Raw genomic sequence first — 57,671 nt, 5'->3', positions numbered from 1 at the left:
CCAGCGGTGATTTCCTCGGTCCGCTGGCCTCGAATCCCACCTCCTGGAGAGGTACTCGTCTGTGGTCTAGATGTTCACGAGCGCGACCAACCGCGCGAGAGACAAAAAGAGGCGTTCAGCCCCCGCGTGGTCGGTGATTGTTGTACTATGGAATTGAGGCGGGCGACTGCGGACGGCAACGCCCCAGGGGCCGGAAGGGTCGGCCCGAGGAACCCATCCCGGAGGCGGTCATGCCCGACGCAAGTTCCGACGCGTTCCTGGAAGGTCAAGGAATCCCCGTTGCTCTGGCCAGGATCGACTCCACGCTGGAACAGCTTTGGGGGCCGGCGGCCGAGCGCGTGGGGGGGCCCGAACTGGAGAACCCGACCGTCACCCGGGTCGTTCTGGCGAACCTCGTCGTCGAACGGCTCACGCCCGACGCCGAGTCGCTGCGCCCGGTCGTCGAGACCGTCGTCGGCCGATTCCCCTGCCGTGCGATTGTGATCCGCGAATCGGATTCGACCGACCGCAAGGTCTCGGCGGAGGTCTCCGCCGTCTGCAACCTCCCCGAGCCGGGGACGCCTCAGGTCTGCTCGGAACGGATCGTTCTGAAGGCCGGGCCGGACTCATTGGACCTCCTTCCCGGCGCGGTGCTGTCGCTGCTGGAAGCCGACCTGCCGATGATCCTCTGGTGGACGACCGACCCCACCACCCACGAGCCCCTCTACCGCGCCCTCGCCGCGGAGAGCAGCCGGATCATGCTCGACCTCCCCGACCCCGGCGCCTCGCTGGCGGCCCTTCGGCTGGGGCTCGACGCCAACATCGGCCGCTGCCGACGCGACGCCGTCTGGTACGGCCTGACCCACTGGCGGGAACTCGTCGCTCAACTCTTCGACTGCACGACCCACCGGAAGAGTCTGGAACGGATCGACGGCGTCAAGATCGAGGCGCTCTCCCCCGACCCCTCCTCACCGCCAAGGCTGGCTCTCTGGCTCGCCGCCTGGCTCGCCGGGCAACTGGGCTGGGAGCGATGGGGGACGCCGGAACTTAAGACCGCGGACGGCGGCTCGACGTTCCACACGTCGTTCCAGGGGCCGGAGGGACCGATCGGTCTGGAGATTCACACAGGCCCCCTCCCGAACGGACTCCCCTCCACGTCCCGGCTGTCCGCCGTTTCGCTCTCCTCGCGATGTGACGAGGGGCCGGAGACGTTCCGCCTGGAACGTCCGGCGCCGGAGTCTCCGGACGTGCGCATTCACGTCGACGCCCCGGGATATTGTCGGCTGCCGAACACCGTCCGAGCCGACATCCTTGATCCCGCCCAGCGTGTGGCCGCGGCCCTGGAGCTTTCGCGGTTCGATCCGGCCTTCGAGAAGGCCGTCCCGTTTCTCCTCTGGATGCTTGAGCACGCCTCCGCGGCCCGCCCCTGAATCCCCGTCTCCACCCTTTCCGGACCCGAGGACACTCCGCGATGACCGCCAGCACCCCCGAGTTCGAGCTGATCTCCCTGAATATGGTTGGAGACGTGGCGGTCGCCCAGGTGACCGCGCACGAGCTGCGGTTCCCCGCCCAGGCGCAGGCGCTCTCGTACGAGCTGGGACTGGTGATCGGCCAGGAATGGGCCGCCAAGACGCTCATCGACTTCAGTCGAACCGCCTACATCGGCAGTACCGCCTTCGCCGTCCTCGTGGGAGTCATCAAACGGGCGGCTGAACTCGGACACTCCGTCAAGTTCTGCGGGATGACCCCGGACGTCCGAGTCGGCGCCGACATCATCGGCCTCGACCGCCTCGCCGAACTCTACGAGACCGAAGCCGAGGCCCTTGCCGCCTTCGCCCAGCCCGCTGGAACCGACCCGACGTTCCTCCGCTGACCGACGACGCGGTCGCTTGGGTGGGGTTCATGGTTAATTCCGATTAACACTTGCCGAGGCGTTGGTCCGGTTCCAGCCTGGTCCCAGAGCATGGCAAACGGCGCAAATCCTGGCGGTCAGGCTGTCTCTCGTTGTCGCAAAAGCTGATCGAATAACGGATTAGAAAACAATTCTCTCTCTCGGCGGCGAGCCTCTTGGGGCGATCGGCGCACCACGCCTCGGACGGCCTCGCCGTCGCTCGGGCTCGCACCTCGAAGCGCCAGATGCTTGACTCGGGCGCAGGCCGGTTCTAGGCTGATCCTCGCGACGGATCGTCATGAATCGATTCGTTGCCGTCCCGGCTTCGACGAGGTCGACGTCGGGACGCCGGCCGTATCGGAGGCGACAGGTCGTGCCGTCGCCTCGCCCGGTTTGATCGCTTGATTCGGATCTGTGCGCCTGCCATGGCCCCCAAGGGGCCGATGTCGTCGGCGCGCGGATTGCGATGCGTCAAACCCACGCCATTAGAGTGAGAGAATGTTCATAATTAAATTCGTTTCAGCCCGGCGGGCGAGGCCCTTCCTCGCCGTCGCGGCTCTGAGCGTCGTTGCGCTCACGGCGGGATGCGGCGACTCCGCGCCGACGGGGACGACCGTCGAAATGCCCAGCAGCTTCCTCGAAGACGCGCGACGATCCGACGCGGCCTACGACGCCGCCGCCAAGTCCAAGGGGAAGCGGTCGAGTCCGGAGCCCACGTCTCCCGGCGCGCCCGGCTCCTGAGCCGGCCGCCTGTTCTCGCCTGCCACCCGGATCGTCGAGCCTTCAACCGACAAGGAACGCACCATGAACTCGAATCCGAAGCCGCGCGGCTTCACGCTCATCGAGCTGCTCGTCGTCATCGCCATCATCGCCGTGCTGATCGCCCTGCTCCTCCCCGCCGTCCAGGCGGCGCGCGAGGCCGCCCGGCGGTCGCAGTGCATCAACAATCTGAAGCAGATCGGCCTGTCGCTTCACAACTACCATTCCACCCACGACTCCTTCCCGATGGGGGCGTCGCGGACGTTGAGCACTCCGGCCGGCGTGATCTATGGCTGGAACAACTGGAGCGTCCAGGCGCTGCTGCTCGGCGGCCTGGAGCAACAGGCCCTGTACAACGCCGCCAACTTCCAACTGGCCGTCTGGCACGACGGCCGGACGCCGTTGGGCTACTACGGCAATCGGACCGTCTTCGACACCCGCCTGGCGGCCTTCCTCTGCCCGTCCGATCCGTCGGGCGGCCGGGTGAACATCAACAATTACATGGCGAGCATCGGCCCCAACTCTCAGGGGGCCAGCCAGGGAAACGACGCCGGCACCGGCCCCGGCGGTCCCGGGCTCTTCACCTTCCACAAATCGTACGGCATCCGGGACTGCATCGACGGCTCCTCGAACACGATCGCCTTCTCCGAGGCGTGCACGTCCTCCGGGTCGAACGACAACACCGTGTTCCCGCGGAACGGGGTGGTGAACGTCGGGGCCTCGGCCGGTTCTGGCATGGCCAACGTGCAGTCCAATCCGGCGGCCATCAAGACGTTCATCGACGCATGCGACGCGAAGTGGCAGGCGGGGACTCCCAACAACGACTTCAAGACGTCAATCGGGGTCCGTTGGGCGATGGGGACTCCGTCTTGGTCCCTCTTCTCCCCGATCCTTCCGCCGAACGCCCGGGTGAAGACCTGGGGATCGTGCCGGAACGACTGCGCCGCCTGCGGCACCGACGGTTCCCAGATCGTGAACTCCTCCAGCATGCACTCCGGAGGCGCCAACGTCTGCCTCGGCGACGGCAGCGTGAAGTTCATCAAGGACTCCACCAACCAGACCGTCTGGTGGGCCCTCGGAACCCGAGCCGGTGAAGAAGTCATCTCGGCGGACAGCTACTGATTCAGCGCGGTCGAGGGGGCTTCCGGCTCGACCAGGCTCCGATACGCGAACGGCGGCCGGGACGCTTGCCTCCCGGCCGCCGTTTTCGTGCGCTCGGTCTCTTGATGAGTTCTGACGCTTGTGCACGTTCGCTTGCGGTCGATGCGCTAGAGCCGCCTGGTGAGCATGCACCCTACGCACCGCCTCGCGCACATCGGATCGATACGCCGGGAGGCGTCGACGACCCCGAATGGCTTCGTTCGTCGTCCCCTTCTCGCGCTGAGGCGGTCAACGACCCTGGCTCAAGCCGAATCTTTTCCTCTGGTGAGCGAAAGCACTATGTCGGCCTACTCACGATCCGCCTTTGATGGACTGTTTGAAGATCGATTCGGTCTGATGAGGTTAATAGCGATTCGTTAGAGGTTGAGGGCCAGTTCGATCGTTGGTTGATGGGGAAAGTAGCCCTGCTTTCTGCGGATACTCCAGCAGGAAATCCTGCCCTCTTAACCGGCAATGTCGCCTATGCACACAAGCGACGAACATCGCCTGCCCGATTGTTGTTGCTTTCTTGTATACAACACGCTAGCTTCTGGATGTCTGGCTTCTTCTTTTACTGTCGTGCAAAGCCTGGCGTCGACTGACAACCATGATTTCGCTCTTCGCCTCCCGTCCCGGTTGAACCGGGGGCTTGGTGAGGTCGGGGTGATGCGATCGCGGACTTGCCCTCGCTAACGAACCTTACGCGAGGTCGAATGCGATGGCCCCCTGCCTTTTCCTCCTGAATACCGGCGCGTGACCATCCTAAAAGGGTCCTCGATGCCAAGATCAACGGGCACCAGGCGGGGCAATGCCGCCCGTGCTTGGGTTCGGCGAACGTCCCCGTGCAATCTAGCTGGCATGCACTCCCTTGTGTAAGCAAGCATTAAATCATACACTTTGGGCGCGAGGTCGTCGTGCTCAACAATTGTTTCTCCGTTGTGAACCCCGTCATCCGACGGGGCGGGGTAGCGATCACTCGATTTGGGAGGCATGGAATGCAGCGAAGGCGGTTTCTTCAGTCGGCGGCGCTGTTCGGCGTTGCGGCGACCCTTGGATTCTCGGGTTGCTCCTCGGACGTCAATACGCCCGAGACCGACGAGGGTCGGAAGGCGGACGACAAGGCGGTCCAGGACTCGGCCGCGGCCAATGACAAGGCCGGTGGCGAGGCCAATCGGCGCCTCAAGTCTGCACGCTAATCTTGCTCGGGTTCCAGGATCCATAACTCATGGGGCTGCGGCCCTATCTCATTCCGCGGAGAACCATCGGGTCATGAAAATCATTAAGCCTCGTCACGGTTTCACCCTGATCGAATTGCTGGTGGTGATCGCGATCATCGCCGTCCTCATCGCTCTCCTACTGCCGGCCGTCCAGGCGGCGCGTGAAGCCGCCCGGCGATCCCAGTGCATCAACAACCTGAAGCAGATGGGCCTGGCGGCGGCGAACTACGAGTCGTCGAACCAGAGCTATCCGTTGAGCAACGCCACTAACGTTTACGGCAACTCCGCCGGCTCGCTGACCGTCGTCAGCAGTTGGGCGAACTGGAGCGGCCAGGCGATGATGCTCCCATTCATGGAGCAGACGGCTCTCTACAGCGCCGCCAACTTCATGATGAACCCGGGAACGGCTACCGGCTTCGGCCAGGCCTGGTACACGAACACGACGGTCAACAACACGATCGTCAGCTCCTTCCTCTGCCCGTCCGACGGCCAGACGGCTTCGAACACCGGTGCCAAGCGCATTAACAACTACTACGGGTCGTACGGCGTGACGACGGACATCTGGGGCAGGACGGGCAACATCAACAGCACCGGCGTCTTCGCCCACCTCGTGGCCTATGGCATCGGCTCCGTGACCGACGGGACCTCGAACACCATCATGTGGAGCGAAGGCCTTACCGGTGCCACGACGCCTAAGGGCAAGCGGACGGCAGTCGGCGCCACGCCCCTCACCCAAGATTACGACCCCCGCGTCATCATCAACGGTGGCCAGGTTCTCAACACGAACGCCCAGACCACTCTGACCGCCTGCAACACCGCCTTTGCCACCGGAACCGCAATCTCCGACGGCCGGGGGGCCTTCTGGGCCGTCGGCTCGCCCGGGTACACGTATTTCAACACGGTCCTCACCCCCAATCAGCAGTGGTCGAGCTGCCGAACCGACGGCAATAACGGGCCGGACTACGCCAGCTTCATCAACGCCAACAGCAACCACTCCGGCGGGGTCAACGTCGCCTTCTGCGACGGCAGCGTGAGGTTTCTCAAGGACTCCATCGCGCAGACCGTTTACTGGGCGCTCGGCACCAAGGCCGGCGGCGAAACCGTCTCCAGCGACGCCTACTGATCTGAGGCCGTCGAGCCCGTTCCGCGGGCTCGACGGACCTTCGAAACACGAACGGCGGCCGGGTCTCAGGCGACCCGGCCGCCGTTTTCATTTTCACATACTCTCCGTTAGCGTCCCCCGGGTCATTGACCTCGGACCGACGGATGTCGGGCTCGAAAAATTTCCAGTTCGCCTAGGCCTCAGAGTCGTCCGTCCCGTCCCTTTCATGGATCGATGCCGCCTAGTCCGCCGTCCGAGTGGCGATGCGAGGCAGGCGACCGAAGGGCCGATCCGTCGCGAACCAACAATGGTTTAAAAGTTTAAAATCGAGGTTTATGCTTGACAGGCGCTTCGGGGGGCCATATTAAGGTGGTGCTTTGGTGGATAAAAGTGATCGCATCGCTTTTATCGCTGGGCGAATTTGACAACAACTCGATTCTCATCAGGAGATTTGCAATGCGATTCCCCCTCTCCCGTCGCAATCGCAAGCCCAACAAGCAGTATGTCCCTGGGTTCGTAAACTTCCATTCGTCCCTCGCGCTTGAGCGGAGAGAGATGGCTGCTACGATCTTTTCTCTCACGAACGCTCCGGGCTCTGGTGCCTTATCAGGCTACATGACGTCGAGCGCCGATGCCTGGACAGGCCCCGACAACCTGGCAAGTTCTGGTATTTTGTACATGGATCCGGTGACTCTTAGTCTACCTGGAGATGGAACAACGATTTCGCATTCTTCTTTCGCCAACTTCGTTAGAACTTATGAGATGCGTTTTGATGATGATTACAACGAATATTACGTCCCAGATCTCCTCGTCTCGGAAGCCGCGTGCTCCAAAACGACACTGACGGGTAACGGCTATTCCGGAATCGAAGTGGATTCCAGGTTGCACACCGCAGATTCATTCACAGTGCTCAACCCTGGAACCTATTTTTTGAACACGGGGACATTCGGCGTCCCAACGGACGGGCCGTTTGCGCTTGCCAACGCTTATTCGACAGCACCAGTTTGGTATCAAGCCGCTAATCCGGGGGCCTCGGTGACTGTTTCCCTGAGTGCAACGCTCTCGCCGTTGCACTCAGGTTTCGACCGGTATGTGACCCTCGACATCGAGTCATCGTATATAGACGTTCATTATGACAGCTATACTCACACCGGGTTGGTGGTTACAGACCATGACACCGGTACCGTTCTCTATAGCGATCCATCGTTCGGGGACTTGAGTGTCGCGAGCACAGTGGACGTCAGTTACTCCTACTCTGCCAAGGAATACACCTCGCTTCAGTATAGTGGCGGACTTAGGACAGGCCCGATAAAGGTCGTCACCCCGGCCGATGGGACGCTTACTGACTCGCAGGCCACATGCTTCCACTGGGATTTCCAAATCCAATCCTGACGTCAATGTCACCCTCGCTTCGAGTACGGTTGGCACGTAGCCCCCGACTTGGCTCCGGCCGCCGGGCCGGACGAATCCTTCGAAACGCGAACGGCGGCCGGGTCTCAGGCGACCCGACCGCCGTTTCCTTTTGCGCTCGATCCGATCGCTCAGCGGGCCGGGACGCTCGTGCAGGGGGTCTTGCGGTCGATCCGCTTGAGCAGGCCGGTGAGGACGCGGCCGGGACCGACTTCGTAGAAGGTGTCGAAGCCGTCGGCCAGCATCCGGCGCATCGACTCATCCCAGCGGACGCCGTGCAGGACCTGAGTGACGAGGATCCGGCGGATCGCTTCCGGGTCGTCGTGCGGGGCGGCGTCGACGTTGGAGTAGACCGGGATCCGCGGGGCGCGGACTTCGACGCGGGTGAGGACCTCCGCGAGCTGCTCGTCGGCCGGCTTCATCAGGGGGGTGTGGAAGGCACCCGCCACCGCCAGGCGGACGGCCTTCATCGCCCCCAGCTCCTGGGCCACGGCCTCGACCCGTTCCATCGCCGAGGCGTCCCCGGAGACGACGATGTTGCCGGGGCCGAGCATGTTGGCCTTCCAGATCCGGCCGTGGGGCTCGATCTGAGCGCAAAGCTCGTCGACCTTGGCCTCGTCCAACCCCAGGACGCCGACCATGCCGCTCGGCGAGGCGTTGGAAGCCGCCTGCATCGCCTGGCCGCGACGGCGAACCACCTCCAGACCGGCCTCGAAGTCGAGCGCCCCGGCGAACGTGAGCGCCGTGTATTCGCCCAGGCTGAGCCCGGCGGCCCCCTGGCAATTCGCGACGGCCTCCGGGTTGGTCTGCTTCAGGCTCTCGAGCGCGGCGAGGCTGGCGACGAAGATGGCCGGCTGGCTGACGTCGGTCGCCTCCAGGGCCTCGGCGGGCCCCTCCAGGCAGAGCTTGCGGAGGTCGAAGCCCAGCACCTCGGCGGCGCGGTCGAACAGGGAGCGGACGGCCGGAAGTTCGGCGTCAAGCTCACGGCACATGCCGACGGCCTGCGCGCCCTGGCCCGGGAAGAGGAAGGCGATCTTGGACATGGGGGCCTCAGACAGGATCTCACTAGGTGAAGGATTGGCGGTCCGACGGTCCTCCCCCCTCGCGGGGGAAGACAGATCGCGAAGCGATCAGAAGAGGGGGACTTGCGACGGAGGTCTGCTCAGCGGTTGGCTTTCAATCGGGTGCCATGGCCACGCTTGCGTGGCCATGACCCGGCGTAGGACGACCGCGCGACCGTCGCCGATCACGTGGCCACGCAAGCGTGGCCACGGCACCCAGGCGGCTGGCTCTCGGTGCGACGCCGATCCCCCCTCATCCTTCCCCCGCGAGGGGGGAAGGCCATTCGTCGCGCCGCCTGCACCTGGATGAGACTGACGCTCGGTGTTCGGACGAAAGTCAGGCTTTGGGCGCGTCGCCCAGGGTCGCCCCGAGTTGGTCGACGATCTTGGCGTTGATCCGGTCGGCGGCCATCAGGTCGGCGACCCGCAGCGCGTTCTTGATGGCGCGGGCCTTGGACGAGCCGTGGCAGATGATGCAAGCCCCGCGGATCCCCAGCAGCGGCGCCCCGCCGAATTCCTCGTACTCGAATCGAGACTTGAGGGCCTTGAGGCTGCCGGCGAGCTTCATCCCGACCTCGGGGGGGAAGTCCGGCAGGAGCCGGGCCAGGTCTTCCTTGAGGGCGGCGAAGAGGAACTCGACGGCCCCCTCCCCCGCCTTCAGGAGCACGTTGCCGACGAAGCCGTCGCAGATAACGACGCGGACGTGGCCTTCGTAGATGTCGCGGCCCTCGACGTTGCCGACGAACCGGGAGGCCCAGGGCCCGTCCTCGAAGAGCTTCCGCGTCCCGCGCGTGAGGTCGGTCCCCTTCTCTTCCTCGGAGCCGACGTTGAGGATGCCGATCCGGGGCTCAGTGATCCCCAGGATCTCCTCGGCGTAGATGGAGCCCATCAGGCCGTACTGATAGAGGTCTTCCGGCTTGGGGGCCATGTTGGCGCCGACGTCGATGATGACGATCGGGCCCTGGTGCGACGGGAAGATCGCCGCAATCCCCGGCCGACGGACGCCCGGCAGGAACATCTTGGCGCGTTCGCCCGCGAAAAGGGCGGAAGCGACCATCGCGCCGGTGTTGCCCGCCGAGACGATCGCCTGAACCTCGCCGGCGGCCATCAGGCCCCAGCTTTTGGAGATGGAGTTGTCGCGCTTCTTGCGCAGGGCCTCGACCGGCTTCTCGTCCATGCCGATCGACTCGGCGGCGTGGACGATCGGCAGCCGATCGCGGGGGGCGTCGGGGGCCTTCTGCAGTTCGGCCTCAATCCGCTCGCGGTCGCCGACCAGCACCGTGACCAGGTCTTCCCGGTCTTGCACCGCTTCCACCGCGCCGGCGACGATCGGTCCGGGGGCGTAATCCCCCCCCATCGCGTCCAGGGCAATCCGCATCGTCGATCTCCCGAGTTCCCCGCCCGCCCTTCGGCCTCGCGGTCGCCGAAACGACGGCGGGATGCACGACCCGACTCCCTCGCCCGGTCCGCACCCCGAAATCGACGTCCCGAAAGTCCGGCCGGCCGCCGACTTCGCGGCGAGCGTCGGCTCCTCATCTCTTGTTCCATCAGCGTTCGCGAATCAAACCGCCACCCATCGTAAGAAGAGCTTCCCACAGCTGTCAAGCCGCCGTCTCCCCCCTCGCGGAGATCGCCAACGGTCTCGATTTCGATGATTTTTGTCGCCAAAGTTACGATCGGAAGTCCAGGTTGATATGCTAGACCCTGCCGAAGCTTGGCCAGCGAACGATGAGGCTGAGTTAAGGCTCATATCACAAGTCATCTTCTCATGGCAGGAATGTGAAAATTGGCTCATCTTGCATCTTCGACGTTATGGGCGTGAAGAATGCAGGCTAGAGTCAAATGTGGAGCATCGGCGTGGACGATCGGGCGGCCTGGTCGCTCAGGGAGACCTTGCCGGTCGTCCTGAGTCGGCGATGTTCAGGTGCGATCTACCCCCTATGAGACTCTCCTTGATTCGGTGCGAGCTTGTGAGGATGAAATGTTGGGTTTTGTTGTGCTTTACCGCGAATTTTTTAGGTTTCGGGGAGGCTAATCGAAGATGCTGCGTGCCCTCGGATCCTGGAGGATTGAGCAGGATCGGCAGGCCTCGGGGCGCTTCAAACGGCCTCGGTGGAGTTTGTTTCGGCTTGCCTCGCGAAGGAATGCATGCACATCCGTGACCCTCGATGTCCGACCGGCTGGACGCGGGAGAGCGAAGCTGGTTTGGAACCTCGGGGGAAGCATGACCCAAGAAGGGGGGGCCTACGCCATGGCAGGTGACGGCGTTACGGCCGAGGGCCCACGTATTTTGATCGTCGCGGAGCACGCGTCGGCGCAATTCGGTGGAGAGGCGATCCTGCCCCTGCACATCTTTCGGCGGTTGCGCAGGCGCGGATTCGACGTCCGGCTCGTCGTCCACGGACGATCTCGCCGAGAGTTGGAGGCGTTGTTCCCCGACGATCTGGATCGGCTCCACTTCATCTCCGACAGTTTGACGCACTACGTGCTTTACCGGCTGGGAATCTGGCTGCCGGATCGGATCAGCTATTTCAGTACGGGGCATCTCAGCCGCCTGCTGACGGCGCTGGCCGCGCGGCGGCTGGCGCGGCGGCTCGTTCAGGAACATAAGATCGACGTGGTTCATCAGCCGATCCCCGTCTCTCCGCGGGAACCGTCGATGCTCTACGACCTCGGGGCGCCGGTGGTCATCGGGCCGATGAACGGCGCGATGTCGTATCCGCCCGCCTTCCAGTCGCGGCAATCCGCGTTTGTGACGGCCTATCTCTCCTTCGGCCGATTCGTCTCCGGCATCCTGAACCGGGTGATGCCGGGGAAGCTCAAGGCCGACGTCCTCCTCGTCGCCAACGAGCGGACGCGGGACGCCCTGCCGTCGGGGACCCGCGGAAGCGTTCAGACGATGATCGAGAACGGGGTCGACCTGGCCGTCTGGTCGCCTCCGGAGACCCCTCCCCCGTCCGGCGGGCCGCTCCAGGCCGTCTTCGTGGGCCGCTTGATCGATTGCAAGGCGGTCGACCTGCTGCTGGAATCGTTCCGTAATCTCGTGTCGACCACGCCGGCGAGACTCGTCGTGGCCGGCGACGGCCGGTTGCGGTCGCGACTGGAGCGTCAGGCGGCCGAAATGGGCCTGGCCGACGTCGTGAAGTTCGTCGGCTGGCTGACGCAGGAGGACTGCGCGGAACTTCTGCGGCGATCGGACGTGCTGATCCTGCCGAGCCTCCACGAATGCGGCGGCGCCGTGGTCCTGGAAGCGATGGCGACGGCCCTGCCGGTCGTGGTCGCCGACTGGGGAGGGCCGGCGGACTATGTCGACGAGACGTGCGGCGTGCTTGTCCCGCCCACCTCGCGCGAGGAGTTCATCGCCGGGCTCACCTCGGCGCTCGATCGACTCGCGCGTTCTCCCGAGCTTCGGCGGCAGCTCGGACGCGCCGGCCGTGATCGGATCCTCCGCGAATACGACTGGGACGAGAAAATCGATCGGCTGTTGGAGGTCTACGAGCCTCTGGTGCGCGCACGCCGAGTCTGGAGCCGATCGTGACGCAGGAGACGAACGAAGAGGCGTCTGTCAGCGGGGAGGGACGTCTCCGAGTCGGCCTGATCCTCAGTGGAGCCGTCCAACCGCGCTGGCGTCGCAAGCTAATCAAAAGCCTCGTCGACTCGCCTGATTGCACGCTGGCCGCTCGAGTCGTCTCGGTCGTACCGCCCGCCGAGTCGGCCCGCCAGGGCCTCTTCGGCCTCTATTGTGAACTGGACCGCCGTCGCTTCGGCGGCGGAGCCAGGGCCGTTGAACCGGTCGACGCTTCCGACCTTCTCGCCCACGTCCCGGTCGTGGAGCCGGAAGCTCTTCGCGAACTGAAACTCGACGTTCTGCTTTGCCTGGCCCCCGAGTCGACGGCGGCGTTCGCAGTCGACGCCGCCCGGTTCGGCGTCTGGGCGATCCGGCTGGACGGCGCCGAGTCTGAGAGCCCGACCGCCGCCGCGGCGCGGGCGGTGCTCGGAGGCTCTCCGACAGCGTCGGCCTCGCTCGTCCGCCTTGACGGCGGGCCGATCCTCGAGGCGCGGCTCAAGACCGACAGGCTCTCGACGCATCGACATCTGGACCACCTTGCGAACGTGGCCGCCGAGTTCGTCCCCCGGGCTCTGGCGAGGCTCAGGAGCGAGGGCCGTCTCCCCTCCCCCGCGGACTCTCCGAGCCAGCCCCCGACGATCTCCGAACCTCCAGCAGCCGCTGAGACGACCCGGCTTGCGACGGCGTTCGGCGGCCGGTTGGCCGCGGAAGGGTTGCGCCGGGCCTGGCGGCGCGACCAGTGGGTGTTGGCTTACTCGATGAACGGAACCTGGAGCGGCGGTCTGCCCGACCTCTCGTCGCTTCGGCTCCTTTATCCTCCCGCCGACCGCTTCTGGGCCGACCCCTTTCCAGCACGGATCGACGGTCGAAACTACATCTATTTCGAGGACTACCCCTACAGCACGCGCCGAGGCGTCATTTCGGTCCTGGAGATCGACGACCAGGGCCAAGCCGGACCGTCTCGCCTCGCGCTGGAGACCGACTTCCACCTCTCCTACCCCGTGATTCTCCCGTGGGAGGGGGCGATCTACATGATCCCCGAGACCTCCCAGAACGGCCGGGTCGAGCTCTATCGCTGCGAGGGAGCGCCTGACCGCTGGGTCTTCGATCGGGTCCTGATCCCGGACGTGCGCGCGGCCGACTCGACGCTCGTCGAACACGGCGGCCGATGGTGGCTGTTCGCCTGCATCCCGGCGGAGGGGGCTCATAACGACGTCGAGGAGCTGCATCTCTTCCACGCACCGAGCCCGATGGGGCCCTGGCGACCGCACCGTTGCAATCCCGTGAAGTCGGACGTGTCGTCGGCTCGTCCTGCCGGGGGCCTGTACCAGGTGGACGGGGTCTGGCACCGACCTGCGCAGGACTGCACGTTCGGCTACGGGCACGCCATGGTCGTGAACCGGATCGTCCGATGGGACGTGGATGGCTACGAGGAGGTCGAAGCCGGCCGGATCGAGCCGGACTGGGCCCCGGGCCTCGACCGAACCCACACGTTCAACGCCCTCGGCTCCTTCTTCACGGCCGACGCCCGCATCTCTCGCCCTCGGCTCGGGGGGGCAGGATAAACGCTGCGATCGAGCCGGAGTTGGATGATGGACGCGCGGCCGCCGACGGCGGCGATGGATCGGTGAGAAGCCTCGAAACGTGACGGCTCAGGCGCGGATCCGGCGACGGGCTGGGCGTCGGGCGATGGGGCCCAGTTCCACGCGAAACATGGCTTCGGGATGGAGCCGTCGACGGGCGGCGTCGCGAACCTGCTCCGGCGTCACCGCGGCGACGCGCGCGGGCCATGTTCTGGGCTCGTCGAGGGGAAGGCCCAGACGTTCCAGGTCGACGAGTCGCTCCGCCCGCTGTTCGACGGTTTGAAGCTCAAAGAGCGCAGCACCGCCGAGATACCGCTGGACTCGCGCCACTTCCTCGTCGGAGAAATCGCCGACGTGGACGGCGCGGACCTGCTCGGCGACGGCGGCGACGACGCGGTCGGCCTCGTCGGGCATGGTGCCGGCGTAGATCCGAAAGAGGCCCGGCAGCACGTCGGCCGAGTCGGTCGCTCCGCCGCCGATGCTGTAAACGAGGCCCATCTCATCGCGGACGATCCGCCCCAACCGATCGGAGAAGCCCGGACCGCTCCCCAGGATGTGGTCCAGGATGAGCAAAGGGTCGAAATCGGGATCGTGGCGAGTGATCCCCCGATGTCCCAGAACGATGTGCACCTGTTCGCCAGGGTAGTCGATCCGTCGGGACCTTGGCCGGCCGATCGCCGGCAGCTCGGGCCACTCGGGGAGAGCCTCCCCGAACGATTTCCAGCCTCCGAAGTGGGCTTCGACCAGCCGGCGGAGCCGGGTCGGGTCGAACTCGCCGACAACGACGAGGCAGGCGTTCTCGGGCGAGAAGTGGCGTCGGTGGTGGGCGACCACGTCGTCTCGAGTGAGTCGCCGGAGGTCGCGAACTCCGCCGCGGTAGTCGCGTCCCAGCGGGTGGTCGCCGTACACGAGGCGGCGAAATTCCTGATCGGCGCGGAAGGCGGGGTCTTCCAGGTCGGCCTTCAACTCGCCGATCAATCGCTGCCGGGTCCAGTCCAGAGCCTGTTCCGGGAAGGCGGGACGGCGGGCGACGTCGGCGAGGACCTCCAGCCCCAGGGCCAGGTCTTCCGATCGGGTTCGCAGCGCACTCCAGGCCGAACTAAGCTCCAGCGAGCCGCCGACGTCCTCGATCGCCGCCGCGATCTCCTGGGCGGAACGCCCTTCGCTCCCCTCCTCCATCATTCGGCTCGTCAGGGCGGCGACGCCGGGAGCGGCTTCGCGGACCCACCCGCCCTCGACGTAGAAGTCGACGGCCGCCACGCCTACGCCCGGCCGCCGCTCATGGATGACGCGCAGGCCGTTCGCGAGGGTGAACCGTCGAGGGTGGTAGTCGACGAGCTTCGGTCGAACGGCGACGGCCGGCGCGTGGAGGTCGGCGGCGAAGCTCGGCGGAGGGGCAGGCGCGGGGCTCACTCCCCTGCTCTTACGCACCGAGCCGGAGCGACCCGTGAAGGCCGGCGCGTCGTCGGACCGAAGGAGCCAACCGGAGGTGAGGTTGGACTCGACGAGGTATTTCGCGGCGACGCGGCGGACGGCCTGTGCGTCCACGGCGAGCGCGGCGGCATGCTCGGCCTGCCAGTCCCGCCAGTCTCCCCACAGAGCGGCCTCGCCGACGCCGCTGGCCAGAGCGAGCAAGTCCTCCTGGTCCCAGCGCCACCCGGCTTCGAAGCGGTTGCGGACGCGCCGCATTTCCTCATCGGTCGGACCGTGGGCGGTCAAATCGGCGATGATCTGGAATACGGCCGCCTCGACCTCGGTGGGGTCGATGCGGTCGTCGGCGGCCTCAAGCTGTACGAGAAACTGGCCGCCTCGCCTTCCCGGCGCCTGAAGGGCTTCCACCCAACCGGCGAGGCGATGATCCTCCACCAGCGTCCGCCAGAGCCGGGAGCGTCGGCCGGCGGAAAGGACGTCCGCCAGGACCTCGAGCGCCGGGGCGTCCGAATGCTGCGAGGCGACGGAGTGCCAGCCAAGAATGGCGCGCGGCAAGGCGTCGGGTTCGGCGAGGACGAACGATCGGCGGCCCGCCTGCGGCGGTTCATCGTCGATCGGGCGAATCGGCCGGATCCGCGAGGAAGCCGTGCCGCCCAGCCGTTCCTCGACCCGGGCGAGCACCCGGTCAGGGTCGATGTCGCCGGCGAAGACCAGGACGGCCCCGTCAGGTCGGTAGTGCCGACGATAAAACGCCTCCAGGTCGGCCGCCGTGATCGACGCCAGATCGTGCGGCCAGCCCAGGACCGGGTTCCGGTAGGGGTGCCTCAGATACGACAGCGCCTGGTGTTGCTGGTCGAGCCTCGCCAGCGCGGATTCCACGTCCCGAGCGCGTTCCTCGCCGATGACCTGGCGCTCGGCTTCGACCTCGCGAGGGTCGAAGCAGGCGGAGGTCATACGGTCCGCCTCGATCTCCAGGGCCAGCTCCCACTGGTCGGCGGGCAGGGAGAACCAGTAGTGGGTGCGATCTTCCCCCGTATCGGCGTTGGCCTGGCCGCCGGCCACAAATGCAAGCTGGTCGATGCTTCCCTTGGGAAACCGATCGGTTCCCTTGAAGAGCATATGCTCCAGGAAGTGCGCGATCCCCGTCTTGCCGGGAGGCTCGTCGAACGAGCCGACCGGATAAAAGAGGTCGCAGACGACGATCCGGACCCCTTTGCGCGGTAGAACGAGAACCTTCAATCCGTTCCCCAGCACGCGTTCGAAAACCGGCTGGGAACCCACCCTTGCGGCGGTGGAGTGAGATTTGAGCCGTCGAGCCATTTCGGTGCGACCCTTTCCATCCTTCGGTCGGAGGATCGGCTGGGGGCGTCGCCGGCCGAAGCCCTGCGTGCGTTCCCCGGAAGGGGCGGCCCCGTGACGGAGCAATCTCCGTCCCGGCCCGCAGACATGCTCCATTGTAGCATCCCCCCCGCTCCGACGCGCCCCCCGCCCGGGATTCGATGCCCGTTGTGTGTTCATCTTCCTCGCGCTTGTACTACCATCCTGGCGGCGGGGTCGTCATGATGGTGGAGAGAGCGGTACGGTTCGTGCACGACGCGGTTTCTCTGCCCGTCGTCGTAGCGCGGGCCGGCGGCGAGGCCGCCGCATTTGGACGCAATGGAGAAGATGCCGCTCAACGGCGCGCGTGTTCGGTCTGGAGCCCGCTGTCATGACTTCCGACTCGCGCCGGGGCGTCAGCCTGATCGAAGTGCTGGTGGTCGTCTTCCTCGTCGGCTTCCTGCTCGCCCTGCTCCTCTCGGCGTTGATTCACGCGCGCGAGGCCGCCCGACGAACCCAATGCGCGTCGAACCTCAAGAACGTGGGCCTGGGGCTGAACCACTTCATCAGCACTCGGGGGACGCTACCTTCAGGGGTCGGCGAGCAGTCGGTCCTCTGGTCGATCCTCCCCTTCATCGGCGAGGAGCCGAGGTACAGTCCGGGCGTTGACGGAAAGACGATCGCGGTTCCGGTCCCTTCCGTCTACCTTTGCCCCTCGGACTCGGCTCGTCGCGATCCCGACTCACGGTTCGCGACGAATTACGCGGGCAACGCTGGCGTCGTCGCGCGCAATCCTCCGGGAGCCTGGGAAGGCGTCTTCGCCGAGACGCCGATCGCGGCCAGAGACGTGACCGACGGCCTGAGCTTGACGGTCGCCGTCTCGGAATGGATCGTCGGGGACGGCGATCGCTATCGGGCTTCACGGCTCGGTTCGATCCACATTCTCGACGGCGAATTCCCGGATACTCCGGGGGGCTTCGACCACTTCCAGCGTTCATGTGAGGCGATCTCGGGCCGAGATCCCGGCCCTGCCCTCATGGCGTTCAAGGGAGCCTACTGGTATAGCGGGCATCTGGGGGCCTCGCTCTATACTCACGCCCTCCCCCCCGATCAGCCCTCTTGTCGCGCCGTTCCCGACCTCAATGCGATCACGGCCGGCAGTTTGCACGGCGGCGGCGGCAACGTCCTGATGCTGGACGGCACCGTCCGGTTCGTGAAGGATTCGATCGCGCACGACGTCTGGCGGGCGCTCGCCACCCGGGCGGGCGGCGAAGCCGCCATCGGCGACTACTGATCGCCGTCGTTTCACGGGAAACGGAAGATCTTCACGTCTCCCTTCTGCATCGGAAGGATGTACGGGGCGTTCCCTGCTGCGGGCTTGCCGTCGAGGGCGTCCTCCAGCTCGGTGCGGCCCGGCGGGAGCGTGACGCGGATCTCGCCGTCCCGCGAGGCGCTCAGGACGAGGAGCGGCCCATTGGCGTACACGACGCAATCGGAGTCCGTGTAGAGGTGAACGCCGGCCTTTCGAGCCGCCAGCCGGATCAACTCCGAAGTCATCCCCGGGGCGCCGACGAACAGCGAGAAGCCCGGAGCCTGGCCGTTCCGGAGAGCGACCGCCGCCGAACCGTCCGGATATCTGGTGAGGACCTCGTCGGGAGTCGCGTCGACGGCGGCGAACGTCGGCCGGATCTGGACCTTGGGACCGATCGGCTGAGACAGCCCCTGGAGACGGCCGGCCTGAGTTGGCTCGCCATGAGCCTGGGCAGCCAGTGAGGGCTCCAGCTTGAAGCCCGTCAGCTCCTGCATCGACGCGGGAGACGGAGAATCGCCGTCGAACCAGCCCGGGGCGTAGCACCACACGACCCCCCTGTTCTGCGTCGCCTTTCTGAGTCCGGAGCGTTGCTCCTGATTGAGGCTCCACGCATTGAGGATCACGTACAACTTCGCGTCCACCTTGCCGGCGATCACGTCGTCGAGGAGATATTGACCAAATGGCGCTCCCGCCAGGCTGAGCGCGCGGCGAGCCTCGTAGATCCCGGGCCGGCTTACGGCCACCCCAGCCGGAGCGAGGCGCTTCATGCTCTCCTCGTCGATCACGGCGGCGATCTCGGGCCTGTAGGCGGACGGCTTATCGATCATGAGACGGTCGACGGCTTCGAGCCGACGCATCTGGTCCCAGAGCCGGCGGTCGTTGAACCAGCCGGTCGCACCCAGGTCCATCCACCAGGTCGCGAAGTTCCGCACGGCCTCCTGGCCGACGTTGCGGGTCAGCATCTTGACCGTGTCTTCATAGGTGTCGGCGCCCGCCTGCGCGCCGGGGAACGTGCTACCCTTCGCCAGGTAGGTTCGGGTGTCGTCCTCGTTGAGCCAGAGCTTCCCCGCCAGCGCGACGCTCTCCGCCGCGGTCATCGATGGGGCCGATTCCCCCAGGCCACGATCGAAGTACGAGATCGGCGAACAGAGAACGTCCACGTCGGGCGAGTCCAGCAGTCGCCGCAGCGCGTAGTGGCCGGACGTCGCCGGGCCGTTCCCGACTGGGCCGAACTCGAAAACGTAGCCGTAGAAGAAGACGACGAGCTTCCGCCCGGCCGACGCTTGCCGAACGGCCTTCGCGAAGGTCTGCACGGCGTCGGCCATTCCTTCTTGCTGGAAGTCGGCCCAGTCAAGCAGCGGCTTCTCGGTCTTCGGGTCGCGGAAGACACCATGGGGCGACGCGTGACGCTCCCTGGGCGTCGGGACCGCAGCGGTCTCCAGCGCGACGCGGGGATCGCTCCAAGCCTTGCGGAGGTCGGCGTCCGTCTTGTAGCGAACGGCGAGCCAGGCACGCCAGGCGGCGAGATCGGCCGGGGCGTAGCCGTTGAGGGGGCGGCCCCAGGTTTCGTGATAGAACCATTCCCCGGTGTTTTGACCGGTCGGATGATAGCCGGCGATGTGGTCGCCGAACTTCGCTTCCAGGTGTTCGACGAGGAGGCGGAGCCGTTGAGCGGCGTCCTCGCGGAATCGCGGCGAGGCGGGTACCGCGTCGAGCCTCTTGCCGTCCTCCCACTGCATCGCCTCGCCGGGGTGCTGGGCCGACCACCAGGCGGGGGCATACACGCCGATCCTCGGGAGCAGCAGCGCCTTGGGGTTCACGCGGAGCACCTGCTCGCAGGCCGAGTCCACGGCGGAGAAATCGGCCTCCTTGCCGGGTTCGGGCCAGGGGAAGCCGATCGGGAAGCTGACGAAGTCCACCCCCGCGTCGGCGGCCAGCTTGATCTCGGTCTCATAAGGGCCGGGAGGGCCGCCGAGGTAGACGAACGACGAGCCGGGGCGATAGAAGGCGATCGTCAGGTCGCGGTCGACGCTGGACCGCAGCCAGATCGTGGCCTCATATCGACGGCCTTTCAACAGCTTCAGCCGGGTTTGGTGATAGACGTGGAAGTCGGGAGGCTCGCTTCCCCTGGGCGGATCCTGGATCGTGATCCGCATCCCGGCTGAGCCCCCCTTCCCCACGCCCGGCTGGATTTCGGCGGCGCCCGTCGTGTTCTTCGCGCCGGTCGGCCAGTAGGTCCAGTCCTTCGCGAACGAGGACGGCCCAGCCTCGAAGTCGCGCAGCGGGATCACCTCGCGGCCGTCGGTCAGGTCGACGACCCGGAGATCGTCCAGGTCGACCGTCCCGGCCTGCGGGCCGCATCGGATGTGCATCGTGCCGTTGTCGGCCGATTCGGCGGCGACGAACTCGAAGCGGACGACCTTCCCCTCGGGACCGACCCGGAGCGGCGACGAGCCCGGGATGCCGAAGAACATCCGCCCGCGCACGGGCTTGCCGTCCACCACCAGCAGCGGGACGCCGTCGCGGACCTCCACGCGGACCGTCAGTGCGAGCGCCGTGGACGACAGGCACGCCGCCAGGAGCGTCGAGACGAGGAAGGATCGCTGCATGGGGAGGGCTCCGGGGAGGGATGCGGGCGGAAGCCTCATCCTACCCCGGCGGTTGCCCCGACCCAAGGCGCCTGCGGCCGCCATCAGCCCGTGAGGGCCTCCAGCATGCTCTCCGGCGCGGCGGCGTATTCGAGGGGCTCCATGGTGTAACTGGCCCGCCCCTGCGAGAGGCTGCGGACGGCCGTCGAGTAGCCGAACATCTCCTTCAGCGGGGCCCGCGCGTCGATGACCATCAGCTTGCCACGGGTCGAGGTCCGCTCGATGAGCGCCCGTCGGCTGGCGAGGTCGGCCGTGATGTTCCCCAGGTAGTCCTCGGGGGTGACGACCTCCAACCGCATGATGGGTTCCAGTAGGACCGGCCCGGCCTCCTCGATGGCGTTGCGGAGGGCGTCGGACGCGGCGAAGCGGAAGGCCATGTCGTTGGAGTCGACGTCGTGGGCGTCGCCGTCGACGAGCGTCACCTTCAGGTCGACGAGCGGGTAGCCCGTCTTGCCGCCCGACTTGGCTTCCTCGCGGAGTCCGGCTTCAATGGCCGGGATGAACTCGCCGGGGATCACACCCCCCTTCATCTTGTTCTGGAAGTGCATCACCGGCGCGCCTTTGGCCTGGACCTCGGGCTCCACGTCGATCTTGATCTTGGCGTACAGCCCGGTGCCGCCGGTCTGGCGGATGCACGTCCCCTCAATCCGTTTGACGGCCTTCTTGATCGTCTCGCGGTAGCTGACGCGCGGGCGGCCGACGTGGACCTTCAGCTTGAAGTCGCGCGTCATCCGGTTCTTGAGGATCTCCAGGTGCAGCTCGCCCATGCCGGAGATGAGCGTCTGGCCGGTCTCCTCGTTGACCTTGAACGTGAACGTCGGGTCCTCACGGGCCAGCGCGTTGAGCGTGTCGGAGAGCTTCCCCTTGTCGGCCGAGCTGACGGGCTCGATCGACATGCTGATGACCGTCTCGGGGAACTCGATCCGCTCCAGGAGGATCGTGTGCGTGGCGTCGCAGAGGGTGTCGCCGGTGACGCACTTCTTGAGGCCCACGACGCCGACGATGTCGCCGGCGATCGCCTCGGTGATCTGCTCGCGGTCGTCGGCGCGGATGTGGTAGAGCCGCGAGCAGTTCTCCTTCTCCTCACGACCCGGGTTGAAGACGCGGCTCCCCGCCTTCAGGACGCCCGAGTAGACCCGCACGAACGAGAGGTCGCCGTGGGCGTCGTTGGTGATCTTGAAGACGAGGCCGCAGAATGGCTCGTCGGGATCCGGTTTGCGGGAGAGTTCCGTTCCCTTTTTGGGGTGAATGCCGACCACCGGGGGCTTGTCCAGCGGGCTCGGCAGGTAGTACGAGACGGCGTCCAGAAGCTGCTGTACGCCGACGTACTTGAAGCTGGACCCGCACAACACCGGCTGAGCGCCGCCCGTCAGCGTGGCGCGTCGGAGGGCCTGGTGGATCATCTCGACGGTTAGTTCACCGCCGTCAAGATGGGCCATGTACTGTTCGGCGAAGGTCTCGTCGAACTCGGAGAGCGAGTTGAGCATCGTCTCACGCCAGGCTTCGGCGTCGAGCTTCAGGTCTTCGGGGATCTCCTGGACGGTGAACGTGGAGCCCAGGTCGGCCGTTTCGAAGAACAGGGCCTTCATCTGGATCAGGTCGATGAGCCCCTGGAAGGCGCCCATCGAGCCCTCGGGCCCGGCGCCGATCGGGATCTGAAGCGGGATCGGATGGCTGTCGAGCCGATCCTTGATCTCCTCGTAGACGCGCTCGAACTCGGCGCCGATCCGGTCCATCTTGTTGATGAAGCAGATTCGGGGCACGTGATACTTGCCCGCCTGGCGCCAGACGGTCTCACTCTGGGCCTCGACGCCCTCGACGCCCGAGAAGATCACGACGGCCCCGTCGAGCACGCGGAGCGAACGCTCGACCTCAGCCGTGAAGTCCACGTGGCCGGGGGTGTCGATGATGTTGATGGTCGTCGGTTGACCGTCGGCGTCTTTCCAGTGGCAGGTGATCGCGGCGGCGACGATGGTGATCCCGCGCTCGCGTTCTTCCTCCAGGTAGTCGGTCGTCGTATTTCCCTTGTCGACGTCGCCCATCCGGTGGATCTCGCCCGTGTAGTAGAGGATCCGCTCGGTGGTTGTCGTCTTGCCGGCGTCGATGTGGGCGATGATCCCGATGTTCCGGATCCGGCGTAGATTGGTCGTCGCGTCGTCGCTGGCCATGGTCGTCTGTTCCGTCCGCGCTCGGTGAGTGGGCGCGACCCGCTGGGCCGCGGCGTGGATCTCCAGCTTAACGCCTGACGGCCGAGGAATCAGCGCGAGTCGCCCCGAGGACCGCCAGCCGGCCGGGTCTGATAGGTCCGGAGGTACTCCGAGTAAGCCGTGTCCAACGGCCGCGACGCCTTCGGGTCGGCGAAGGGATAGTCGGGCATCCCTTTCCACGGAAGCGGCCCCACGTCGTCGCTGCCGGCCGTGAACGGGTCGGCGTCCTTGCAGTAGCCGACGCTCCGCAGGACGTAACTCCGCCGCCAGCCTTCCGGGAGCGCGGGGAGGCCGTCGGCTGTGAACTCGACGCGAGCCTCGTCGCCGGGGCCGACCACGCAGAGCCGATCGTCGTCGGCTCGCAGCAGATCGGCGACGTCGCCGAACCGCGTCAGCGTTCCGGACATCCGAGCCAGCGGAGCCGGGTCGACGTGGGCGTAATCGTACAGCAATGGCAGGCGGCCGTCGGGCGAGACCTCGCGAGTGTATCCCCGAGCCCCAAGGATAGCTCTGGCGACCGGGAGCCGAGTCGTCCGCAGGGCCTTCTCGGCGTCGGCGTCACGGACGGCGATGAAAGCCTGGTCGTAGTAGCACTCCATATTTGTCCGGATCCGCAGCACGCAGCGCGGGCCTGTGAGCTTCCCGGTCAGGTCGAGCGTCGTCATCCTCGGCAGCCCGGCGGGATAGCCGGCGTGGGGCTCGATGACGTGCCAGGAACCGTCCTCGCCGAGCCGCTCGATCGTCGGCGGCGTCAGCACGACGCCGGCCGTCGCGGCGGCGTAGTTGGTCTGGGAGTATGGATACTCGACCCAGCCCGCCAGGCAGAGCGACAGTCGGTCGTGGGGGCCGTAGCCGGCGAGGCGGTCGCCGAAGTCCAGGACGATCCCGTGTTCCTCCGCGTAGCCCGTCCAGCCGGCGAGTCTGGCGAAGCCGTCGACGGTTTTGCGGTCCCAGGCCTTGAGGGTTTCGGTCTGGTCGACGCCTTTCAGGTCCGTGGCGCGGACGGGCTCGACGGCCGTCCGCCAGGCACGAAGCTCGCCCGTCGGCCGTGGGCCTGTCGGGGCGAACCGTTCGTCGAGGGCCACCGAGACGCCCGGCGGTCGGTCGACGACCTCCAGCGTGAGGTGGTCCAGGTACGCGACCTCGTCCATCGGCTCGGTGATCGAGAGCCGGATGACGCCGTGCTCGGCCTTCAGTTGATCCTCGCCGATGGCCACGGCCTCATCTCGATCCGGCTGGCCGTAGACCCCAGGAGCGACGAGATACCCCAGGCCGCCGCCCCCCAGGAAGTCGCCCAGGCAAACGAACCGCTCACCGTTCCACGTGAAAAGTACCGGGCAGCTCCCGGTCTTGCGGTTCCGCTCGGCCAGCTCCACCTTCTGGTCGGCGGCCACGTTCAGCTCGGCCTGCATCACGCCGTCCGGCCAGCGGACGTGGACGACGTCAGCCGCCGAGTTCCCCTTGAGCCCGATCACCACCGGCCCTGGAGCCGAACCGAGCGCGGCCGACGGCGTGGTGTGGTCGTAGACTGCGTCGATCCCTCGGGCCTGAACCACGACCCGGGCCCCGATCCCGTGCGGGTTCGTCCGCATCAACTCCGGTTGGACCCGCCAGCGGCCGGAGAGGTCCAGGGCTAGCCAACGTGCGCCGCCGTCACCGCGGCGAGACCAGACGGGGGCCGCGCCAGGCGTGGTCGTGAGAACGTCCGGAAGGGCGTCGCCGTCGAGGTCGACGAGGGCCAGCCCCTCGGCGAGCAGATCCTCGCCCATCGGGATCGAGGTCGTCCGCGCCGCGTTTGGGTTTCGGATCCAGGGGGCCGGCGGCCGGGAGTAGGTCGGAGGGGGGCGACCGGCGGGGTTCGCAAGGGCCTGTCCGAACCCCTCCGGCGTCACGCCTTGTCCCCGCGCATCGAGGCCCAGCAGGTCGAACCAGCCGTCGAGATCGAGGTCGGCGGCGATGAGCGAGCGATGGACGGTGGCGAGCGGCAGGCGAGGGTAGACGGCGACAATCGGAGCGGGTGTCTCCTCGAATGCCAGCGAGAGCGTCCGGGCGTCGGCTCGTGGGGTGACGTTGCGCCAGATCCGAGGCGGACCGTCGGCGGTCGGGCCAGCCAGGTCGGGGCGGCCGTCGTTGTCGACGTCGAAGGTCAGCAGCGACGACAGGCGGATGCTCGAATCAACGCCCTGGAGGGGCGACGCTCGGAACCTTCCGAGCCGCTCGTTGAGAACCGCCGAGAGCGGGCCGTCGTCGGACGCGAGGATCAGGTCCAGATCGCGGTCCCCGTCGAAGTCGGCGAAGGCCAGCCCGGTATGGCGGGCGATCCCGCCGAGCAGGTCGTCCTGGCCCGTCCAGGGGACAAGGGCCAACGAGAGGCCGGCGGTTGTCTGGACGTTGTCGGCGGTGGCCAGCGGCGTCCAGGAGGGCTCGGGCTTGCCGGCGATCGCCGGCGGCTTGCCGTCGTTGCGATACGCTGAGTTGGGGACGCCAGGAGGAGGGGTCTTGTCGTCGTCGGCAAAGGCGTCGCCGGCGCGGTCGGCCGTTGTGTAGTTGACGACGTATAGGTCCAGGTCGCCGTCCTGGTCGAGATCCAGCCAGCGGGCCGTCAGCGAAAGAGCCGCGGGGGCAGGGGGCTTCAACATCGAGGTGAGGTCCTCGAAGGTCTTGCCGTCCTTGTTCCGCAGGAGGCGATCGCCCAGGCCGGTCAGGTACAGGTCGATGCGGCGGTCGGCGTCGAAGTCGGCTGCGGCGGCGCCCGTGCTGGCGCGGTCCTCGGGGAGACCGAAGGCGGCCGAGGCGTCCTCGAACCGGCCTTCGCCCTTGTTCAGGAGCAGGGCGTCCCGAGGGCCTTTCGGTCCGACGACCGCCGAAGCGAGGAACAGGTCGGTCCGGCCGTCGCCGTCGGCGTCGAACGGGACGACGGCCGCGCCGAAGCGGCGGCGGACGCGGTCGATTACGGCCCTGTCGCCGGTGAAGTCATCGGGCTTCACCCAACGGGCGCCCTCGGGCAAGGTCACGTTGAGCGGTCTCGGGAGGTCGAATTGCGGCGAGGTCGTCTCGCTCATCATGCCCTTCGGCTCGACGCGGCCGATGGTCGACAGGCCCGGCGGATTGACGATCGAGCCGTATCGGCCCATCTCGCCGTAGGAGGTCTCGACGACGTTCCCAACGCCGGGGACGGGGCCGGGGCGGTCGGGGTCGAGTTGCTTCCAGCGTTCGAGGATCTCGCGCTGCTTGTCAGGTTGGCCGGCCATCCGGTAGGCGAAGGCCAGGGGGTAGAGGGCCGAGGCCAGGTGTGGGTCGATGGCCAGGGCCTTGTTCAGCAGCTCGATTTTCCGCGGGGCTTCGGCCGGGCCGGTGGGACGCGAGGGATCCTCGGCGTTCGTCAGGGTGTTGGCCGCCCAGAGCCAGGACGCGGCGTCGAGCGGGTCGATCTCCGTCGCCTTGAGGAAGAGCGGGTGGGCCTCGGCCGCCTGGCCTTGCTGAGCCAGGATGATCCCTTTGCAGAAGAGGGCCCGGGGGTCGTCGGGCTTCGTCTTGAGGACCTCGTCCAGCAGGCCGAGAGCCTCGTCGAAATTGGACTGCGGTTTCTCGCCGCCCTTCGATTGCTCAGCCTGCGCGCCGCTGTCGTTCAAGAGGGCGATCGCCAGGTTCACCGCGCCAGGCGTCCAGCCGGGGGCGAGACGGCGGACCTCGCGGAAGTCCTCGGCCGCCTTTCGGTACTCGTACTGCTCCATGAGGCCGAGACCGCGGAGGTGCGCGGTGGCGACGGCGTCGAGTTTCTCCGCGGGAATTTCGTCCTTGAGTGGGGCCGCCACGGCCGGCGGCGGCGCGACGGGTGGGGGCGACTCGCGGCCGCAGCCGGAGATTCCAAGGAGGCCGGCCAGGAGGAGAAGTCGCGTGATACGCGATGGCAGGCGCATGGTGCAGTCTCGGGAGAGCAGGGCGGCGGATGACTCAGGGGGTTGCTCGTCGATGCCCCGATTCGAGACCCAACTTGGTCCCCTCTCTCCCTCGGGAGAGGGTGCCGCGTAGCGGCGGGTGAGGGTCATCGGATCTCGGAATGCGTTTCGGAGGCAGGCGATCGCGGACTCATGGCTAGGCTTACCAATCCGACGACCCTCACCCGGCCCTTCGGGCCACCCTCTCCCGGGGGGACAGGGGACTTGGAGTCGGTGATCGCTTTATAGACAACCTAGCCACAGGGTTATGTACGAATGGCAGGCGAGGCAACTCTCGCAACGAACCGGGGCAGCGACTTCCCCTTGGGCGGCGATTTGGGGATTTCCGTCGGCTCCTCGCCGCTTCCGCCGCAACCGAGGGACGCCAGGGACAGGCACACCGAAACGACCAACAACCAGCGACGCATTCGACGATCCTCGAGGCTCAATCTCGGCCCGGAGGACGGTGGATGGGCCGCGAATAGAGGCCAGTATAGGCCTCGGTCCGAAGCTGCGAAAGCATGTGATGGCCGCGCCGGCGTTCGCGCTCGGCGCGGAGAGCGGCGATGTCGACGGGACCGACGACGATCTTTTCGCCCGGTCCCGGGTCGGCCTGAGCCAGGATCCGGCCGTCGAAGTCGACGATCATGCTCCCGCCCGGCCAGGAGAACGGCGGGTAGTTCGCCAGCGACGCCCCCTGATTGGCCGCCACGACGTAGGCCAGGTTCTCCACGGCGCGGGCCCGGTTGAACAGCGTCCACCAGTCCATGGGAGGTGTCGCGCCCCAGGGGTCCATGTAGGCGGAGACGCGGATGAGCACCTCCGCGCCGGCCAGGGCGAGCGCCCGGATGGCCTCGGGAAAAAGCCAGTCGTAGCAGATCGCAGCGCCCAGTCGGCCGATCTCGGTTTCGACGACAGGGAAGAGCGGCTCGTCGTAGCCGGGCAGGTCGTGGGGACTGGCGTGGATTTCCCACGGCAGCCAGGGGTTCACCTTCCGGTAACGGCTCAACAACCCATCGGGGCCGATCAGGCACGTCGTGTTGAAGACGGAGCCCGGCCAGCGTGGGTCGACTTCCAGGAACGTCCCCGTCTGGATGAAGACGTTCCGCTCGCGGGCCTTGGCGATGTAGCGGTCGGTGTGTTCGTTGGGGATCGGCAGGGCGAGCTTGTCGCGAAGCTCGTCGGCCGTCTCGTAGATCGGTGCGGCGTGGGCGAACTCGGGGAAGACTACCAGGCGGACGTCGAAGAACGGAGCGTAGCCGACGACCGCGTGATCGATCATCGCGAGCAGCCGGTCGACTCGACCGGGGATCTCGGATCGCGAGCGCGGGCAGGGAAGGTCGGTCTGACAGGCGGCTGCGTAGTAGCGCTGGGTCACGGGATGGTCAGGGGGCCGGAGGCTGGAAAGGATCGACCCCCGGTGCGGGCGAGGGCGGCGGCGGGATCTTTCGCTCCTTGCGGAGCCGGGCGGCGTCGAGGAAAGCCGCGAGGGCGATATCCGGTTTGCGTCGTGGTTCGTCGAGCCGGAGGAAGACGTCGGCCGCCTTGCTCTCGCGCCGTGAGAGAAACAACTGGGCGCCCAGGACGAGCCAGGCGTCGCGGTCTTCCGGGTGCTGGTGCAGGTGGGCCTCCAGTTTGGCCAGATGCCGAGCGAACTCGGCCGGCTCGGTGTAGAGCGCCTGCACGTCGCTCGCGGTCGTGATCCATCCGGGCTCCGCAGTCTCGGCCTCTCGGAGCAATGAGGCGGCCAGCGGATATTGTTCGCGGACGACCGCGATCTGCATCAGCCGAATCCGGGGCGCGGCGACGTAGGGATTCAGGTGGAGCGCCTGCTCCAACCGCTCCTCGGCCCGTTTGAAGTTGCCGGTGCGGAAGAGACGCTCACCGAACGTGACGAGGGTCTCGGCTCGCTCAGCGTCGGCCTTGGAAACTCGAATCACCCGTTTCGGCGTGGAGACAGGACGGATGAAGCCTGGAGGCGGTGCCGCGATCCTGGGGCCGTACGACATCGGCAGTTCGCCGTACGGGCGAGGGACGATCAACTGGCCGTTCGGGCCATGCAGCGTGGAGACGAGGCCGTTGGGGGTGGCCTCGGTAATCACATAAGGACGATACCAACTCCAGCCGGATGAGACGGCGGCTGGAATCTGGGTGGGATCGCCGCCCGTCGAACCTTCGCTCCCTTTGCCGCTCGACGCCCCGGCTCCTGAGCCGCCGGCCGTCGCCTGACCGAACGTCGCGGGGGGAAGAATGGAAGCGGCTGCCACGCAAGTTAATACGCCGGCCAGCAGAATCCTCGTGGTCATGGCGTCGGGACTCCATGTCGACCGCGCAGCATCAAGACGGGCTTCTAGTCCTAATTATCGCGGGGGGAGTCCTGGAAGGGAACAGCGTTTCGACGCGGGATTCAGCGACGACGATGGGGTTGGCCTGAGCGGCGGTCGAGAACGAAGACGGACGGGTCGGCCCCGACGGACTCATTTCCCCGGCCGAGGTGCTGCTCCGGATCGAGTGTGAGATCGGAGGGTTCCAGGCGTCCGGGGCGAGGACGACTCTGAAGCCTGACGCTCGTCGAAGCGCTGCCGGGGTGGGGGCCGGCGACGTCGTCGACGTTGCAATCGCCCCAGAGATCGGCCCACTGGGCGGCGACGTCCCGGATGCGGTTCGGCGGTGGGGCCTCGCCGGCCGCCGCGAATGCGGCGAGTTCGATCGCGTCGTAGCGCTGGCGCCAGAAGAATTGACCCTGGGCGAACGCCTCGGCGTCGGCTCGGCAGAGGACGCTTTCTCGGGACGAACGCTCGGGCGAGAGGTCGACGTAGGCCGTATGCGTGCTGGTGACGAGCCAGGGCCGGTCGGGCCCCGGAGCCTCGCCGGGCCAATCGACGACTCGAACGGCCGTCCGAGCGGTCGCGATCGTGGAATGGTAGATGGTCAAATCGGCGTCGAAACGAGCGCGAGCCACCGGGGCCGGTTCGAGCGTGAAGACGTCCCCTCGCGCTCCGATCGCGCTCCTTGAGACCGCCACGATCCCCCGGCCGACCGCGGCTCGGACGGCGTCTCCGGTCGTGATCAGGACGCACTCGGAAATCACGCAGGCCGGACGGTCGCCAGCCCCGACGATGGGGGAGTGAGGAGCCGGCGGGCGAGGGCGGGTCGTCCTCGCCCGGAAATCGACGAGTCGCGGCGGCGGCTGATCGAGCGCCTGGGGCGCCGTGATCTCGCAACGACGGAGGGCCAGCGATCCGTCGTCCACCCGGATCAGCGATTCGAGCGACGTCGGTCGGTCGATGCGGAAGCGACCGCCGAGGATCGATAGCGTGCCGCCTTCCATCGAGATGAGCGCGTCGGGCGTCGCCGAGGCGTCCGGGACGAAGACGAGCGGAGGGTGATCAGGAGGCGCGGGCTCGACGACGATCTCCACCGTCGAGCCCGCCGCCAACCGGACGGGCGTGAACGGGTGAGGGCCGGAGCCGGTCACGCGCACCCGCAGTCGTCCCTCCGGTTTGCCGACGCGGGCGCGCAGGAAGGCACCCAGATCCCCGCCACCGGTTCCAGCCGCCTCGGCGTCGAAGGTCAGCTCGACGGTTCCCCGCGGCGCGGGCTCGGCAAGCGGCGCGATCGTCGCCTCGGGTGGAGGGGCGAACCCGTAGAGGACGCGCTCGCGACTCTTCGGCCGGGGAACGGGGAGGCGCTTGATCAGCTCGTCCCATCCGGGGGAATACGGTGCGACGATCGTGGGCGCAAGCTCGGCGATCGATTCGGAGGCCGGCCATTCCACGATCAGAGATTGCGAATCCTCCTCCGCGCTCCACGTGGAACCAAACGCGGCCAGCGTTCCGACCTGGATCTTGCGCTCCGGTCCTGTCGAGAAGTACCCGACCCATCCCGCGTACATGTTCTTCGCGCCGAGCCAGTCGAGCTGACGGTCGAGGGAAGCCGAGGCGGAATCGGCGACGGTCAAGCTCGCGACGCCCGACCCTGCGATGCGGGCGAAAAGCGTATCATAGGCCCGGACGATCAACCGCTGCGCGTCCGGATCGCTCTTCGGTCCGCCGGCCAGATCGATGAGCGGTCCCCGGCCCCCCAGCGCCGACCCCAGCGTGTAGAAACGGTGCTTCGCCTGCGGAGACGCATCGGGCGTCCGCACGATCGACCCGTCAGACGCCAGGAACGATCGCACCACGGCGACCTCGACGGCCCCCCGGCCGAGGTCGAACAGGGGAGAGACGTCGCCCTGAATGACGCTGTCCTCGATCCGCACCCGCGAAGACCGCCCCGCCGCGTCGTCGGCCCTGACGAACGCGAACGGCGTGCGCGAGGGATTGAAGATCGTGACCGTGCAGTTCCGTAGCGTCAGATTGAAGCCCGATCCGTGGAAGAGGGCCTTCTGGTGCGTCGACAGGTCGCGGACGTTGACCATCAGGTCAAGCGAGTCCAGGATCAGGGTCCGACCATCGAGAGCGAAGACGCCAGGTTGGTTTCGGACCAGGTCGATCCGAGGCGACCCAATTCGGACCGCCGCGCGATAGCCGGGACGCGAACGGACCAGCCGCGTCTCCCCGGGGATCCGGAGGTCGTCGAGCATGAACGGCCCGACGTCCGCCAGTTCAACGACCCCCTTGGTGACGTCGAGTCCTTGCCGGAGCGAGGCGATCGCCCCGGGCTCCTCCGTCCCGGAGACGCGGCGGATGATCGTCCGCGGGCCTGGTATCTCGGACGGGACAGGCTCCTGAGCCCATGCCGGCAGGTAAGCCGAGCGAACGCCGGCGGAGTAAACCTTCGGGGCGATGCTCTCAGCCGGCGGGTCGACGGGTTCCTCCCACGCCGGTTTAGCGACGGGGGGCGGGGCGGTCGCGGGCTGCGGGCGCTGGGCGATCGGCGGGCTTGACTCGACGACCGGCTGGGGAGGCGTCCCTCCACGTTCCACGACCGCCTTATTGCGCGAGGGTTCCGTGGAGTGAGGGGGAATCACGTCGGGCAACGGGCGAAAAATCAGATCGAGGCCGATCACCGAGGCGACGACCGCCGCGCCGATCAGCACGCATCGCAGGATCCAGACGTCGTCGGAAACCGTGGAGCCGATCTCGGCCGTCCGCCTCGGCGGCGTCCGGGGCGTTGGGGCCAGTGTCGGAGTCGGGCGTTTGGGGATCGAGTCGACCGATGGCTCGGCTTCGTGCAGGAACCCCGGCGCCAGCGACGACAGCGAAATCTCCGGCAGCGATTGCGAATCCGGCACCGGCGGCTGTGGGGAGGCGATTCGCGGAGCAGGGCGAGGAGCGGGAGGCGCATCGTCGATCGGCACCAGGGAGACGCTCGACTCGTTTCCCAGCCAGGAACTCAGGGCGCTCAGCAACTCGCTGTAACTGGCGAAGCGATCCGCGGGATGTTTCGCCATCATCCGGACGAGGAGCGTCCCCAACGCGGGGGGGAGGTCCGGCCGGACGGCCAGGACGTCGGGCGGGGGATTCCGCGCGTGCTTCGTCAGCTTCTCGGTGATGTCGCCGCCCGGGTAAGGGGGCAGACCCGTCAGCAGGTAGTGCAGGGTGCAGCCAAGCGAGTAGATGTCGCTCTGGAGGCTGGTGGCCCGGCTGTCCCGCGCCTGTTCGGGGGACATGTAGTCGACCGTGCCGACGGTGGTCCCCTCGCGGGTGACGCGTTCGTCGTCTTCCTCGGGGCGGACGGCCAGTCCAAGGTCGGCGATCTTCACCTCGCCCTGCGGCGTGCGGAGGATGTTCGACGGCTTGACGTCGCGGTGAATCACTCCCCGCGAGGCGGCGTATTCCAGTCCTCGCGCCACCTGGGCGATCAGACCGGCGGCCTCCACGGCGGGCAGGGGGCCCTGGTGCTGAACGTATTCGTGAAGATCGCCCCCCTGGACGTATTCCAGTACCAGGTAGTACCGCCCGTCGTCGCTCCCCCGGTCGAAGATCTGGACGATGTTCGGGTGCTGCAACGATTCGACGCTGCGGGCTTCGGCGACGAACCGCTTGAGGATCGTCGGGTTCCGGGCCATCGCCGTCGGGAGAACCTTCAGCGCGACTTCGTGTCCAGTCTCGACGTGGACCGCGTAGAAGACGGAGCTCATGCCTCCCGATCCTAGCGGGTGCAGAACTCCGTAACTCCCGATCTGGAAACGGAAGGGCCCGAGTCTGGACGGCTCGACGTCGGCCATGGCTCCTCGCAGTGTGGGCGATCTCCGGTCGGCCTCGCGCCGATCCTCCTCCGAACCTAATACGTCCGAACTCGGAGCATCTCCCATTCGTTCTCCAGAATCAGGGAGTTTGAATGCGTGCAGCGAATCGGGCGAAGGGCTCGACGGCGGACGAACCGGAAGAGCTCGGCTTCCCTCTTCTAAAATAGTATGCGGGGAAGGGCGGGATGGGACAGGGGGCTTCCGCCGGCCGGTTGACAGCAGGGGGGACGGAGACGAGAATCGGTCCCCAGCAAGGCGCTCGTAGCTCAGGTGGATAGAGCGGCGGTTTCCTAAACCGCAGGCCGCAGGTTCGAATCCTGCCGGGCGCATCCCACTCGCCGCCGTTGACGGCGGGCCGACCGTTTCAGCCGTCGAGGGCTCGCCCGTCACATCATTCACGCGCCCGTAGCTCAGGTGGATAGAGCAACGGTTTTCTAAACCGTCGGTCGCAGGTTCGAGTCCTGCCGGGCGTATTTCGTGCGCGTCGTTTTCTCGAAGGCTCATCCAGACGGTACGACTTCTCGGCTCCACGTCGTACAATTTGGATGGACCCTGGGACGTCGCGGCGCCCAGTCTCCGAGTGCGAAACGCCGGCCGGCCTGGTGCGTCGCGCCCCGGCCCTGGCCCCTGGGATGCCCTCGATGCCTACTCCCGAAGAACGGCTGACCGAGATCCAGACCAACTGGACGACCATCAGCAGCGCCCATGGCGCGGGCCCCAAGAGCCAGCAGGCCATGGGCGAACTCGTGGGCCGATATCACGACGCCCTCACACGGTACATCCACCTGAAGGTCCGCGACCGCCACCTGGCCGACGAGGTCCTCCAGGAATTCTGGACCAAGCTCCTCACCGGCAAGCTCGCCGGAGCCGACAAGTCCAAGGGACGATTCCGCGACTATCTGCGGACCGTTCTGCACCGCCTCATCATCGACCACTTCCGCACTCGCAGGCTCCAGTCCCTTCCGCCCGGCGACCTTCTGGACGCCTCTCAACCTGACGAGGACTTCGACCGCGTCTGGCGAGAGGCCGTGCTGAACCGGGTCTGGTCGCGGCTGGAAACCTACCAGGCCACCACTCCCAAGAACCGTTACGCCACCGTTTTGCAGCTTCGCCGCGACAACCCGAAGGCCTCGATCGACGACATCGCCGAGCGGCTCGCCGAGATCGTGGGCGCTCCGGTCACGCCGGAAGCCTTTCGCAAGAACCTCCAGCGCGCCCGCGCCAAATTCATCGAGCTGCTGGTCCTCGAACTCAAAGAGACCATCCATCCCACCGACAACGCCGACGTGGAAGCCGAGATCAACGACCTCGGCCTGGGGCGCCTCTACCGCCGATACACGTCCGGCGCAGACGCATAAAGGCTAGATCGGGGAAGGGCTTGGGCGAACGAATAAGCTAAGAATCGCCGCCTTCGCGGGATTGCACGGCTTTTCCTTTCGTGATGAAAATTCCCTCGTACCCTTGACCACCCATCTTCCGCATGTACAGTTGTTGCAAGGAGGGACCATGCTTCGTCTTAGCGCGAGGAGGTCTTCTCTCGGCGTTCTGGTCCTGACATCGGATGGTTCGCGCACCGCGCGATAGGCACCAGAGAGGAGCGGCGATGCTGGTTCTCTCCCGTAAGAAGAACGAGACCATCATCATCAACGATCGGATCACCGTGACGGTGATCGAGATCCGCGGCGACAAGGTAAGGCTGGGAATCGACGCTCCCAAGGACGTCGCGGTCCACCGTCGCGAGGTCTACGAGGCGATCCAGCAGAGTCAAGCCCGGTCGGAAGACCAGGGCTCCCGGACGACCACCCCCTGACCGACCGAACCGGCTCAGCCGTTCGCTGATCAGGCCCCTTTGACTCGCAGCTTCACCAGTTTCACGAACTCGCGCATCCAGGGCGCATCGTCGTTCCATGCGCGGGCCGTGACGAGGTTGTCGTCGACGACCACCTCGCGATCGACGAATTCCCCTCGCGCCGCCCGGACGTCCGGAGCGCATTGGGGATAGCACGTAAGGATCCTGCCTTCCAGCGTCCCCGCGGCCGCAAGGATCAACGGGGCGTGGCAGATGGCCGCCAGCGGCTTGCCCACTTCCAAAAAGTGGCGGGCGATCTGCAACACCCGGGGGATGTTCCGGAGATACTCCGGACACCGCCCGCCGGGGAGGATCAGCCCATCGTAGGCTTCCGCCTTGACGTCGTCGATCGCGAGATCGGCGTCGAGGCGGTAGCCTCGTTTTTCCGTGTACGTGTCGAACCCCGGCTCGAAATCGTGCACCACCGTCTGAATCGTGCGCTTCTCGGGGGCGGCGAGATGGACCGTCCAGCCTTCTTCCTCAAGTCGGTACTTGGGGTAGAAGACCTCAAGGGCCTCGGCGGCGTCGCCGGCGATCATCAGAAAACTGGGCATGAAGGGTGAGCTCCGGACCAGTCGATTCCGGCGACAGGTTACTGCGACGGCCATCCGGGTGCAATCCTGTCCTGACCTTCTTTCACAATCGCTGCAAACGCCATTCCCGACGCACTGGCTTTACTGAGCGATTTGAGCGACCTCTGCGCGGTGTGAATCGTCGCGGACGAAGGCGTAGCAGTCCTGGTTGCTGTCCCAGGCCATCTCGGCGAAATGCACGGTCCGCAGCCCTCCCACCGTGGCGATCTGGGAGAAAACCCAGGCGGGGCTGGAGACGGATGAGCCGTAATACTCGTAGTCGAGGTGTTGATACATCTCGAATCCAAAACCATGCCTTTGATAGCCGGCGAGGAGCCTGGCATGGCTTCCGATTTTTTTATACTCGGCGAGTTCTCGGCGATACTTGGCTAGTCCCGCCGCCGTGAAAACGAGCACCCCGCCGGGCCGGAGGAACGTCCGGAAGGCGTCCAGGAACTCGATCCAGAGTCCGGAATCGAGGTGGGTGAACAGCGAGCCGACCCAGATGAGGTCGAAGGCCTCGCGATCCACGGGGATCTTGTGCGGGTCGTCCTCGGAGTAGACAGGCACTGCGCCGAACGTCGAGGCGCAGAAGTCCACGCCCTCTCGCAGGATGTCGCAGGCTGTGATTTCCGCCTCGGGGAATGCGGCGCGAAGATATCTCAAGACTCGGCCATGCCCGCACGGCAGGTCCAGGATTCGCTTTACGTCGGAAGGCTTTGTCGCCGCTCCTCGGAGAGCGAGGTCGATGCAAGCCAGCGCGGATCGACCCACGCCGAAGTAGTGGTCCGGGCTCGTGAACATCTCGTCCCTCGGATGAACCGCTCGAACCACCGCGGCTTCAACGACGTCCTGATCCACGAGATGCTCCTGAAAGAACGAACGACACGCCACAAGGCATCCTGCCCGACGAGTCCGGCGTCCTATTTACACCCGGAGGGCAGGGGGGGCAAGCCTCACTTCCAACGCGCCCCGGCGTCAGCTCCCTCCAGGCGTTGAGTCACGAGCCGCAAGAAACGCCGCCGCGGATGTCGACCCGCCCGCGCGTGGACTTCTGAATCGATGCGATTCGCTCCCCCCGCCGGAGCGAGGCGGGGCGACGTATCCTTAATGCAACAAGGACTTGCACCAGCGCCGACGATGCTCGATAACAGTTCGGCCGAAGAAGTTACCTTGCGATGCAATAAAATTCATTAAGTTCGCCTGTTCCGTCCCGTGGCGGCGACCGGAGTTTCATCACCTATGTCGTCAGCTCCCCCGAGCCGGCAGGGGGCCAGGCTATGGCCCACCTTGCTCGCCGCGGCCGCCCTCGCGGCAGCCGTGGACCTCGCGATCTTCCTGCTCGTCCCGCCCCAATTCGAAGCCCGCTCGATCGTGGAAGTCCGTACGCGACGCCCGATTCTATTCGCCGACGCGAACGAACCCCTCGCGTATCCCGAGGCGCTGGTGCAACGTATCATCGAGACGGCGATCAACTCGATCACGGTCGACTCGGTCCTCAACGAGGCTGTCGCTGATCCCAGCGTCGTCAACCTGCCATCGATCAAGGCTTCGGCCTGGCCCGTGGCTCTCATCCGCGACCGCCTCAAGGTCTACCAGATTCCGCGCACGGAACTGGTCGTCGTCTCGTTCAAATCGCATGATCCTGTTGAGGCCGCCGCCGTCGTGAACGCGGTGACAAGAACATATCTCGACATGACGCGAAATCGTTCGTCGGCCGGCGATGAGCAATACATGAAGAGTCTCAAGTCATACTTAGACTCAGTTCAAAAGGAGATACAACGTCTCAAGGCGGAATCCTCAGAGAGCGACGCTGAAATGGATGCTGTGTTCAATCGCTTGCTCGCCGAGCGATTGTTCCCGATCATGCTCGAGCAGGCCGAGACCGACGACGTCGCGAAGAAGGCGGAATTGGAGGAGAAGATCAAGAGACTGCGGGGCTTGGCGCGCAAGGGCGCCGACGCCTGGAAGCTCCTCGACTGGAAATCCCGATATGAGTCGCTCCGCCGCGATTACGAGCACATCAGCCGGAAGCTCCAGAACCTCGAGTTCGCCAATCGCGATGCGATCCGAGTCGAATTGAGACAGGAGGCCGCCATCCCCAAGGCGCCGACCGACGATCCGCGATGGCTCTCCATGGCGCTGGCGACGACGGTGATATTGCTCCTCGGTCTGGCGATCGGCCTCCGCCTGGACCTCGCTCGACCTGCGGCCGCGAGAGAATCCGTGGAAGAGGTGTGACGAGCCTCATTCAGCGGCGGGCAGGAGGCGTCCCTGATGGATCCCCCCATCGTGTTCCGGACTGCGCTCACGACCTGCCGGCATTCATGATGACCCCGCCGATCACCATGAATGTGAAGCCGAAGAACGGCACGGTCGGCGCTGCGCCCGTCCGGTTGCCCACCACGAAGAACAACCCCATCAGGGAGATCATCGCCCCCACGGCGACGAGGATCATCCTGCCGCCGTTCGTCGAACCATTCCCGACGATGATGTTCACAGGCTCTTCCCTGGGCACCTGGCGGAGCACTTCCTCGACCGCCTGAGGCTTGAACCCACGATTCGCCAGGCGGATCGCGATCGTCTCTCGAGACACCCCATTGTTCCGCATGTTCTTGGCCAGGGTGACCGCGTCCCTGATACGATCCGCGTCGGTTCCATCCTCCAGGGCGCTCATGGTTTGACTCCAGCGACTGACGGTGAGCTTCCGCGCCTTCGATTTCCCTCGGCAGATGGACGGCCAGAGGTGCACGCAGTCTACAACGAAACCGGATTAAAACGTCTATTGTAAACCAGTTTGAATTCGGTGAGCGGCCACGATCGAAACGCCTGAGCGAAGCGGATCACGGCCCGGCAGCGTTCCCATCCCAGTCGTGCGCCGTGCCATGGGATGATGGATCAAGGGGCCGCCGCGTGGTTCAGGTTGCCACTGAGTACGCGCCTGGTAGGTCGTTTCGGGCGACAGAGCCGATAGCCTTTTGTGTCGGACCGGCCAAACGTTGCATTTTCGAGCCTGACCATCGGCAGGCCTCGCTCTGAGCGCTGCCCGCTCGGATAGCGCTCGGCGCCGGCGGAGGAGACAGGGCACTCGATCCCAGAGCGAGCGGCTCGGCTCGTTAGCTCGACTCGGCGGCCGGGCGCATCTCCTCAATCACTCGGCAGGCAAGGCCGCTCGTGGGGAGAGGGGCCCATTTCCTCCTGCCATTGACATCGGCCGCGTCTCTGGGTCGAGAACAGGGGATCACCCAGTTTGAGGCTAAATTAAGCGGTGCTGCGCGGGTTTTCGTAGTGTAAAATGGCGGAGAATCATATCCAGCCCCTCTCGTATCAGGATCGACCGCCATGAGCCGGATCAATCGCATGTCGTCCGCTCCAACCGTCGCCCTGTTCGATCCCGCGAACCTGGCCCGACCGAGCACCGGGGAGCAGCGGTGGAACACCCGCCGGCGTGTACACCCTCCGCATCCGCCTCGGCACCGATGCCGTCGCCCTGGCATGCCGCCTCCGGTCAAGGACTGGGAGGAGCGCTGGATTCTCGGGCTGTATGGGATTCTCTACCCTGTCGAGATGTACCTCGGTCGGACCAGGCCGGAGTGGCAGGCGTATTACAACATCGAGGCTGACATGTGGGTGGGGTTCCGAATGGGTGACCTCGGCCGGACCCCTTCGCGTAAGTTTCGCGTAAGACGAAAGCCGACGTCCGCAATCACGTCGCCCTTCACTTCAATTCAATTCGCCCCTCCCTGGCCAGTCTCGGCAGCGGCGAGCCGACTGGCCAGGGGGGGGCGACGGTTCGCTCGGCGAGGCGACCAGAGGCGGCACATTCCGGCGCTTGGGCGCAGGCGGATGCAGGGCGTCGAATCAGGCTCCGGTTTCTCCTGCCAGCATTTCGAGCGGCCCCGGACGGAGGCATCCCTCTTATTTCTCGGTGTCTGTGTGGACCGAGAAACCGGTGACTCGATCTCCACGGCGATCCGGGGGACCTGGATCGTCACGTTGAGGATTCATTACTCGACGCTGACGCTCCGGCGCTTCCTCGATCGGTTGTGCGAGAGGGCAGAGGGGCGGCTGTTGAGGCATCGATTCGGTCGGCCGGGCGAAGGGAAGCGACCGACAATCGGAGCATTCGGAGGTTTCGGATCAGGCTGACTCCACGAGATCGGAGGGGGCCTCGGATTCTCGTTCAGGAAGTCTGATCGTACCCCACTCTATTGGATGGAGGGCGATCTTTGACAACTTGACGATTGGTGCTGGAAGCAGCGACGGTTCGCTGCGTCCGCTCGTGAGAAGTGTGCGAACGAAGCCGCCGAGAGAAGCCTTTTGGATAACCTTAACTGGTTTTCGACAGGGAGGTTGCGTCGATCGGGTTCGGATGGACGACCGAGCGAGGGAACCCAATCGAACCCGAAGCTTCTGGTGCGGCCCCTGGCTTTCGCGTTTCGCCCGTGAGAAGTGTCGCGCGAGGACGTGATACGTGGCTGTCTGCTGAGTGGGAGAGGCAGAGACAGGCCACGGATGGACACAGATCGGCACCGCTGGGAGAAAAGGAGGGAGAGCGTCCATGAGGATCTCCCTCTTTATCCGATCTGTGTCCATCCTCTTCATCTGTGGCCGTTCTCCGGCTGGAGTCGGGGGCCGTAAACCACCTCCGGATTCTCCTGGGAGGCTTCGAAATCCTTTCGCGGACAAGCCTGATGCCATCTGGCCCTGCGATCGGTGACGGAGGTTTGGCATGAGAACGGGGCGAACGAAGCCATCAGGGGGATCGGCGGTTGTGGGATTAAATCTTTGAGGGGATGGAGTTTGGGGCGGGCAGGGGTCGTCGGATCCCGGCGCGAGGGAACCCAATCGAACCCGAATCGGCTTGGCCGGGATGGGGTCTGGCGGTGCGGCCTTGGCCTTGCGGTTGCGAACCCGTCGGCCGTCCTGGGGCGTCTTAGGCGGATGAACGGCCGGCGGCGTGGGACATCCCTTGACCGGGACCGGCGTCGGCTTCGACAATGGATCCTCGGCCCACCGCCGACCGTTGATCGGCCTCGAACGAGATGAAGGATCGTGCGCTGATGTCTCACCCTGCTTCGACCGGGTCGTCCACCTCGACGACGATCGCCCAGGCTCCCGACGCGCTGGGACGCTTCGGCGCGTTCGGCGGGCGGTTCGTGCCCGAGACCCTGATGGACGCCCTGAACCAGCTTTCGGCGGCCTATGAAGAGGCCAAGGCGGACCCCGAGTTCGTCCGGGAGCTGGAGTATTACTGGAAGGATTACGTCGGGCGTCCCTCGTCGCTGTACAGGGCCGACCGGCTCACGAAGTTCGCCGGCGGGGCGGAGATCTACCTCAAGCGCGAGGATCTCAACCACACCGGCGCGCACAAGATCAACAACGCCATCGGCCAGGTGATGATCGCCCGGCGGATGGGGAAGAAGCGGGTCATCGCCGAGACCGGGGCGGGGCAGCACGGGGTCGCGACGGCCACGGCCTGTGCACTGTTCGGGATCTCGTGCACGGTCTACATGGGCGAGGAAGACATCCGCCGCCAGAAGCTCAACGTCTTCAACATGCGGACGATGGGCGCGACGGTCGTCCCGGTTTCCAGCGGATCGAAGACCCTCCGCGACGCCACCAACGAGGCCTTCCGCGACTGGATGGGGTCGTCCAAGGAGACGCACTACACCATCGGCAGCGTCGTCGGTCCGCACCCGTTCCCGACGATCGTCCGCGACTTCCAGTCGGTCATCGGCCGCGAGGCCCGCGCCCAGATCCAGGAGAAGGCCGGCCGCCTGCCGGACGCCGTCGTCGCCTGCGTGGGGGGCGGCTCGAACGCGGCGGGGATCTTTTATCCGTTCATCGGCGACGAATCGGTCGAGCTGATCGGCGCGGAGGCCGGGGGCCGGGGGCGGAAGTCGGGCGACCACGCGGCGAGCCTGACCCAGGGCAAGCCGGGCGTTCTGCACGGCAGCTTCAGCTACGTCCTCCAGGACGACGACGGCCAGACCCAGGACGTCCACTCGATCTCCGCCGGCCTGGATTACCCGGGCGTCGGCCCCGAGCACGCCTACTGGAAGGACTCGGGTCGCGTCCGCTATGAGAGCGTCACCGACGCCGAGGCGCTGGCCGCCTACGGCGAGGCCGCCAGGCAGGAGGGGATCCTCCCCGCCTTGGAGTCCAGCCACGCGATCGCCCAGGCCTTCAAGGAGGCGAAGCGGCTGGGGCCTGGCAAGATCTTGATCACCTGCCTCTCCGGTCGAGGCGACAAGGACGCCTTCGAGGTCGCCCGCCTCCGCGGCGAGCCGATCACCTGACGAGCCGGCCGAACTCGCGGAGGGGGTCCGCCCGTCTCCCCTCTTCGCGAGCGATCCATCCATCCGAATGAGACGGGCCGCCTCGCGCACCGGCCGGCATCCCCCCATGAACCGTATCGACGCCCTCTTCGCTCGCCTCAAGGCCGAGAACCGCCGCGCCCTTATGCCCTTCCTCACCGCCGGCGACCCCGACCTGGCGACGACGGCCGCGCTCATCCCTGAGCTGGTCCGCCGCGGGGCGAGCATGCTGGAGATCGGCATCCCTTACTCCGACCCCGTCGCCGACGGCCCCGTGATCGCCGCCAGCTATCACCGGGCGCTGACGCAAGGGGTGAAGGTCGCCCACATCTTCCAGACGCTGCGAACGCTGCGGGCCGAGGGGAGCGACGCCGTCCGCGACACGCCGCTGGTCTCGATGGTCTCGTACTCGATCGTCAACCGGATGGGCGTGGACCGCTACCTCAACGACGCGGCCACCGCAGGGCTCGACGGCCTGATCGTCCCCGACCTTCCGGTCGAGGAATCAGCCTCGCTCCAGGACAAGGCGACCCGCCGGAATCTCAAGCTGATCCAGCTCATCACCCCGACCACCCCCCGGGCGCGGGCCGTGGAGATCGCCCGGTTGACGACGGGGTTCATCTACTACGTCTCCGTCGCCGGCATCACCGGCGAACGCAAGGCCCTGCCTGAAGACCTCAAGGCCAACGTCGCCTGGCTGCGGACCCAGACCGACCTGCCGATCTGCATCGGCTTCGGCATCAGCTCGCCGGAGCAGGTCGAGGAGCTGGCCGAGGTCGCCGACGGCCTGATCGTCGGCTCGGCCCTCGTCCGTCGGCTCGCCGACTCGGCCACACGCTCCCGCGCGGATCTGGTCAAGGAGGTCGGCGACTTCATCGGCTCGCTGGCCGACGCGCTGAACGCAGGCGACGCTGTCGGGTAACGGCTTCGTCTCCACCGGGAGTCGGGTTCGGCGTTGGAATGCTCCGTGTCATGGCCCCAGGCGGTTGTACGGAGGGTTGGCGATGTCGACGCGAAGGCTCAGCTTGGTGTTGATGGCGATGCTTGTCTCGGCCACGACGCGCGGCTTCGAGGAGCCGAGCGGGGTGCCGCACGGCTTCGTCCGGGTGAGCCCTCGCGACTCGCGCTACTTCGAGACCGACGACGGCCGGGCCTTCATCCCGATCGGGATGAACCTGATCTATCCCCCGTACGTCAAGGGGGGCGACGCCGCAGCGCGGTTGGCTGCTCTCGACGACTGGCTGGGGAAGCTCGCGGCGAACGGCTGCACCTTCTTCCGCGTCTGGCTCTCCAACGACTTCTACGAGCTGGAGACGAAGCACGCCGGCGAGTACGACCCCGAGCAGGCCCGGCGCATCGACGCCATGCTCGCCCTGGCGCGGAAGCACGGGCTGAAGGTCAAGATGACCATCGAGCACTTCCGGAACATCGACCCCAAGAGCACCCGCCAGACCTGGGCCATCAAGACGGTCCATCACGAGTCGAAGGGGGGCCTGGCGACCTCGATGGCCGACTGGATGAGCAAGCCCGAGGCCCGCGCCCAGTTCATCAAGAAGCTCGAATACCTTTCCGCACGGTACCGCGACGATCCCACGATCTTCGGCTGGGAGCTGTGGAACGAGATGGACGCCGTCTCCGGCGACGGCGACGAGCTGGAATGGACCCGGGCGATGCTCCCCGAGCTGCGCAGGCTCTTCCCGAAGCAGCTCGCGATGCAGAGCTTTGGCAGCTTCGACAACGAAGGCAAGCGCCCATCCTACCGTCGGATGATCGCTCTGCCCGGCAACGACGTCGCGCAGGTCCACCGCTATCTCGACCTGGGCGCCAGGATGGAACTCTGCCACGGCCCGGTCGACGTCCTGGCCGCCGACGCGGTTCGCGAACTGATCGACGCGAAGCCCGGCAAGCCGGTGCTCCTGGCCGAAAGCGGCGCGGTCGAGCCCGGTCACAGCGGTCCGTTCAAGCTCTACGCCGAGGACAAGGACGGGGTCATCCTCCACGACGTCCTCTTCGCCCCGTTCTTCGCCGGGGCGGCCGGCTCCGGCCAGTGCTGGCACTGGGACCACTACGTCGCCGCCAACAACCTCTGGCGCGTCTTCAAGGGCTTCGCTCAGGCGGTCCAGGGCCTCGACCCGCCCGCCGAGCGCTTTGAGCCCATGCGAGTCGAACACCCGTCGCTGCGGGTCTATCTCCTCCGAGGGACGAAGACGTCGATCGCCTGGTGTCGCGACGCGGCCTCCGACTGGCGCGCCGAACTCGCCCAGAAGCGCCCCGCTGCCGAGTTGGCGGGCCTCTCCGTCGATCTCGGTCCGCTGCCCCGCGGTGCGAAGGTCCGAACCTACGACCCCTGGCGCGACCGCTGGGCCGAAGCCTCGGCGACCGACGCCGGGCGCATCTCCCTGCCTGCCTTCCGCCGTTCGATCGTCGTGCGGGTCGAGACGCCTTGATCTGGGGAGGCCGCCTCACGTGACGGCCGTCCGGCTCAGCGACGATCGCCCGATCCAGCGGCCTGGAGCTTCGCCTGCGGCTTCTCGGCCAGGGCCCAGACGACCGACGACCAGTACTGGGGCGAGTCGAATCCCAGGAGCCGGAGACGCAAGCCTTCCATCTTCCGGGTGATCGTGCTCATAGCCCGGTAGGCTCGCAGGACGGGCGAAACCGGGGCAGGCCAGGGGTCGCGCATGCCGGCGACCTTCAGGCCGTGGCAGAAGAAGAGCTCGTTGAGGGAGGTCGGCGTGAAGGCGATTTCGTGGGTGATGTCCGCGTAGATCGCCCGAGCGGCGTGCGGGCTGTCCGCGTTGGGGACGCTCACCATCAGCCGTCCGCCCGGAGCCAATCTGGCGGCGACCGCTTCCAGAATGGGGAACAATTCGTCGCGGGTGAAGTGCTCGAGGATGTCGAGCATCGTCACCAACTGGTACGACTTCGATGGGTCCTCGGACGCGAGGAAGTCGGACACCGTCGCGCATCGACAGTCCAGGCCGAGGGAACGCCCGATCTCGACCTGGGCTCGATCCAGGTCGATGCCGACCGCGTTCGTGTACCCCCGTTCGCGCAGGAAATAGAGGAACTGGCCGCTGCCGCAGGCGATGTCCAGGATCGGTACGTCCTTGTCTCGGGGAAGCCAATCCCGAGTGTACCAATCGTAGTAACGCACACGTTGCGTGTGCTTCTCCTCAGCGAAACCAGGCTTGTCGTAACCGTGCCACTCGGCCTGACGCTGGTAAAAGGCTTCGCGGTAGGGATTCATGGTGTGGCTCGGCTCCATCCGTCAAAGGTGTAGATCTTGTTCCGAGTCCCTGGAACGCGACGGCTCAGTATTCCGCGGCGCTCGCAGACCGTCAAGCATCCACCACTCCCAAGTTCTAATATTTTAGTGATGTTTGTCTAAGAAGGAGGCCCCTACGTTTTGCCAAGATAAGGACTTCCGACTCCTCCCACTCGGAGGCATCAAGATGAACGACTTCTCGATGCGGGCGGCGCCGAATGGGTAAGACATGCGGCGCTTTCGGACGTTATAGTGGGTGTCGACAGGCCGGACGCTGCCGCCGGCTGGATGAAGCACCGAGACGGACCGAGAGGCGGACGCGATGAGTACGACGAATGACGCTGCGGAACGCCCGAAAAAGCGCCGGCGGTGGTGGCTTGGCGTGGTTGCGGCCGTCGTCGCCGTTCCGGTTCTGCTGATCGCGGCGCTGCCGTGGATCCTGAGTTCGTCGTGGGCGAGGCCCAAACTGGAGGCCGCCGCCGATAAGGTTCTCGCGCCGGGGGGCGTGTCGTTCGACCGCGTCGGACTCTCCTGGTTCGGGCCTACCGAGATCGACGCCCCCGCGCTCGTCGACGCCAACGGCCATAAGCTCGTGCAGGCGCCTTCGGGGACGTTCTCCTGGAGCCTTTGGGACATCCTGTTCAAGCAGCCGGTCGTCGCCACGCTGACGCTGCACAAGGGGGCGGTGGAGATCGGTCGCTCCGAGGCCGGAGACGTCGACCTGGTCGAGACCCTCAAGCCGGTCCTCAAGGAGAAGCCCGAGCACACGATCCAGATCCGCATCCAGGACGCGACCCTGAAGTTCACTCAGCAGGGGCTCGCCGACCCGTTCTACGCCGATCACGCCGATCTCGACATCAACCTGACTCGGTTCCCCGAGCCGATCTCCTGGGACCTGAAGCTCAGCCGGGACAAGATCGGCGCCGACACCGGCAAGATGACCATCGCCGGGGAGATCGGACGCGACGATCACGGCGTCAACCTGGGGAAGGATTCCACGCTCGGCGTGACGGCCGACCATTGGCCCTGGCGGATCTCGCCGACGGACGGCGAACTGGCGGGACTGCAAACATCCGGCCTCTTCTCAGGCGCGATCGATCTCAAGGTCGTCGAAGGCGCGCTGACGACCTCGGGCGACCTGGCGCTCGCCGACTTCCTTGCCGCTGGGCCGAAGCTCGCCGGCGATGAGTTGAGACAGGCCAACGTCAAGATCGGCTGGAAGGCCGCGGGGAAGGGGGGGGAATACCACCTGGAGCGGTTCGCCCTGGACGCCCCCGCCGCGAACCTCGCCGCCTCGGGCGATCTCCCGCCGGCCGCCGACCGCTCGGCGAAGCTCGAAGGCCGCATCGACCTGACGGTCGCCAATCAACTTCGCCGCACCCTTCATCTGCTGGACGACGTGACGATCGAGAAGGGAGCCGTCGCGCTCAAGGCTGAGGCGGTCGCGCGTCCGGCCGCTCCGGGCTCCGAGGCCGGACAGCGGATCGAGGTCACCGCCGACCTGAACGACCTCGCCGCGAAGAAGGGGGAGAGGACGATCGCCTGGAACGACCCAACGACGCTGGCCGTCAAGCTCGACCGCACTCCTCAGGCCATCGCGCTGGAACAGCTCGACCTTCGCACGCCGTTCCTCACCGCCACGGGCAAGGGAGATCTGGACGCCGGCATCATCGTCGACGCCGCGTTCGACCTGGCCGCAGCCCGTCAGAAGGCCCGTGAGTGGGTCGACCTGGGCGAGTTCGAGGCCGCCGGCGCCGGGACGCTCCACGCCCGATACTCGCGCCAGAACGGGCAGTACCAACTCGCCGCCGACGGCGGGATCAAGGGGCTCTCGCTCGCCGGGCTCCCCGTCGTGGAGACCCTCAAGCGCGACGAGCTGAAGGCCGATCTGGCCGTTCGCGGCGAGGCCCAGCCGTCCGGCCTCCCGCGCGACTGGCAGTACGCCTCGCTGATCGGCCGCAGCGCTGAGGACGAGCTGAAGCTGGAAACGTCCTCGCCGCCCAACCGCCTGACGCCGTCCTCGGTCGACGCCTCAGGTCGGACGACCGTGGATTTCAACGGCGTGAAGCGCGTCGTCGAGGCCTCCGGCAGCGTCGTCGCCGATGCCTCGGCCGTGGACGCGAGCCAGTTGCGAGTGGCCGCCTCCCATTTCGTCGGCCCCGGCGGTCAGTTCATGCCCGAAGCCCCCTACGTCTGGCGGGGCTCGGCCCGGTACGACCTCAAGAAGGACGAGCTGACGCTCACCCACCGCGACTTGACCCCGGAGGAGGCGGCCAAGGAACGCGAGCCGGCCTTCTCGATCGACAAGGTCACCGCCGGCGGCCTGAAGTCCCAGGGCTCGACGTGGTTCCACGTAAACCTCTCCGGCGACCTGGCCTCGATCCAGGACGTCCTCGGAGGCAAGGGGCCTTCGCTGGCTGGCACGCTCGCGGCGGAGGTCGACGGCCGCCAGAACAAGGACGACTGGAAGCTCGGCGGGACCGTCCAGGCCCAGAACGTCATCCAGGTCGACGCCCCCGGCGGCAAGCCTCAGGAGATCGGCACGATCACCGTCGACCTGGATTCCAACCTGGCCGTGAAGACGAAGAAGCTCGACGTGGGGCTGCTCGCGATCGACACTCCCTTCGGCAAGGCCGACGGCCGGGGGAGCGTCTCGCTCCCCGACGACGCGCCGGTGGTCGACATGGCGGGAACCCTCGCCCCCAACTGGGAACGCCTCACACAGGAACTCGCCTCGCGGATCGAGCCCAACGCCTCGATCAAGGGACGTCCTCACGCCTGGGCGCTCGCCGGCACTCTCCCCATGGGCGGTCACGCGGAGAGCCCGTCGAATCTCAAGGGGGAGATCGGGCTCCAACTCGACGAGGTCGACGTCTTCGGCATGCGGCTCGAAAAGACCCTGCTGCACGTCCGGGCGAACGAGGGCAAGCTCGCCATCGATCCGATCGACGGCATGCTCAACAGCGGGCGGCTGCAACTGGATCCGCAGATCGCCGTGGACGATCAAGGCAAGCGCTGGCTGCGGCTGGGCAAGGGATCGAGCTTGACGGGCGCCGTGGTCAACGACGAGGTCTCGCACCGCGTCCTCTCGTTCGCAGCGCCGGTTCTGGACAACGCCACCCGCGTCGAGGGGAAGGTGTCGTTCGATCTCGATCAGGCCGTCTTCTCACTCGACGGCGACGCGACCAAGACGCAGGTCGACGGCGACATCCAGTTCGACGACGTCAAGTTCATGCCCGGCCCGCTGGTCGATCAGTTGATCGCCGTTTTCAACCTGGAGCGGCGGGCGATGTTCGTCCTGCGCGACCCGGTCTCGATCCGCATCCTCGGCCGCACGATCTACCAGGAGGGCCTGATCCTGCCAGTGGGCGACGTGGCGGCGATCGGCCTGGAAGGCTGGATGGACTTCGACAAACGCATCGACATGATGGCGACCTTCGCCGCCGTCCCGCCGCGACGCAATATTCCGGTGCTCTCCACCCTGCTGGCGAACGCCCAGATCCGCCTCCCGCTCACGGGGACCATTGACAAACCGAAGATCGACGGCGAACAGATCAAGGATCGGTTCAAGAACCTCGGCGAGGACCTTCTGGAGACGACGCTGGGCATCGGCCGGGGGATCGGCGACATCTTCCGCCGCCCTCGTCCCAATCCCGCCCCCATCCCGACGCCGCTTCCCGATCCGGGGCCTCGTCGCACCACGCCCGCGCCTCCGCCTCCGCAGCCGGGAGGCCCAGCCGATCCTGCCGTCGCCCCGGCCGCTATGGACGATCCCGACGCGGAGCTGCTTCTGCCCGGCCTCCGCGTCCCCTTCTCGCGCACCCCGGAGGAACGCCAACTCCAGAAGGAGGCTCGGCAACAGCGTCGCGAGGAGAAGAAGATGGAGCGGCGGGCTCGCCAGGGCCTGCCGCCGAACTGAACGGCCTGAATCCCGATCAATTCCCGTCGCGAAGCGTCTCGGCGACGGCGAGCGCGGGGGCTTCCTTCGGCGGGGGCCGGAGCGGCAGGTGGATCGTAAATCGCGAGCCGACGTCCGGAGTCGAGTCGACCTCGATCCGGCCGCCGTGCTCCTGGACGATCCCATAGCTGATCGAGAGCCCCAGGCCGGTCCCCTTGCCGACCGGCTTCGTCGTGAAGAAGGGGTCGAAGATGCGGCCTCGGACATCCGGAGGGATGCCGACGCCCTCGTCGATCACGTCGATCGCCACGCCTTCAGGACCGTCCTGTCGAGTGCGGAGCGTCACCTTGCCGCCTGTCCGGCTGGCGTCGATGGCGTTGATCAACAGATTCAGAACCACCTGGTTGATCTTCCCAGGCGAGCAAGTGACCGTAGGGAGCGGGGGCAGATCGGTGACGACCTCGACCTGACGGTCGCGTGCCAGGCCGGCGACGATGTTGACCGTGGAAGCCAGCCCAGCGCTCAGGTCGGCGTCGTCTTTCTCGCCTTCATCGAGGCGGGCGAAGTCGCGGAGGTCCTTGACGATCCGGCGGATCCGTCCCAGGCCGTCGCGGGCGCGAGAGGTCAGGCCGTTGAGGTGCTCGAGCGCGTATTCGAGATCCATCTCCTCGGCCGTATCGGCGATTTCGGCGGCCAGTTCGGGATGCCGTTCGGCCAGCGTCGAGGCGGCCTGTCGGTAAAGCTGGATCAGACGCATCAGGTTCGCCACATCGCGCTGGAGGATCGCCAGGTCGTTGCCGACGAACGCCAGCGGGTTGTTGATCTCGTGCGCGACGCCGGCGATGAGCTGCCCCAGCGCGGAGAGCTTCTCCGCTTGCACGAGGCGGCTCTCGGCCAGCTTCAACTCCTCGTAAGCGTGCTGGAGAGCGGCGTAGGCCTGTTCGCGAGACGCCCCGAGGGCTTCAAGCTGCGCGGCGTTGCGGCGGAGCGCCTCATGGGCCTCAACGCGATCGGTGACGTCGCGGATGAGCTGCCCGGCGCCGATGAGCGTTCCCTGTTCGTCGCGGATGGGGTTGAACGCCACCTCCAGATGGCTGAGCGCTCCATCGCCGTCCGGGTAGATGGCCATATCCTTGTACCGTTCGCCGGCCAGGGCCCGATCCCACCGCGACTTCAACCGGGAGAGGTCTTCAGGGCGGCTCTCAAGAGCCTCTTCCAGCCGCATCCCCTGTTCGACGCGGCAGCCGAAGAGACGCTGAAAGGCCCGCCGGTAAGCGTCGTTGAGCAGGATGTAGCGGCCGTCGCGGTCGAGGGCGGCGATCATGTCGCTGGTCCCTTCGACGACTCCTCGCAGCCGGTCGTTGGCGAACCGCAGGGCGCGATAGGCTTCGCGGAGCCGGGCCTCCTCTCCGAGCCTGTCCGAGACGTCGTGGAGAACGCAGGCGGCGACGGCCACCTCCTCGCGGCGGCCCACGACCCCGAAGCTCACCTCCAGCGGGATCGAGCTGCCGTTCTTGCGCCGGCCCTTCGTCTCCAGGCCGCGCAGCGCCCCGAGGTCGGCCCGAAGGATCGGTGCGGCGTCGGGGTCGGTGCGGGCGCCTAGGAAGCGGGGAGCGTCGGGCAGCAAGACCTCGATCGACCGGCCGAGCAACTCGTCCCTGTGATATCCGAACATGGCCTCCACCCGTGCGTTGGCCAGGACGATCCGGCAGGAGCCGTCGATCAGGGCCATGCCGTCGGGCGCGGCGTCGAGGACGGCCAGCAGCCCGGTCTCGCCGTCTCGGGCCTCGTCGCGGCGGCGGAGCAGCCAGAGCGACGTCCCCACCAGGCAGAGGATCGCCAGAATCAGCGCCTGGATGGCGATGAGGTGCCACGAGTGCGAGACGGCGCCCTCGCCGGCGGTGTGTTCCGCGATCATCGCCAGCCGCTCGATTGCGAACCAGCCGACCGCGGTCGCCAGTACGGCCACCACGATCAGCACGATCGGGGGCGTCGGTTTCCTCCCGGACTCACTCATACTCGCGTCATTCCCTCCCGCCGAAATTATACGCGCTGGATCGTCCTCGTCCGAATTCATTGGGTCAGAGACTGTCGGCTCGGGCGGCTTTCGACGCGTCGTCGGTCCTTCTATAATCGCCCCCCGGATCACCTCCCCGACGTTCGGAGACCGATCGATGAGCCGCTTCGCCCTGACGACCGCCCTCGTTTCCCTGCTCCTCGCTCTCGACCCGGCGACGGCTCGTTCCCAGGACGACGGCTCGCCCACGGCTGGGGCCCAGACTCGATGGTTCAAGGGGAACCTGCATACGCATACGCTCTGGAGCGACGGCGACGATTATCCGGAGATGGTCGTCGATTGGTACGTCCGTCGCGGCTACCAGTTTCTCGCCCTCTCCGATCACAACGTCCTGGGGCAGGGGACCAAGTGGATGAGCGTCGCCGCCGCCGATAAGCGGGCCAGGCACAAGGGCTTCGACCGCTACCGTGCTCGGTTCGGCGACGCCTGGATCGAGACCCGTATGGTCAACGGCGACCAGGAAGTCCGTCTCAAGCCGCTAGGCGAATACCGCGCCCTGTTCGAACAGCCCGGCCGATTCCTGCTCATCCCCGGCGAGGAGATCACCGACCGCTTTGAGAAAAAGCCCATCCACATGAACGCCAGCAACGTCGCCGAACTGATCAAACCCCAGGGGGGCAAAAGTGTCGCCGAGGTCATGTCGAACAACCTGGCGGCCGTCGACGAGCAGGCCAAACGGCTGGGCCGGCCCATCATCGGCCACCTCAATCACCCCAACTTCGGCTACGCCGTCACCGCCGAGGAACTGGCCATGGTGACGAAGGAGCGGTTCTTCGAGGTCTACAACGGCCACCCCGACGTCCACCAGCAGGGCGACGATACCCACGTCGGGATCGACCGGATGTGGGACATCATCAACACGCTGCGGATCGCCGAGATGGGAATCGCTCCGCTCAACGGTCTGGGGACGGACGACTCACACCACTACTTCGACGGCAGTTCGTCTCCCGGCCGAGGCTGGATCATGGTCCGCGCCCGGTTCCTCACGCCGGAGTCGATCATCAAGGCGATGCAGGATCGGGACTTCTACGCCTCCAGCGGCGTCTCTTTGAAGGACGTCCACTACGCGCCCGAGACGAAGACCCTCTCGGTGGAGATCGAGCCCCAGGGGGATGCAAAGTACGTCACCCGGTTCATCGGCACGCCCCAGAACTACGACCGCACCCGCAAGCCGGTCGCCGACAAGGACGGCAAGCCGCTGGCCGTCACCCAGCGCTACTCCGACGACGTCGGCAAGGTGCTGGCGACCGTCGAGGGCCTCAAGGCCGAGTACCGGATGACTGGCGACGAACTCTACGTCCGCGCCGTCGTCACCTCCGACAAGTCTCCCGCGAACCCTTCCTACGCCGGCCAGCCAGCCCAGGCGTGGACGCAACCCTTCGGCTGGGAAGCCCGAGTCCCCGCCCCGCCGGCCGAGCCCGAAACGCCGAAGTGACGCTCAGGCTTCCGGAGAGCGCTCGACCGCCTGGGAGAGCCTCTCCAGCATCGCCCTGCCGAGGGAAGGGTCGGTCATCGCAACGAACGCCGCGCGGCCGGCGAGGACCGAAGGAGGCTCGGCCGACGGCGACTCCTTCCCCGTGACCAGGTTGTGGATCGCCGCGCGCAGGTTCCGCCTGAACTCTCGCGGCGCGCGCGGGGTACGGTCGCCGTTGACGATGAGGCCCGTGACGCGCTGGCGGCCTCCGTTGTGACCGACGGCCGTCTTCTTGTCGTGGATCGTGAATCCCTCATCGCCCACGACCCGGCGGACGGTCCCCAGCAGCCGGCCGATTCCCGGCGCTTCCTTGGAGTCGGCCGGCCGGCTGAACGTGAGGTCGTCGGCATACCGCGTGTACCGCCAACCCTGGCTGCGGGCGACGCCCGAGAGCCGCTGGTCGAGCCGGAGGCAGAGCGCGTTCGTGATCGCCGGGCTCGTTGGAGCGCCTTGAGGCAGGCAACGGGGGCCGAGGGCCACGTAGTAGGTCTCGCCGTCCTGCTCGACGATCTCGCGGGGCGACTCCGTGCAGATGAGGGCCAGCAGCGTGGCGACGTGCTCGCGGTAGCCGGCCTTGCGGAAGAGCCCTTTCACGCGCCGGAGCGTCACGGTCGGGAAGAAGTCCTTGAGGTCGATCCGCACGACGACCTTGGAGTCGCAGTGGGGGGCGGCGTTCGAGAGGATCGATCGACCGGGCAGGAAGCCGTGAGCCGCGCCGTGGACGGGGAGCTTCTCGGCGATGTTCCGGAGGATCCAGTGCTGGGCCCGCTTCAACCGAGGCATCGGCGCCCAGATGGCCCGTTCGGAGCCGTCGCGTTTGGGGATGGTGAAGCGTCGGTAGTGGATCCGTCGGGCGGCGTCGCGATGGAAGGCCAGCCAGCGAAGCTGCGGGATCGTCAGGCCGAGGGCCTCGGCCAGTTGCCGCGGGGAGTCGAGCGGCGGCAGCTCGTTCTCGGCGGCCCGGACCTCGGCGTTGGGCTGGTCCCAGCGATCGGGGCCGGGCTCGTCGCTCCAGTAGACGCCGTCGCCGAGGTGGACGATGTGCTCGGCGCGGAAGGCGGCCCAGGCCTCGCGCCGCAGCCGCCGGCGCTCTGCGGCCTCGGCCTTCAGCGACTTCTTGTAATCGGCCAGCTCGCGTTCCGACATGCCGTCGGTCTCGCGGCGGGCGACGAGGAAGCCCCGCTCGGAGAGCTGGGCGTTGATGTAAGGCTGGATTCCTCCCGCCTGGACGATCGATCGCCAGAGGTCGAACGGGTTGGTCTGACGTTGCATGGCCATGAGAGAGGTCATCCTGCGGAGGCGTCGAGGAAGCCGCGGGCGGCGAGGTCGGCGACGCGGGCGAGATAGGCGGCCCGCGCCTCGTCGACCGAATCGAAGGCAAGCGTCTGGAGCCGCGAATCCCCGTCGGCGCGGCCCCAGCGGACCTTCAGCCGACGGCGGTCGAGCGTGACCTGGTACACGTCCTCCCCCTTCGCATCGCGGCGGCTGAACGCGCGGGTCTCGGCGGTGATCGCCTCCGCCGGTGCGCGGCCGGAAGCCCGCTCGGCCTCGCGGGCGGCGTGTGCCAGTCTCAACGCGACCAGATGAACGCACGGCCCAGCCTTCAGGCCCTGCTTGCGGAAGAACGAGCAGGTGCATTCAGCCCGCGTCACCTGACCCTCGTCGGCCAGCAGCATCTTGGGGCGGTATTCGCGGTTGTCTTCCTTAACGGTCACGCGGCCCGTCAGCTCCAGTCCCGAGCCGGGGATGCGGTTCTCGGAGACGATCTCGACGGCCCCGCGGCGCACGAGGAGGTCGTGAGCCACCCGCTCGCGGGCGTCGCGGAACTCCAGTCGGCCCAGGTCGAGGGGAGCGTCGGTCAACGGCCGCAAACGATAGACGTCGGCGGCGAGGTCGTACATGATCCGCCCTTGCTGGCAGCCGAGCTGCAAGGCCTCGGTCAATGCCGGCCAGGAGAGCTTCGTCGCCTTCGCAAGTTCGCCGGCGCCCGCCGACCAGCGCCCGTTGAGATGCTCCAGGACGGCGTCGAGCGACTTGCCGCCGGGCTCGGCCTTGCGGGGCAGGAGCAGGTCGAAGTTCAGCGCCTGCGACCAGTTCGCCGAGGTGAACCCCGTCAACCCGAGCGTCAGCGTCATGCCCCGTCCGCGAAGGACCCAGAAGCTAGGCAGGCCGCTGCCGAGGAGGTGGACGTCGACCTCCTCGGTGAACGGCAGGAACCGCTGAAGGAGCATCAACCGACGACGTCCCCAGACCCTTGCGACCCGCGCCGACTTCCCCTTGTACGGTGCGGCCGTCGTGGGAATCACCTCGTTCCATGGCTCGAGCACCAGGCGGGGCGGCTGGCCGGGCATCAACTCGACGCGCAGGCCTCGGCGTTTGCCCTTCTCATCGGCGTGGAGACGCAGGTGACGCAGGGCGTTGTAGAGATCGATCGGCGCGAGGGCGAACGTGTCCCTCGGCAGCGCGGCGGCCGACTGGACCTGGAGGAACCCGCGGAGCCATGAATCCGGCACGCGGATCGTCTTCTCCAGGACTTCGCCGGACGCCTTCGTCATCAGCCCCACGCCCTCGGGGCCAATCGTCAGCCTCGTCTCCCGATAGGAGCGCATCTGCTGGAGGCCCTGGTAGAGCGACTGGCTGAAGTCGATGTTCGTCGTGCCGTAGGTTGGGTCGGTCGCGCTGGAGAAGCAGTCGCGGTCGACGCCCAGCTTCGCGTACGCCCCTTCGTCCTTGCTGAAGACCTCGAAGAAGACCTCGTCGGGATGGACCGTCACGACCGGGTCGAGGATCACGAACGCGAGCGGGTCGTTCCGCAAGAGCCAGCCGAAATACTCGCGCTGGGCCTGCCAGACGTCGAGCCCCGACGATTCACGCCTCATCCGCATGTAGGCGAGGTACGCCGTGCGGTCCTTGGGCTGATACCGCATGTCGCTGGCGACGACCGCGTAGAGGGCGGACATCGCCTCGCGGAAGCGGATCGGATCCTTGATGACGCCGTCGAACCGCGCGGGGGGGCGGAGGATGTTGGCGGCCAGGGCCAGCCGGGCCGAGTCCTCGGTGGTCGTCAGCCGGCTCGCGCCGTGGTAGGCCAGGTGGACCTCCGTCCGTTCGACGGCGGGCGGCTCGTCGGAGGGGACGTCCGGCGGCAGGGGCTCGTCGCTCATCCGCTCACCTTGGGGGTTGGAGTCTTGGTGGGCTTCGGCGTCCGGAGCCGCTTCGATTTACGGAGCCCTCGCCAGGCGGCCTTGCGGAGGTCTTCCTCCTCGCGCTCATCGAGGCCGATCTTGCGGAGGACGTCCTCGGCCGGCTCCGTCGCAAGCGCGGCGAGCGCCTCGATCGCGCCGAGCCGCGCGCCTTCGGCCGCGGAACGATCCCCGGCGACGGCGGCCAGGCCCTCCACGTCCTTTTGCGCGACGAGATACGGCAGCGCGACGCCCTGGTAATGGCTCTGGCGCGAGGCCTGGCGGAGGACGTTCGAGAGCCGTGCAGACCTACCGCGAGCCACCCGATCGAAGGCCCAGCGGTCGGCCAGGAGCTTCTCCGCAAGCGGTAAGGCCTTGTCAGGCGCGTCCTCGGTCACGATCTGGGCCGCGAGCGCTCGGGTCTCGGGGCCAGTAGTCGAGACGGCTTCCTCCAGAGCGGCGACGGCGAGCTTTCTCGCGGGCGAGGCCGCGAGCGCCTCCACGGCCGACCGTCGCATCTCGACGGCCTGGCGATCCGCCTCGGGGAGGCTCGCCATCGCGGCCAGGGTTTCTCCTCCGACGCCCAGTCGTCCTGCGGCCCAGGCGACGAGGCCCAGACATTCGACGAGAGCTTGAGCGTCGTCATCTCCCAGGCCGACCGTTCGCGAAGTCTTGCGCCGATCGACCCAGGCTTTCCACCAGCGCGTCAGCGTCGTTTCGACCGACTTCGCGCCACCCTTCGCGGCCTCGCCGGACCGGCCGAGAATGTGCGCCGCGAGGCCCGAAACGGCCGGGTCCAGGCTGTCGAGAGCGTCCCTGGCCTCGGCGGTCGGCACGTCCTTCCGCGTCAGAAGCGCCCGCGCCAGAGCCTTGCGGACGTCGTCGTCCTCACAGGAGGGAAGAATGGCGAAAATCCGGGAGGGGGAGGAACGCTCGGAGCCGCGTTTCAGGGCCTCGTCGTACTCCTCGAAGCCCTCGGGGTACACACTCTGGAGCAGGGCCTCGTCGGGTTCGAGAGCGTCCGGGCCCCAGAGTTTGCGGGCCGCGGCGTACGCCTGCTCCTCGTTCGAGATGTCTTCGCGGATCAGCTTGAGCAACAGATCCCGGGTGGCAGGATCGTCGTTGTGGGCGAGTTGTTCGATGGCGATCTCGCGATGCGGCGCTGAGTCCTCGCCGGCCCGCCTGCGGAGGACCCGCCATCCCTGGGCCGTGTCGAGCCAGCGGAGCCCCTTGATCGCCTGGTAGGCCACGCCGCCGCTCCCATCGGCCAACCGTACGAGCAGCCGCTCGACGGCCTCGGCGTGCTTCGACTTTCCGAGGTGTCCGATCGCCTCGGCGGCGGCCTCGTTGAGGGCGTGGGCGTCGTCGGACGCCAATTTGATGAGCATCTCGGCGGCACGCTCGTCGGCCAACTCGCCGAGCGCCAGGACGGCCCGGCGGCGGAGGTTCAGGTCGGGGACCAACTCAACGCTCGCCATCAGGACCGAGAGTCCTTCGGGCCGCCCGACCCGAGCCAGGCCCTCGGCCGCGAGCAACTGCGCGACGGGATCCTTCGAGGCCAACGCCTTGACCAGGACGGCCGGGTCGCCGGAACGCTTGCGAAGCCGCCAGCCGATCGCCTCGATCGCCGCGCGTCGGATCGCCTCGTCCGGGTGGCCGATCAGGCCGGCGAGGACCGGGTCGACCTCCTTCGACCGCGACCAACGGGCGGCGGGGATGAGCGCCATGGCTCCCTTTTCGCCCGGTGCGGTGAGGCGTGCGAGAAGGCGGGCCAGCACGTCGTCGCGTCTCGGGAGTTGCTTCTCCTCCCAACGGCGGTCGGGGGCTTCGTCCTCCGGATCCTCGATCCGTTGGTGGTGGCCGCTGATCGTGAAGAGGGCCTGGTAGGCCGGCAGCCCGCGCTTACGGTCCTTGTCCCAGAGGGCGAAGAGGCGGTCGATGACCTCCGGCCGGCCGAAGCCACCGACGGCGCGAATGAGTTCGTCGGCCGGCGCGGTCTCGGACGGATCGTTCTCGACGCGGTCGAGGAAAGCCGTGGCGGTGCGAGGATCGCCGAGCGTCGTCAGGGCGGCGATGCAGCGACGGGCGGCGTTCGCATCGGGGGCCGCTTTCAGCAGGGCGACCAGGGCGTCGAAGGCCGAGGCGTCTTTCCGCGCGGCCAGGGCCATCGCGGCGGCCTCGCGGACGGGCGCATGCCGCGAGGAGAGCGCTGCGCGGAGGGACACGCGGGCCTTCTCGTCCTTCTCGGCCTCGTCGGCCAGCCAGGCGACGGCGG

Annotated in this window: 35 protein-coding genes and 2 tRNA genes (1 of these 37 only partly in view); 20 read left to right on the top strand and 17 right to left on the bottom strand. The window is 66.8% G+C overall.

The features are described 5' to 3' along the window. Nucleotides 1-230 precede the first annotated feature (230 nt). From G5C50_RS07455 to G5C50_RS07425, 7 genes are all read left to right on the top strand, one after another. Complete coding sequence (locus G5C50_RS07455; protein WP_165067178.1) at nt 231-1,409, top strand: glucose-6-phosphate dehydrogenase assembly protein OpcA; 1,179 nt, start codon at nt 231-233, stop codon at nt 1,407-1,409. Nucleotides 1,410-1,450: 41 nt separating this feature from the next. Then, nucleotides 1,451-1,852: an STAS domain-containing protein gene (locus tag G5C50_RS07450; protein ID WP_165067175.1), complete on the top strand. Its 402-nt coding sequence runs from the start codon at nt 1,451-1,453 to the stop codon at nt 1,850-1,852. A gap of 516 nt (nt 1,853-2,368) precedes the next feature. Further along, complete coding sequence (locus tag G5C50_RS07445; protein ID WP_165067172.1) at nt 2,369-2,611, top strand: hypothetical protein; 243 nt, start codon at nt 2,369-2,371, stop codon at nt 2,609-2,611. A gap of 63 nt (nt 2,612-2,674) precedes the next feature. Next, complete coding sequence (locus G5C50_RS07440; protein WP_165067169.1) at nt 2,675-3,751, top strand: DUF1559 family PulG-like putative transporter; 1,077 nt, start codon at nt 2,675-2,677, stop codon at nt 3,749-3,751. A 1,013-nt stretch (nt 3,752-4,764) separates the two neighbouring features. Continuing rightward, nucleotides 4,765-4,965: a hypothetical protein gene (locus G5C50_RS07435; RefSeq protein ID WP_165067167.1), complete on the top strand. Its 201-nt coding sequence runs from the start codon at nt 4,765-4,767 to the stop codon at nt 4,963-4,965. Between the two features lie 73 nt (nt 4,966-5,038). Next, nucleotides 5,039-6,109 carry a DUF1559 domain-containing protein gene (locus tag G5C50_RS07430; protein ID WP_165067164.1) on the top strand — a complete coding sequence of 357 codons (1,071 nt, stop codon included), beginning with the start codon at nt 5,039-5,041 and terminating at the stop codon, nt 6,107-6,109. A 318-nt stretch (nt 6,110-6,427) separates the two neighbouring features. Further along, nucleotides 6,428-7,480: a hypothetical protein gene (locus tag G5C50_RS07425; RefSeq protein ID WP_165067161.1), complete on the top strand. Its 1,053-nt coding sequence runs from the start codon at nt 6,428-6,430 to the stop codon at nt 7,478-7,480. A 149-nt stretch (nt 7,481-7,629) separates the two neighbouring features. Here the strand turns inward: G5C50_RS07425 and fabD are convergent, their stop codons facing one another. Together fabD and plsX are read right to left on the bottom strand one after the other, a co-directional pair. After that, nucleotides 7,630-8,541: an ACP S-malonyltransferase gene (gene fabD, locus G5C50_RS07420; protein WP_165067159.1), complete on the bottom strand. Its 912-nt coding sequence runs from the start codon at nt 8,539-8,541 to the stop codon at nt 7,630-7,632. 355 nt (nt 8,542-8,896) lie between these two features. Then, complete coding sequence (plsX, locus tag G5C50_RS07415; RefSeq protein ID WP_165067156.1) at nt 8,897-9,937, bottom strand: phosphate acyltransferase PlsX; 1,041 nt, start codon at nt 9,935-9,937, stop codon at nt 8,897-8,899. An 846-nt stretch (nt 9,938-10,783) separates the two neighbouring features. Here plsX and G5C50_RS07410 point away from each other — a divergent pair. After that, a complete protein-coding gene (locus tag G5C50_RS07410) occupies nt 10,784-12,097 on the top strand; it encodes a glycosyltransferase family 4 protein (RefSeq protein WP_206107611.1) in 1,314 nt (437 codons plus the stop codon). Then, nucleotides 12,094-13,692, top strand: coding sequence for a glycosyl hydrolase 43 family protein (locus tag G5C50_RS07405; RefSeq protein ID WP_165067153.1), 1,599 nt, complete (start codon nt 12,094-12,096; stop codon nt 13,690-13,692). Before G5C50_RS07410 ends, G5C50_RS07405 begins: the two co-directional genes overlap by 4 nt. Nucleotides 13,693-13,779: 87 nt before the next feature. Here the strand turns inward: G5C50_RS07405 and G5C50_RS07400 are convergent, their stop codons facing one another. Next, nucleotides 13,780-16,461 carry a M16 family metallopeptidase gene (locus G5C50_RS07400; protein WP_165067150.1) on the bottom strand — a complete coding sequence of 894 codons (2,682 nt, stop codon included), beginning with the start codon at nt 16,459-16,461 and terminating at the stop codon, nt 13,780-13,782. Between the two features lie 388 nt (nt 16,462-16,849). Between G5C50_RS07400 and G5C50_RS07395 the strand changes: the two genes are divergently transcribed. Beyond that, nucleotides 16,850-17,752 (top strand): DUF1559 family PulG-like putative transporter, encoded by a 903-nt coding sequence (locus G5C50_RS07395; RefSeq protein ID WP_165067273.1) that lies wholly within the window; start codon nt 16,850-16,852, stop codon nt 17,750-17,752. Between the two features lie 11 nt (nt 17,753-17,763). Here G5C50_RS07395 and G5C50_RS07390 read toward each other — a convergent pair whose 3' ends face one another. The 6 genes from G5C50_RS07390 to G5C50_RS07365 all read right to left on the bottom strand — a co-directional run bounded on the left by G5C50_RS07390 (nt 17,764) and on the right by G5C50_RS07365 (nt 32,735). Beyond that, a complete protein-coding gene (locus G5C50_RS07390; protein WP_165067147.1) occupies nt 17,764-20,379 on the bottom strand; it encodes a beta-galactosidase in 2,616 nt (871 codons plus the stop codon). Nucleotides 20,380-20,462: 83 nt separating this feature from the next. Continuing rightward, nucleotides 20,463-22,586 (bottom strand): elongation factor G, encoded by a 2,124-nt coding sequence (gene fusA, locus G5C50_RS07385; protein WP_165067144.1) that lies wholly within the window; start codon nt 22,584-22,586, stop codon nt 20,463-20,465. An 89-nt stretch (nt 22,587-22,675) separates the two neighbouring features. After that, complete coding sequence (locus G5C50_RS07380; RefSeq protein ID WP_165067140.1) at nt 22,676-26,545, bottom strand: FG-GAP-like repeat-containing protein; 3,870 nt, start codon at nt 26,543-26,545, stop codon at nt 22,676-22,678. 463 nt (nt 26,546-27,008) lie between these two features. Continuing rightward, nucleotides 27,009-27,941: a nitrilase-related carbon-nitrogen hydrolase gene (locus G5C50_RS07375; protein WP_165067138.1), complete on the bottom strand. Its 933-nt coding sequence runs from the start codon at nt 27,939-27,941 to the stop codon at nt 27,009-27,011. Between the two features lie 7 nt (nt 27,942-27,948). Further along, nucleotides 27,949-28,869: a tetratricopeptide repeat protein gene (locus tag G5C50_RS07370; RefSeq protein ID WP_206107610.1), complete on the bottom strand. Its 921-nt coding sequence runs from the start codon at nt 28,867-28,869 to the stop codon at nt 27,949-27,951. A gap of 101 nt (nt 28,870-28,970) precedes the next feature. Further along, complete coding sequence (locus tag G5C50_RS07365; RefSeq protein WP_255487480.1) at nt 28,971-32,735, bottom strand: serine/threonine-protein kinase; 3,765 nt, start codon at nt 32,733-32,735, stop codon at nt 28,971-28,973. Between the two features lie 276 nt (nt 32,736-33,011). On the opposite strand from G5C50_RS07365, the gene G5C50_RS07360 reads away from it, so the two are divergent. From G5C50_RS07360 to csrA, 4 genes are all read left to right on the top strand, one after another. Then, nucleotides 33,012-33,085, top strand: a tRNA-Arg gene (locus tag G5C50_RS07360). 70 nt (nt 33,086-33,155) lie between these two features. Continuing rightward, nucleotides 33,156-33,229 (top strand) — tRNA-Arg (locus G5C50_RS07355). Nucleotides 33,230-33,397: 168 nt separating this feature from the next. Then, entirely contained in the window at nt 33,398-34,114 is a 717-nt protein-coding gene (locus G5C50_RS07350) for an RNA polymerase sigma factor (protein ID WP_240907001.1), read from the top strand. Nucleotides 34,115-34,359: 245 nt separating this feature from the next. Continuing rightward, a complete protein-coding gene (csrA, locus tag G5C50_RS07345; RefSeq protein WP_165067130.1) occupies nt 34,360-34,566 on the top strand; it encodes a carbon storage regulator CsrA in 207 nt (68 codons plus the stop codon). A 29-nt stretch (nt 34,567-34,595) separates the two neighbouring features. Here the strand turns inward: csrA and G5C50_RS07340 are convergent, their stop codons facing one another. Then, complete coding sequence (locus G5C50_RS07340; protein ID WP_165067127.1) at nt 34,596-35,159, bottom strand: DJ-1/PfpI family protein; 564 nt, start codon at nt 35,157-35,159, stop codon at nt 34,596-34,598. Between the two features lie 120 nt (nt 35,160-35,279). After that, nucleotides 35,280-36,038 (bottom strand): class I SAM-dependent methyltransferase, encoded by a 759-nt coding sequence (locus G5C50_RS07335; RefSeq protein ID WP_165067124.1) that lies wholly within the window; start codon nt 36,036-36,038, stop codon nt 35,280-35,282. 381 nt (nt 36,039-36,419) lie between these two features. On the opposite strand from G5C50_RS07335, the gene G5C50_RS07330 reads away from it, so the two are divergent. Next, entirely contained in the window at nt 36,420-37,418 is a 999-nt protein-coding gene (locus tag G5C50_RS07330) for a GumC domain-containing protein (protein ID WP_165067121.1), read from the top strand. A 67-nt stretch (nt 37,419-37,485) separates the two neighbouring features. On the opposite strand, the gene G5C50_RS07325 is transcribed toward G5C50_RS07330, so the two are convergent. Further along, nucleotides 37,486-37,854, bottom strand: a complete 369-nt coding sequence (locus G5C50_RS07325; RefSeq protein WP_165067118.1) for a hypothetical protein — start codon at nt 37,852-37,854, stop codon at nt 37,486-37,488. A gap of 2,386 nt (nt 37,855-40,240) precedes the next feature. Here G5C50_RS07325 and trpB point away from each other — a divergent pair. The 3 genes from trpB (at nt 40,241) to G5C50_RS07310 (ending at nt 43,944) form a co-directional block, all read left to right on the top strand. Next, nucleotides 40,241-41,479: a tryptophan synthase subunit beta gene (gene trpB / locus G5C50_RS07320; protein WP_165067115.1), complete on the top strand. Its 1,239-nt coding sequence runs from the start codon at nt 40,241-40,243 to the stop codon at nt 41,477-41,479. A gap of 106 nt (nt 41,480-41,585) precedes the next feature. Next, on the top strand, nt 41,586-42,419 hold the full coding sequence (trpA, locus tag G5C50_RS07315; RefSeq protein ID WP_165067112.1) for a tryptophan synthase subunit alpha: 834 nt from the start codon (nt 41,586-41,588) through the stop codon (nt 42,417-42,419). An 82-nt stretch (nt 42,420-42,501) separates the two neighbouring features. Beyond that, nucleotides 42,502-43,944: a cellulase family glycosylhydrolase gene (locus G5C50_RS07310; RefSeq protein WP_165067109.1), complete on the top strand. Its 1,443-nt coding sequence runs from the start codon at nt 42,502-42,504 to the stop codon at nt 43,942-43,944. A 35-nt stretch (nt 43,945-43,979) separates the two neighbouring features. On the opposite strand, the gene G5C50_RS07305 is transcribed toward G5C50_RS07310, so the two are convergent. Next, a complete protein-coding gene (locus tag G5C50_RS07305; protein ID WP_165067106.1) occupies nt 43,980-44,747 on the bottom strand; it encodes a class I SAM-dependent methyltransferase in 768 nt (255 codons plus the stop codon). 340 nt (nt 44,748-45,087) lie between these two features. Between G5C50_RS07305 and G5C50_RS07300 the strand changes: the two genes are divergently transcribed. Beyond that, complete coding sequence (locus G5C50_RS07300; RefSeq protein WP_165067103.1) at nt 45,088-48,684, top strand: DUF2125 domain-containing protein; 3,597 nt, start codon at nt 45,088-45,090, stop codon at nt 48,682-48,684. Nucleotides 48,685-48,700: 16 nt separating this feature from the next. Here G5C50_RS07300 and G5C50_RS07295 read toward each other — a convergent pair whose 3' ends face one another. Then, complete coding sequence (locus G5C50_RS07295) at nt 48,701-50,680, bottom strand: PAS domain-containing sensor histidine kinase (protein ID WP_165067100.1); 1,980 nt, start codon at nt 50,678-50,680, stop codon at nt 48,701-48,703. Between the two features lie 157 nt (nt 50,681-50,837). Between G5C50_RS07295 and G5C50_RS07290 the strand changes: the two genes are divergently transcribed. Then, on the top strand, nt 50,838-52,175 hold the full coding sequence (locus G5C50_RS07290; RefSeq protein WP_206107609.1) for a PHP domain-containing protein: 1,338 nt from the start codon (nt 50,838-50,840) through the stop codon (nt 52,173-52,175). Nucleotides 52,176-52,178: 3 nt separating this feature from the next. Here G5C50_RS07290 and G5C50_RS07285 read toward each other — a convergent pair whose 3' ends face one another. The 3 genes in view from G5C50_RS07285 to G5C50_RS07275 are tightly spaced (at most 8 nt apart) and all read right to left on the bottom strand, a layout consistent with a single transcriptional unit that may run on beyond the window. Then, entirely contained in the window at nt 52,179-53,492 is a 1,314-nt protein-coding gene (locus G5C50_RS07285) for a reverse transcriptase family protein (RefSeq protein WP_165067097.1), read from the bottom strand. An 8-nt stretch (nt 53,493-53,500) separates the two neighbouring features. Further along, on the bottom strand, nt 53,501-55,378 hold the full coding sequence (locus G5C50_RS07280; protein WP_165067095.1) for an SWIM zinc finger family protein: 1,878 nt from the start codon (nt 55,376-55,378) through the stop codon (nt 53,501-53,503). Further along, nucleotides 55,375-57,671, bottom strand: the 3' end of a protein-coding gene (locus tag G5C50_RS07275) for a HEAT repeat domain-containing protein (RefSeq protein WP_165067092.1). 4,051 nt of this gene lie beyond the right edge of the window; 2,297 of the gene's 6,348 nt are visible here — the last part of the coding sequence; the start codon falls outside the window, past its right edge; the stop codon is at nt 55,375-55,377. The genes G5C50_RS07280 and G5C50_RS07275 overlap by 4 nt, the downstream gene beginning before the upstream one ends.

Origin of the sequence: Paludisphaera rhizosphaerae, assembly GCF_011065895.1 — a bacterium.
Classification (GTDB): domain Bacteria; phylum Planctomycetota; class Planctomycetia; order Isosphaerales; family Isosphaeraceae; genus Paludisphaera; species Paludisphaera rhizosphaerae.
The sequence above is the reverse complement of the archived record's forward strand: the minus strand, read 5'-3'. Positions and strand labels throughout refer to the sequence as shown.

Coding starts and splice junctions, on each gene's coding strand:
- G5C50_RS07330 (WP_165067121.1), top strand. CDS start 36,420: ATGTCGTCAGCTCCCCCGAGCCGGCAGGGGGCCAGGCTATGGCCCACC.
- G5C50_RS07395 (WP_165067273.1), top strand. CDS start 16,850: ATGACTTCCGACTCGCGCCGGGGCGTCAGCCTGATCGAAGTGCTGGTG.
- trpB (WP_165067115.1), top strand. CDS start 40,241: ATGTCTCACCCTGCTTCGACCGGGTCGTCCACCTCGACGACGATCGCC.
- G5C50_RS07340 (WP_165067127.1), bottom strand. CDS start 35,159: ATGCCCAGTTTTCTGATGATCGCCGGCGACGCCGCCGAGGCCCTTGAG.
- G5C50_RS07305 (WP_165067106.1), bottom strand. CDS start 44,747: ATGAATCCCTACCGCGAAGCCTTTTACCAGCGTCAGGCCGAGTGGCAC.
- G5C50_RS07370 (WP_206107610.1), bottom strand. CDS start 28,869: ATGACCACGAGGATTCTGCTGGCCGGCGTATTAACTTGCGTGGCAGCC.
- G5C50_RS07445 (WP_165067172.1), top strand. CDS start 2,369: ATGTTCATAATTAAATTCGTTTCAGCCCGGCGGGCGAGGCCCTTCCTC.
- csrA (WP_165067130.1), top strand. CDS start 34,360: ATGCTGGTTCTCTCCCGTAAGAAGAACGAGACCATCATCATCAACGAT.
- plsX (WP_165067156.1), bottom strand. CDS start 9,937: ATGCGGATTGCCCTGGACGCGATGGGGGGGGATTACGCCCCCGGACCG.
- G5C50_RS07295 (WP_165067100.1), bottom strand. CDS start 50,680: ATGAGTGAGTCCGGGAGGAAACCGACGCCCCCGATCGTGCTGATCGTG.
- G5C50_RS07450 (WP_165067175.1), top strand. CDS start 1,451: ATGACCGCCAGCACCCCCGAGTTCGAGCTGATCTCCCTGAATATGGTT.
- G5C50_RS07325 (WP_165067118.1), bottom strand. CDS start 37,854: ATGAGCGCCCTGGAGGATGGAACCGACGCGGATCGTATCAGGGACGCG.
- fusA (WP_165067144.1), bottom strand. CDS start 22,586: ATGGCCAGCGACGACGCGACGACCAATCTACGCCGGATCCGGAACATC.
- G5C50_RS07350 (WP_240907001.1), top strand. CDS start 33,398: ATGCCTACTCCCGAAGAACGGCTGACCGAGATCCAGACCAACTGGACG.
- G5C50_RS07365 (WP_255487480.1), bottom strand. CDS start 32,735: ATGGCCGACGTCGAGCCGTCCAGACTCGGGCCCTTCCGTTTCCAGATC.
- G5C50_RS07440 (WP_165067169.1), top strand. CDS start 2,675: ATGAACTCGAATCCGAAGCCGCGCGGCTTCACGCTCATCGAGCTGCTC.
- G5C50_RS07280 (WP_165067095.1), bottom strand. CDS start 55,378: ATGAGCGACGAGCCCCTGCCGCCGGACGTCCCCTCCGACGAGCCGCCC.
- G5C50_RS07455 (WP_165067178.1), top strand. CDS start 231: ATGCCCGACGCAAGTTCCGACGCGTTCCTGGAAGGTCAAGGAATCCCC.
- G5C50_RS07410 (WP_206107611.1), top strand. CDS start 10,784: ATGACCCAAGAAGGGGGGGCCTACGCCATGGCAGGTGACGGCGTTACG.
- G5C50_RS07300 (WP_165067103.1), top strand. CDS start 45,088: ATGAGTACGACGAATGACGCTGCGGAACGCCCGAAAAAGCGCCGGCGG.
- trpA (WP_165067112.1), top strand. CDS start 41,586: ATGAACCGTATCGACGCCCTCTTCGCTCGCCTCAAGGCCGAGAACCGC.
- G5C50_RS07400 (WP_165067150.1), bottom strand. CDS start 16,461: ATGGCTCGACGGCTCAAATCTCACTCCACCGCCGCAAGGGTGGGTTCC.
- G5C50_RS07310 (WP_165067109.1), top strand. CDS start 42,502: ATGTCGACGCGAAGGCTCAGCTTGGTGTTGATGGCGATGCTTGTCTCG.
- G5C50_RS07285 (WP_165067097.1), bottom strand. CDS start 53,492: ATGGCCATGCAACGTCAGACCAACCCGTTCGACCTCTGGCGATCGATC.
- G5C50_RS07435 (WP_165067167.1), top strand. CDS start 4,765: ATGCAGCGAAGGCGGTTTCTTCAGTCGGCGGCGCTGTTCGGCGTTGCG.
- G5C50_RS07380 (WP_165067140.1), bottom strand. CDS start 26,545: ATGCGCCTGCCATCGCGTATCACGCGACTTCTCCTCCTGGCCGGCCTC.
- G5C50_RS07390 (WP_165067147.1), bottom strand. CDS start 20,379: ATGCAGCGATCCTTCCTCGTCTCGACGCTCCTGGCGGCGTGCCTGTCG.
- fabD (WP_165067159.1), bottom strand. CDS start 8,541: ATGTCCAAGATCGCCTTCCTCTTCCCGGGCCAGGGCGCGCAGGCCGTC.
- G5C50_RS07430 (WP_165067164.1), top strand. CDS start 5,039: ATGAAAATCATTAAGCCTCGTCACGGTTTCACCCTGATCGAATTGCTG.
- G5C50_RS07290 (WP_206107609.1), top strand. CDS start 50,838: ATGAGCCGCTTCGCCCTGACGACCGCCCTCGTTTCCCTGCTCCTCGCT.